The organism is Pseudomonas sp. S10E 269 (assembly GCF_002798465.1).
GTDB lineage: Bacteria > Pseudomonadota > Gammaproteobacteria > Pseudomonadales > Pseudomonadaceae > Aquipseudomonas > Aquipseudomonas pergaminensis.
Genome location: NZ_PHIJ01000001.1, coordinates 4,349,086 through 4,405,473, shown reverse-complemented (window position 1 = coordinate 4,405,473; position 56,388 = coordinate 4,349,086). Strand labels below are relative to the sequence as shown.

Annotated in this window: 53 protein-coding genes, 4 tRNA genes and 1 riboswitch (2 of these 58 cut by a window edge); of the genes, 23 read left to right on the top strand and 34 right to left on the bottom strand. The window is 61.0% G+C overall.

All coding sequences use genetic code 11. From position 1 onward, the window contains the following. Both leuD and leuC read right to left on the bottom strand, forming a co-directional pair. Nucleotides 1-636, bottom strand: the 5' portion of a protein-coding gene (gene leuD / locus CWC48_RS20535) for a 3-isopropylmalate dehydratase small subunit (protein WP_033901804.1). The gene continues 9 nt to the left of window position 1, outside the view; 636 of the gene's 645 nt are visible here — the first part of the coding sequence; the start codon lies at nt 634-636; the stop codon falls past the left edge of the window. A gap of 10 nt (nt 637-646) precedes the next feature. Beyond that, a complete protein-coding gene (leuC, locus tag CWC48_RS20530; RefSeq protein ID WP_078049426.1) occupies nt 647-2,065 on the bottom strand; it encodes a 3-isopropylmalate dehydratase large subunit in 1,419 nt (472 codons plus the stop codon). A gap of 140 nt (nt 2,066-2,205) precedes the next feature. On the opposite strand from leuC, the gene CWC48_RS20525 reads away from it, so the two are divergent. Beyond that, nucleotides 2,206-3,096: a LysR family transcriptional regulator gene (locus CWC48_RS20525; protein WP_099494213.1), complete on the top strand. Its 891-nt coding sequence runs from the start codon at nt 2,206-2,208 to the stop codon at nt 3,094-3,096. Between the two features lie 66 nt (nt 3,097-3,162). Further along, nucleotides 3,163-6,459 carry an EAL domain-containing protein gene (locus CWC48_RS20520; protein WP_100490182.1) on the top strand — a complete coding sequence of 1,099 codons (3,297 nt, stop codon included), beginning with the start codon at nt 3,163-3,165 and terminating at the stop codon, nt 6,457-6,459. Here CWC48_RS20520 and CWC48_RS20515 read toward each other — a convergent pair. The 12 genes from CWC48_RS20515 to uvrB all read right to left on the bottom strand — a co-directional run bounded on the left by CWC48_RS20515 (nt 6,456) and on the right by uvrB (nt 18,231). Continuing rightward, nucleotides 6,456-8,396, bottom strand: coding sequence for a hypothetical protein (locus tag CWC48_RS20515; RefSeq protein WP_100490181.1), 1,941 nt, complete (start codon nt 8,394-8,396; stop codon nt 6,456-6,458). The genes CWC48_RS20520 and CWC48_RS20515 overlap by 4 nt on opposite strands. A gap of 163 nt (nt 8,397-8,559) precedes the next feature. Beyond that, complete coding sequence (locus CWC48_RS20510) at nt 8,560-10,275, bottom strand: hypothetical protein (protein ID WP_100490179.1); 1,716 nt, start codon at nt 10,273-10,275, stop codon at nt 8,560-8,562. Between the two features lie 543 nt (nt 10,276-10,818). After that, nucleotides 10,819-11,778 carry a tRNA-dihydrouridine synthase gene (locus CWC48_RS20505; RefSeq protein ID WP_078049431.1) on the bottom strand — a complete coding sequence of 320 codons (960 nt, stop codon included), beginning with the start codon at nt 11,776-11,778 and terminating at the stop codon, nt 10,819-10,821. Nucleotides 11,779-11,833: 55 nt separating this feature from the next. Then, complete coding sequence (locus CWC48_RS20500) at nt 11,834-12,268, bottom strand: thioesterase family protein (protein WP_100490178.1); 435 nt, start codon at nt 12,266-12,268, stop codon at nt 11,834-11,836. A 40-nt stretch (nt 12,269-12,308) separates the two neighbouring features. Next, nucleotides 12,309-13,142 carry an alpha/beta hydrolase gene (locus CWC48_RS20495; protein WP_100492432.1) on the bottom strand — a complete coding sequence of 278 codons (834 nt, stop codon included), beginning with the start codon at nt 13,140-13,142 and terminating at the stop codon, nt 12,309-12,311. Nucleotides 13,143-13,156: 14 nt separating this feature from the next. Next, the gene (locus CWC48_RS20490; protein ID WP_078050968.1) at nt 13,157-13,696 is read right to left on the bottom strand and encodes a TetR/AcrR family transcriptional regulator; all 540 of its coding nucleotides are present in this window, start codon (nt 13,694-13,696) and stop codon (nt 13,157-13,159) included. A gap of 180 nt (nt 13,697-13,876) precedes the next feature. Next, a tRNA-Glu gene (locus tag CWC48_RS20485) sits at nt 13,877-13,952 on the bottom strand. Nucleotides 13,953-14,030: 78 nt separating this feature from the next. Further along, nucleotides 14,031-14,106 (bottom strand) — tRNA-Ala (locus CWC48_RS20480). 50 nt (nt 14,107-14,156) lie between these two features. Further along, a tRNA-Glu gene (locus CWC48_RS20475) sits at nt 14,157-14,232 on the bottom strand. 78 nt (nt 14,233-14,310) lie between these two features. Beyond that, nucleotides 14,311-14,386, bottom strand: a tRNA-Ala gene (locus CWC48_RS20470). Between the two features lie 147 nt (nt 14,387-14,533). After that, nucleotides 14,534-16,015, bottom strand: coding sequence for a glutamate--tRNA ligase (gene gltX, locus CWC48_RS20465; protein WP_025856465.1), 1,482 nt, complete (start codon nt 16,013-16,015; stop codon nt 14,534-14,536). Between the two features lie 200 nt (nt 16,016-16,215). Continuing rightward, nucleotides 16,216-18,231 carry an excinuclease ABC subunit UvrB gene (gene uvrB / locus CWC48_RS20460; RefSeq protein ID WP_078049432.1) on the bottom strand — a complete coding sequence of 672 codons (2,016 nt, stop codon included), beginning with the start codon at nt 18,229-18,231 and terminating at the stop codon, nt 16,216-16,218. 344 nt (nt 18,232-18,575) lie between these two features. Between uvrB and CWC48_RS20455 the strand changes: the two genes are divergently transcribed. Both CWC48_RS20455 and CWC48_RS20450 read left to right on the top strand, forming a co-directional pair. Next, a complete protein-coding gene (locus tag CWC48_RS20455; protein ID WP_078049433.1) occupies nt 18,576-19,772 on the top strand; it encodes an amino acid aminotransferase in 1,197 nt (398 codons plus the stop codon). A 158-nt stretch (nt 19,773-19,930) separates the two neighbouring features. Continuing rightward, nucleotides 19,931-20,140 carry a hypothetical protein gene (locus CWC48_RS20450; RefSeq protein WP_017847720.1) on the top strand — a complete coding sequence of 70 codons (210 nt, stop codon included), beginning with the start codon at nt 19,931-19,933 and terminating at the stop codon, nt 20,138-20,140. A gap of 26 nt (nt 20,141-20,166) precedes the next feature. Here CWC48_RS20450 and CWC48_RS20445 read toward each other — a convergent pair whose 3' ends face one another. Next, entirely contained in the window at nt 20,167-21,036 is an 870-nt protein-coding gene (locus CWC48_RS20445; RefSeq protein WP_100490176.1) for a LysR family transcriptional regulator, read from the bottom strand. A gap of 103 nt (nt 21,037-21,139) precedes the next feature. On the opposite strand from CWC48_RS20445, the gene CWC48_RS20440 reads away from it, so the two are divergent. Continuing rightward, a complete protein-coding gene (locus CWC48_RS20440; protein ID WP_100490174.1) occupies nt 21,140-22,522 on the top strand; it encodes an aldehyde dehydrogenase family protein in 1,383 nt (460 codons plus the stop codon). Nucleotides 22,523-22,556: 34 nt separating this feature from the next. Here the strand turns inward: CWC48_RS20440 and CWC48_RS20435 are convergent, their stop codons facing one another. Further along, entirely contained in the window at nt 22,557-23,462 is a 906-nt protein-coding gene (locus tag CWC48_RS20435; RefSeq protein ID WP_099493372.1) for a LysR family transcriptional regulator, read from the bottom strand. A 111-nt stretch (nt 23,463-23,573) separates the two neighbouring features. Between CWC48_RS20435 and CWC48_RS20430 the strand changes: the two genes are divergently transcribed. Next, nucleotides 23,574-24,773: an MFS transporter gene (locus CWC48_RS20430; protein WP_100490173.1), complete on the top strand. Its 1,200-nt coding sequence runs from the start codon at nt 23,574-23,576 to the stop codon at nt 24,771-24,773. Between the two features lie 3 nt (nt 24,774-24,776). Here the strand turns inward: CWC48_RS20430 and CWC48_RS20425 are convergent, their stop codons facing one another. Next, the gene (locus tag CWC48_RS20425; protein ID WP_100490172.1) at nt 24,777-25,082 is read right to left on the bottom strand and encodes a protealysin inhibitor emfourin; all 306 of its coding nucleotides are present in this window, start codon (nt 25,080-25,082) and stop codon (nt 24,777-24,779) included. Nucleotides 25,083-25,096: 14 nt separating this feature from the next. Continuing rightward, nucleotides 25,097-26,161, bottom strand: a complete 1,065-nt coding sequence (locus CWC48_RS20420) for a M4 family metallopeptidase (protein ID WP_078049439.1) — start codon at nt 26,159-26,161, stop codon at nt 25,097-25,099. A gap of 128 nt (nt 26,162-26,289) precedes the next feature. Here CWC48_RS20420 and CWC48_RS20415 point away from each other — a divergent pair, with 128 nt between their 5' ends. Beyond that, complete coding sequence (locus CWC48_RS20415) at nt 26,290-27,216, top strand: DNA/RNA non-specific endonuclease (protein ID WP_100490171.1); 927 nt, start codon at nt 26,290-26,292, stop codon at nt 27,214-27,216. Nucleotides 27,217-28,036: 820 nt separating this feature from the next. Here CWC48_RS20415 and CWC48_RS20405 read toward each other — a convergent pair. Then, nucleotides 28,037-28,480: a hypothetical protein gene (locus CWC48_RS20405; protein ID WP_100490169.1), complete on the bottom strand. Its 444-nt coding sequence runs from the start codon at nt 28,478-28,480 to the stop codon at nt 28,037-28,039. 103 nt (nt 28,481-28,583) lie between these two features. After that, nucleotides 28,584-28,779, top strand: a riboswitch (cobalamin riboswitch). A 115-nt stretch (nt 28,780-28,894) separates the two neighbouring features. Between CWC48_RS20405 and CWC48_RS20400 the strand changes: the two genes are divergently transcribed. From CWC48_RS20400 to CWC48_RS20390, 3 genes are read left to right on the top strand one after another with little or no spacing between them, the layout of a single operon-like run. Beyond that, a complete protein-coding gene (locus CWC48_RS20400; RefSeq protein ID WP_100490168.1) occupies nt 28,895-29,905 on the top strand; it encodes an ABC transporter substrate-binding protein in 1,011 nt (336 codons plus the stop codon). Further along, nucleotides 29,902-30,906 carry an iron ABC transporter permease gene (locus CWC48_RS20395; protein ID WP_100490166.1) on the top strand — a complete coding sequence of 335 codons (1,005 nt, stop codon included), beginning with the start codon at nt 29,902-29,904 and terminating at the stop codon, nt 30,904-30,906. Before CWC48_RS20400 ends, CWC48_RS20395 begins: the two co-directional genes overlap by 4 nt. Continuing rightward, on the top strand, nt 30,903-31,667 hold the full coding sequence (locus tag CWC48_RS20390) for an ABC transporter ATP-binding protein (RefSeq protein WP_100490164.1): 765 nt from the start codon (nt 30,903-30,905) through the stop codon (nt 31,665-31,667). Before CWC48_RS20395 ends, CWC48_RS20390 begins: the two co-directional genes overlap by 4 nt. 28 nt (nt 31,668-31,695) lie before the next feature. Here CWC48_RS20390 and CWC48_RS20385 read toward each other — a convergent pair whose 3' ends face one another. From CWC48_RS20385 to CWC48_RS20355, 7 genes are all read right to left on the bottom strand, one after another. Next, nucleotides 31,696-32,193, bottom strand: coding sequence for a GNAT family N-acetyltransferase (locus CWC48_RS20385; RefSeq protein WP_099493022.1), 498 nt, complete (start codon nt 32,191-32,193; stop codon nt 31,696-31,698). Then, a complete protein-coding gene (locus CWC48_RS20380; protein ID WP_078049445.1) occupies nt 32,190-32,414 on the bottom strand; it encodes a hypothetical protein in 225 nt (74 codons plus the stop codon). The genes CWC48_RS20385 and CWC48_RS20380 overlap by 4 nt, the downstream gene beginning before the upstream one ends. A 57-nt stretch (nt 32,415-32,471) precedes the next feature. Beyond that, nucleotides 32,472-32,867: a GNAT family N-acetyltransferase gene (locus CWC48_RS20375; RefSeq protein WP_256581729.1), complete on the bottom strand. Its 396-nt coding sequence runs from the start codon at nt 32,865-32,867 to the stop codon at nt 32,472-32,474. A 104-nt stretch (nt 32,868-32,971) separates the two neighbouring features. Then, entirely contained in the window at nt 32,972-33,916 is a 945-nt protein-coding gene (locus CWC48_RS20370; protein ID WP_100490161.1) for an alpha/beta hydrolase, read from the bottom strand. Continuing rightward, nucleotides 33,916-34,356 carry a TspO/MBR family protein gene (locus tag CWC48_RS20365; protein ID WP_078049447.1) on the bottom strand — a complete coding sequence of 147 codons (441 nt, stop codon included), beginning with the start codon at nt 34,354-34,356 and terminating at the stop codon, nt 33,916-33,918. The genes CWC48_RS20370 and CWC48_RS20365 overlap by 1 nt, the downstream gene beginning before the upstream one ends. A 1,011-nt stretch (nt 34,357-35,367) precedes the next feature. After that, nucleotides 35,368-35,937 carry a nucleotidyltransferase family protein gene (locus tag CWC48_RS20360; protein ID WP_099493018.1) on the bottom strand — a complete coding sequence of 190 codons (570 nt, stop codon included), beginning with the start codon at nt 35,935-35,937 and terminating at the stop codon, nt 35,368-35,370. Between the two features lie 62 nt (nt 35,938-35,999). Further along, entirely contained in the window at nt 36,000-37,439 is a 1,440-nt protein-coding gene (locus CWC48_RS20355) for an HD domain-containing phosphohydrolase (RefSeq protein ID WP_078049449.1), read from the bottom strand. A 104-nt stretch (nt 37,440-37,543) separates the two neighbouring features. On the opposite strand from CWC48_RS20355, the gene CWC48_RS20350 reads away from it, so the two are divergent. Together CWC48_RS20350 and CWC48_RS20345 are read left to right on the top strand one after the other, a co-directional pair. After that, a complete protein-coding gene (locus CWC48_RS20350; protein WP_078049450.1) occupies nt 37,544-38,299 on the top strand; it encodes an alpha/beta hydrolase in 756 nt (251 codons plus the stop codon). Between the two features lie 95 nt (nt 38,300-38,394). Further along, complete coding sequence (locus CWC48_RS20345) at nt 38,395-39,927, top strand: GMC family oxidoreductase (RefSeq protein ID WP_099493017.1); 1,533 nt, start codon at nt 38,395-38,397, stop codon at nt 39,925-39,927. A 50-nt stretch (nt 39,928-39,977) separates the two neighbouring features. On the opposite strand, the gene CWC48_RS20340 is transcribed toward CWC48_RS20345, so the two are convergent. Then, complete coding sequence (locus CWC48_RS20340) at nt 39,978-40,211, bottom strand: hypothetical protein (protein ID WP_100490160.1); 234 nt, start codon at nt 40,209-40,211, stop codon at nt 39,978-39,980. A 279-nt stretch (nt 40,212-40,490) separates the two neighbouring features. Here CWC48_RS20340 and CWC48_RS20335 point away from each other — a divergent pair, with 279 nt between their 5' ends. The 5 genes from CWC48_RS20335 to CWC48_RS20315 all read left to right on the top strand — a co-directional run bounded on the left by CWC48_RS20335 (nt 40,491) and on the right by CWC48_RS20315 (nt 43,951). Then, the gene (locus tag CWC48_RS20335) at nt 40,491-41,474 is read left to right on the top strand and encodes a DUF1852 domain-containing protein (RefSeq protein ID WP_100490159.1); all 984 of its coding nucleotides are present in this window, start codon (nt 40,491-40,493) and stop codon (nt 41,472-41,474) included. 27 nt (nt 41,475-41,501) lie between these two features. Continuing rightward, complete coding sequence (locus CWC48_RS20330; protein ID WP_100490158.1) at nt 41,502-42,530, top strand: methionine synthase; 1,029 nt, start codon at nt 41,502-41,504, stop codon at nt 42,528-42,530. An 8-nt stretch (nt 42,531-42,538) separates the two neighbouring features. After that, on the top strand, nt 42,539-43,054 hold the full coding sequence (locus tag CWC48_RS20325; RefSeq protein WP_100490157.1) for a flavin reductase family protein: 516 nt from the start codon (nt 42,539-42,541) through the stop codon (nt 43,052-43,054). 93 nt (nt 43,055-43,147) lie between these two features. After that, complete coding sequence (locus CWC48_RS30575) at nt 43,148-43,339, top strand: hypothetical protein (protein WP_256581728.1); 192 nt, start codon at nt 43,148-43,150, stop codon at nt 43,337-43,339. Between the two features lie 135 nt (nt 43,340-43,474). Further along, complete coding sequence (locus CWC48_RS20315) at nt 43,475-43,951, top strand: DUF3757 domain-containing protein (protein ID WP_100490155.1); 477 nt, start codon at nt 43,475-43,477, stop codon at nt 43,949-43,951. A gap of 115 nt (nt 43,952-44,066) precedes the next feature. On the opposite strand, the gene CWC48_RS20310 is transcribed toward CWC48_RS20315, so the two are convergent. Further along, nucleotides 44,067-44,675, bottom strand: a complete 609-nt coding sequence (locus CWC48_RS20310) for a LysE family translocator (protein ID WP_100490154.1) — start codon at nt 44,673-44,675, stop codon at nt 44,067-44,069. Between the two features lie 112 nt (nt 44,676-44,787). Between CWC48_RS20310 and CWC48_RS20305 the strand changes: the two genes are divergently transcribed. The 3 genes from CWC48_RS20305 (at nt 44,788) to CWC48_RS20295 (ending at nt 48,422) form a co-directional block, all read left to right on the top strand. Further along, the gene (locus tag CWC48_RS20305) at nt 44,788-45,651 is read left to right on the top strand and encodes a LysR family transcriptional regulator (RefSeq protein WP_078049457.1); all 864 of its coding nucleotides are present in this window, start codon (nt 44,788-44,790) and stop codon (nt 45,649-45,651) included. Nucleotides 45,652-45,692: 41 nt separating this feature from the next. Then, a complete protein-coding gene (locus tag CWC48_RS20300) occupies nt 45,693-46,388 on the top strand; it encodes a DUF1963 domain-containing protein (RefSeq protein ID WP_100490152.1) in 696 nt (231 codons plus the stop codon). Between the two features lie 1,653 nt (nt 46,389-48,041). After that, the gene (locus CWC48_RS20295; RefSeq protein ID WP_100490151.1) at nt 48,042-48,422 is read left to right on the top strand and encodes a hypothetical protein; all 381 of its coding nucleotides are present in this window, start codon (nt 48,042-48,044) and stop codon (nt 48,420-48,422) included. On the opposite strand, the gene CWC48_RS20290 is transcribed toward CWC48_RS20295, so the two are convergent. Then, nucleotides 48,406-49,125, bottom strand: coding sequence for a hypothetical protein (locus CWC48_RS20290; RefSeq protein ID WP_100490149.1), 720 nt, complete (start codon nt 49,123-49,125; stop codon nt 48,406-48,408). The two genes, CWC48_RS20295 and CWC48_RS20290, sit on opposite strands and share 17 nt — an antisense overlap. A 146-nt stretch (nt 49,126-49,271) precedes the next feature. On the opposite strand from CWC48_RS20290, the gene CWC48_RS20285 reads away from it, so the two are divergent. Then, the gene (locus CWC48_RS20285) at nt 49,272-50,528 is read left to right on the top strand and encodes a hypothetical protein (protein ID WP_100490147.1); all 1,257 of its coding nucleotides are present in this window, start codon (nt 49,272-49,274) and stop codon (nt 50,526-50,528) included. Nucleotides 50,529-50,709: 181 nt separating this feature from the next. On the opposite strand, the gene CWC48_RS20280 is transcribed toward CWC48_RS20285, so the two are convergent. After that, complete coding sequence (locus CWC48_RS20280; RefSeq protein WP_078049462.1) at nt 50,710-51,444, bottom strand: BPL-N domain-containing protein; 735 nt, start codon at nt 51,442-51,444, stop codon at nt 50,710-50,712. A gap of 304 nt (nt 51,445-51,748) precedes the next feature. On the opposite strand from CWC48_RS20280, the gene CWC48_RS30570 reads away from it, so the two are divergent. Further along, nucleotides 51,749-52,015 (top strand): LysE family translocator, encoded by a 267-nt coding sequence (locus CWC48_RS30570; RefSeq protein ID WP_256581727.1) that lies wholly within the window; start codon nt 51,749-51,751, stop codon nt 52,013-52,015. Between the two features lie 20 nt (nt 52,016-52,035). Here the strand turns inward: CWC48_RS30570 and CWC48_RS20270 are convergent, their stop codons facing one another. After that, nucleotides 52,036-52,662 carry a glutathione S-transferase family protein gene (locus CWC48_RS20270; RefSeq protein WP_100490146.1) on the bottom strand — a complete coding sequence of 209 codons (627 nt, stop codon included), beginning with the start codon at nt 52,660-52,662 and terminating at the stop codon, nt 52,036-52,038. Between the two features lie 68 nt (nt 52,663-52,730). Beyond that, on the bottom strand, nt 52,731-53,354 hold the full coding sequence (locus CWC48_RS20265; protein WP_099492339.1) for a TetR/AcrR family transcriptional regulator: 624 nt from the start codon (nt 53,352-53,354) through the stop codon (nt 52,731-52,733). Nucleotides 53,355-53,489: 135 nt separating this feature from the next. Here CWC48_RS20265 and CWC48_RS20260 point away from each other — a divergent pair, with 135 nt between their 5' ends. Continuing rightward, nucleotides 53,490-53,930 carry a hotdog fold domain-containing protein gene (locus tag CWC48_RS20260; RefSeq protein WP_078049465.1) on the top strand — a complete coding sequence of 147 codons (441 nt, stop codon included), beginning with the start codon at nt 53,490-53,492 and terminating at the stop codon, nt 53,928-53,930. A gap of 37 nt (nt 53,931-53,967) precedes the next feature. On the opposite strand, the gene CWC48_RS20255 is transcribed toward CWC48_RS20260, so the two are convergent. Together CWC48_RS20255 and CWC48_RS30915 are read right to left on the bottom strand one after the other, a co-directional pair. Continuing rightward, the gene (locus CWC48_RS20255; protein ID WP_100490145.1) at nt 53,968-55,710 is read right to left on the bottom strand and encodes an OPT family oligopeptide transporter; all 1,743 of its coding nucleotides are present in this window, start codon (nt 55,708-55,710) and stop codon (nt 53,968-53,970) included. Nucleotides 55,711-55,973: 263 nt separating this feature from the next. Next, nucleotides 55,974-56,388: the end of a methyl-accepting chemotaxis protein gene (locus tag CWC48_RS30915; protein ID WP_371857075.1), read on the bottom strand. The gene runs 740 nt beyond the window's last position; the window shows 415 of its 1,155 coding nt (coding positions 741-1,155); the start codon falls outside the window, past its right edge — the gene reads right to left on this strand; its stop codon occupies nt 55,974-55,976.

The window sequence follows — 56,388 nt, the reverse complement described above, 5'->3', positions numbered from 1 at the left end:
GCGAAACAACCAGGGCTGGCTCGCCCGGTGCTTGGCTTCAAACGCCGCTATCGCATCGCCGTCCTGCAAGGTCAGGCCGATATCGTCCAGGCCGTTGATCAGGCAGTGCTTACGGAACGCATCCACTTCAAAGTGATACACCTTGCCATCCGGACGGGTCACGGTTTGCGCGGCCAGGTCGACGGTCAGTTGGTAGCCTTCTTCAGCTTCCACCTGCTTGAACAGCTCGTCGACTTCTGCGTCGGTCAAGATGATCGGCAGCAGGCCATTCTTGAAGCTGTTATTGAAGAAGATGTCGGCGTAGCTCGGCGCGATGATGCTGCGAAAGCCATATTCTTCCAGGGCCCACGGCGCGTGTTCACGGCTGGAGCCGCAACCGAAGTTTTCCCGGGCCAGCAGTACGCTGGCGCCTTGGTAACGCTCGGCGTTGAGCACGAAGTCCTTGTTCAGCGGGCGCTTGGAGTTGTCCTGGTAGGCGTAGCCCACGTCCAGGTAGCGCCACTCGTCGAACAGGTTCGGGCCAAAACCGGTGCGCTTGATCGACTTCAAGAACTGCTTGGGGATGATCTGGTCGGTGTCGACGTTGGCGCGATCCAAAGGGGCGACAAGGCCGGTGTGTTGAGTAAAAGCACGCATCGGGTATTCCTCAGATCAATTCGCGAACGTCGATGAAACGACCGTTGACGGCCGCCGCAGCGGCCATGGCCGGGCTGACCAGGTGGGTACGCCCGCCGGCACCCTGACGCCCTTCGAAGTTACGGTTGGAGGTGGACGCGCAATGCTCGCCCGATTCCAAACGGTCCGGGTTCATCGCCAGGCACATCGAGCAGCCTGGCTCACGCCATTCAAAACCGGCTTCAAGGAAGATCTTGTCGAGGCCTTCGGCTTCGGCTTGCGCTTTGACCAGGCCCGAACCCGGCACCACGATGGCTTGCTTGATGGTCGACGCCACTTTGCGGCCCTTGGCGATCACCGCCGCTGCGCGCAGGTCTTCAATCCGCGAGTTGGTGCAGGAACCGATGAACACGCGATCCAACTGGATATCGGTGATCGCCTGGTTGGCCTGCAAACCCATGTACTTCAAGGCGCGCTCGATGGAACCACGCTTGACCAGGTCGGCCTCTTTGGCCGGGTCCGGCACGTTCTGGTCGACGGCCAGGACCATTTCCGGCGAAGTACCCCAGCTGACTTGTGGCTTGATCTGGGCAGCGTCGAGTTCGACCACGGTGTCGAACACCGCGTCGGCGTCGGAGACCAGGTCTTTCCAGGCTTCGACGGCGGCGTCCCAATCCGCGCCTTGCGGGGCGAATGGGCGGCCTTTTACGTATTCGACGGTCTTTTCGTCCGCCGCCACCATGCCCACGCGGGCACCGGCTTCGATGGACATGTTGCAAATGGTCATGCGGCCTTCGATGGACAGGTCGCGAATCGCGCTGCCGGCGAACTCGATGGCATGGCCGTTACCGCCGGCGGTGCCGATCTTGCCGATCACGGCGAGTACGATGTCTTTGGCGGTCACGCCAAATGGCAACTGGCCTTCGACCTTCACCAACATATTCTTCATTTTCTTGGCGACCAGGCACTGGGTGGCGAACACATGTTCCACCTCGGAGGTGCCGATGCCGTGGGCCAGGGCGCCAAAGGCACCGTGAGTCGACGTATGGGAGTCACCGCAGACCACGGTCATGCCCGGCAAGGTGGCGCCCTGCTCCGGGCCGATCACGTGAACGATGCCTTGACGCACGTCATTCATCTTGAATTCGGTAATGCCATATTCGTCGCAGTAGTCGTCGAGGGTCTGCACCTGCAAACGCGACACCTGGTCGGCAATGGCTTCGATGCCGCCTTTGCGCTCTGGCGTGGTGGGCACGTTGTGGTCTGGCGTGGCGATGATGGAGTCGACGCGCCAAGGCTTGCGCCCGGCCAGTCGCAGGCCTTCGAACGCTTGGGGCGAGGTCACTTCATGGATGATGTGACGGTCGATATAGATCAGCGACGAGCCATCGTCGCGCCGTTTCACTTCATGGGAATCCCAAAGCTTGTCGTAAAGCGTTTTGCCGGCCATCAGTCGGTCCTCATCAGCGGTGTTTCTTTATGCCGGGCTTTTCAATAACCCTTTGGCTTGTGAGGCTGATGGTATGGCGCTACATTAAATAACTCAAATTCATATTTTTTATGCTTTGGATTACCAACTGGAATACCACCATGGACCTGGCCAACCTCAATGCCTTTATAGCCATCGCCGAGACCGGCAGCTTCTCCGGCGCCGGCGAGCGTCTGCACCTGACCCAACCGGCCATCAGCAAACGCATCGCCGGCCTGGAGCAACAATTAAAGGTGCGTTTGTTCGACCGCCTGGGCCGTGAAGTCGGCTTGACCGAAGCCGGCCGGGCCTTGCTGCCGCGCGCTTATCAGATCCTCAACGTGCTGGACGATACGCGCCGCGCCCTTACCAACCTGACCGGCGAGGTCAGCGGGCGCCTCACTTTAGCCACCAGTCACCATATCGGCCTGCACCGCCTGCCGCCGATCCTGCGTACCTTTACACGGGAATACCCGAATGTGGCGCTGGATATTCAGTTCCTCGATTCAGAAGTGGCCTACGAAGAAATCCTCCATGGCCGCGCCGAAGTGGCGGTGATCACCCTGGCGCCCGATCCCCACCACCTGGTGCGGGCCACCCCGGTGTGGGACGACCCGCTGGATTTCGTGGTGGCGCCGGAGCATAGCCTGACCAGCAACGGCAAGGTCAGCTTGGCGGACATTGCCGGCCACCCGGCGGTTTTCCCCGGCGGCAACACCTTTACCCACCATATTGTCAGCCGGCTGTTCGAGGCCCAGGGCCTTACGCCAAACATCGCGATGAGCACTAACTATTTGGAAACTATCAAGATGATGGTGTCTATCGGCCTGGCCTGGAGCGTGTTGCCGCGCACGATGCTGGATGAACAGGTGGCAAGTATCGCTTTGCCGGGCATACAGCTCAGTCGCCAGCTAGGCTATATCGTGCACACCGAAAGGACGCTGTCGAATGCTGCGCGGGCTTTCATGAGCCTATTGGATGCACAAGTCGATCTGCCAGGGATTCCGGCATGAACCTGTGCGGCCTCAAGGTCTGAACTGAACCGCGCCTTACGCCCATCGAGCCAAGGCCCTGTGATAATGCGCAACCCCGTCGACTCCTTGCCACCCCTGCCCCGTATTTACGCCCTTGACCCTCAAGAGGCGGAACAAAGCTGGGACAGCGCCCCGCAATTGCTGGCAGCGCTCAATGCTGCCCGGCTGGGCGCGTGGTGCTGGGAAATCGACACCGGCAGAATCAGTTGGTCACGCGGCACCCAGGCGCTGTTTGGCTTTGATCCGCGCCAGCCACTGCCCAAGGACCTGGACTACCTCGACCTGCTCGCGCCACAGGATCGCGCCCGCGTGGTGCGGGCCTTTCACGCGGTTCTGGCCGGCGAGCCGTTCGAGCAGGCCATGCATCACCATATCCAGTGGCCGGACGGCACCCACCACTGGCTGGAAATCAATGGCAGCCTGGCACCTGACAAAGCCGGACGACGGCGCATGATCGGGGTGATCCGCGAGACCACCCGCCAACGCGAGCGGGAGCGCGCCCTCAGCCACTCGGAAAAACGCTTCGCCACGCTGTTTCACCTGTGCCCCAATATGGTCTTGCTGACCCGCCAGTCCGATGGACTGATAAGTGAAGCCAACCAGTATTTCGAGATGCTCTTCGGCTGGCCGGTGGCCGACGCCATCGGCCGCACCACCCTGGACCTGGGCCTGTGGCGCCACCCCGAGCAACGCGCGCAGCTGGTCAAGGCCACCCAGCGCAAGGGCGAGCCCATCACCATGGAGGTGCAATTTTGCGCCAGTAACGGCCAGATCCACGACGGCACGCTCAGCGCACAAAAAGTCGAGCTGGAGGGTGAGGCCTACCTGATCAGTACGTTTCTCGACACCACCGAACGCAAAAACGCCGAGCAAGCCCTCAAGGACAGCCAGGAGCGCCTCGACCTGGCCCTGGACTCGGCGCAACTGGGCACCTGGGACTGGCACATTCCCACCGGCATGCTCTACGGCTCGGCGCGCGCCGCCCAACTGCACGGCCTGCCACCGGAGCCATTCCATGAGTCCTTCGACGCCTTCTTCGAGGGCATGCCCGATGAAGAGCGCGATAGCATGCGCAACGCCTACCGCACCCTGCGCGAAGGCCCGGCCGGCAACTATCAACTGACCTACCGCGTGCCGATGGAAGACGGCAGCTCGCGCTACCTCGAAAGCCGCGCGCGCCTGTACCGCGATGAACACGGTGCGCCGCTGCGCATGGCCGGCACGTTGCTGGATATCACCGACCAGGTGGAGCGTGAACAACGCCTGACGGCCTCCGAAGAAAAATTCGCGAGCCTGTTCCAGGCCAGCCCGGACCCGATCTGCGTCACTTGCCTGGACAGCGGCGCGTTTATCGAAATCAATCCAGCCTTCACCCAGACCTTTGGCTGGACGGCGGCCGAGGTCATCGACAAAAGCGCCGAAGAGATCGGGCTGTGGGACGAGTCGAGCAAGCGCCTGCAGCGTATCGAGCGGGTGATCCGCGAGCAGGCGCTGAGCAATGTGGCCATCGTGGTGCATCACAAGGCTGGCCAGAGCCTGACCTGCATGATTTCCAGCCGCTTGATCAAGGTCGGCGACCAGCCCTGCATCGTCACCACGCTGCGCGATATCACCCAGCAGCAACGCTCGGAGGCAGCACTGAAGGCCAGCGAAGAGAAATTCGCCAAGGCTTTCCATTCCAGCCCCGACGCGATTTCCATCACCGAGCGCGATACCGGCCGCTACGTGGAGGTCAACGACGGCTTTTGCCGCCTGACCGGCTACCGTGCCGATGAAGCCATCGGCCTGACCCTCTACCAGATCGGCATTTGGGCCGATGAAAACCAGCGCGCGGCGCTGCTGGCGGAATTGCAGATCAAAGGCCGTATCCACCATCTGGAGATGCTCTGGCACAACAAACGCGGCGAAGTGCTGGCAGTGGAAGTTTCGGTGGAGCCCATCACACTGAATGAAACGCCCTGCCTGCTGCTGACCGCCCGGGACGTGAGCCTGCTGAAAAACGCCCAGGCGCAGATCCGCCACCTGGCCTACCACGACCCGCTGACCAACCTGCCCAACCGCGCCCTGCTGATGGACCGCCTGAGCCAGCAGATCGCCTTGCTCAAGCGGCATAGCCTGCGCGGCGCATTGCTGTTCCTCGACCTTGACCATTTCAAGCACATCAACGATTCACTCGGCCACCCGGTGGGCGACACGGTGCTGAAGATCGTCACCGCCCGCCTGGAAGCCAGCGTGCGCATGGAGGACACCGTGGCGCGCCTGGGTGGCGATGAGTTCGTGGTACTGCTCAGCGGCCTTGACGGCACGCGCACGGAAGTCAGCGGCCAGGTGCAGGAGCTGGCCGATACCCTGCGCGAATTGCTCTCGGAGCCGATGTTCCTGGACGGGCATCGCTTGCAGGTCACGCCGAGCATTGGCGTGGCGCTGATTCCCGATCACGGTTCAACGCCTGCGGACTTGCTCAAACGGGCCGACATTGCCCTGTACCGCGCCAAGGACTCAGGGCGCAACACCACGCAGATGTTCCACAACAGCATGCAGAAAACCGCCAGCGAACGCCTGCGCATGGAGACCGACCTGCGCCTGGCCCTGTCGCGCAGCGAGTTCAGCGTGCATTACCAGCCCCAGGTCGATGCGCGTGGCAATCGGATCGTCGGTGCCGAGGCCCTGGTGCGCTGGCAGCATCCACAGCTTGGGGCGCAGTCACCGTCTGAATTTATCAAAGTGCTCGAAGACAGTGGCCTGATCCTGGAAGTCGGCACCTGGATCCTGGACGAAGCCTGCGCGGCCTTTCAACAGTTGATCGCGGAAGGCTTGGTGGACCCGCTGAATTTCAGCCTGTGCGTGAACATCAGCCCCCGGCAGTTTCGCCAGAACGACTTCGTTGAGCGGGTGGAACGCAGCCTCAAACAGCACCAACTGCCGTTCAGCCTGCTGAAACTGGAAATCACCGAAGGCATCGTGATCCAGAACCTGGACGACACCATCAGCAAAATGCGCCGCCTGAAAAAGCTCGGCGTGAGCTTTGCGATGGATGACTTCGGCACCGGTTACTCGTCGCTCACCTACCTCAAGCGCTTGCCCGTGGATGCGTTGAAAATCGACCAGTCCTTCGTGCGTGACGCCACCCATGACCCCAACGACGCCGAAATCATACGCGCCATCGTGGCCATGGCCCGCAGCTTGAACCTGGAAGTGATTGCCGAAGGCGTGGAAACCCAGGAGCAACTGGCCTTCCTGCAGGGCCTGGGTTGCCATCTGTACCAAGGGTATCTGCACAGCCGGCCACTGCCCATGATCGGTTTCAGGGAACGCTTGATCGCGGGGGATGGCCGGGGTTAAACCAATTTCAGTGCGACGCCGTCGGCTTGATTCCAGTGCGAGCTATTCAAGTCGCGCTTGGCGCCATACTCATCGAATTTACCCTCTATCACGACAACCGAATGCCCAAAGTTCGCCAGGGTGCCAGGTACGCCTGATGCCAATTCATCCACGCTACTGGTGCGCGTAAAGGCGTACAAGCCGAGGCGGCGTAATGCATCGCCAGGAACCTCGCCGTCGTTCAGCGTTTGCAGGGCGACGTCAAAACTGACGCCGGCGCGAAACTCGTGATTCTCCAACTGTGCCCGCTTGGCGCTCGCTGCATAAAGGAACACGGCATTGTCAATAAGGCCAGCATTCGGACCACGAAAGTGGGCGGCTGCCCGGGCCCTTTCCAGCTCGGCGAAGGTGAGCCGCACCGTGCAGTTATCGCGCATGGTGATGGAGTAGCCTCCCGGCGTTTCGGTGACACGCTTGAAAATACCCAAAGGGTTTTGCCCGTACTTCATCATCGCCGCTTTGATGGCGGACACCGTGACACAGTTACCCTCCATGCCCTGATAGAAACCACTCCAGATATCGTCGGGCTCGACGCCAATGGGCGCAGCCGGGAATCGCGCAGGTTGACCATCTTGCTCGTGGGGTAGGTCTGCGGCGAGCTGGTAGCCGTAGTCTTTACCGACCGCATCTTTCTTGCCGTGGCTATGTTTAACACCCTCCACCACCAACGCCCCCGAAAAACTGGAGGTCTCGGTGACGCCAATACTGTGGGGTTCTTGAAGCTTGGCGGGAGGCACAATCCGCAAAAAGCCGATCAAGCCCATCCCCGTCAAGACCCTGTAGATGCTCTCACCCCGCAGCGTAGCGGACAGCGCTGCATCAAACTGCACGTTGCGGATGAGCTGCTTGCGCTTTGCGTAGGCGGCCAGGATCAGGTTGGCGGCGTTGCGCATTTGCGTGTCAGGGCCTGTAAACCGCGTCGCCTCGGCGGTGCGCTGCAGCTCCTGCGTCGACAACGTCAGCTCAAAACCATCTTTCAGGGTGATGCTGTACCCATTGCCCGTGGCGTTGATCCTTTCGAAGACATCGGACGGCGACCGGCCAAACCTGAGCATCATCATCTTGATGACGGCTGCGTGGCTGCTGAGGTCGAACACCTCACCGAAATGACCCGAGGGGGCAATGAACCCTTGCAACACCTCTGCGACCTGGGGACGGATACCCTTGGCCTGGTCAACCTGGGGCGTGATCCTCACCACAGGCATGGGTACGACAGGGACAGGGGCGGTAGGAGGCTTCGGCGCGCTATGGCTCTGCAGCGTATACATGTAGCTTTGATCGGGTGAACGCCCCCTGCCCGCGCGGTGCGCCTTGCCGGCGTATATCAACGATGAACCCAGGTTATGACTGTGGGCCACCCCCCACCGCCCTTCGCCGACAACCGTGGCAGTAGGCTCGTACTTGAGATGGCCGGATAAGCCCATGCCTTTGAACATGTTTAAGGTTGTCTCACCCTGCAAAGAAGCGGTCAGGACTGACGTAAAACTTGGCAAATCAGCGGCATTGCCACTTCCCAGCTGTTTGCGCTTGATGAATACCGCCAGTGCGAAATGGGCGCTGCCCAGTACTTCGTTGTCGCTGCCGGTAAAACGTGATGCCGCCCCTGCTTGTTGCAGCTCCTGCCGGGAAAGGTGCAGCCTGTAGCCATCTTTCATCGTGACGTCATACCCCCCGCGATTACTGCGCACACTGCTGAACATAGCCTCAGGCTGCTTGCCAAAGGTGTGCATCATCAGTTTGATGACTGCGCTGTGTGAGCTGGCATCGTAATGCTCGCCGAAAGCGCGTTCAGGGGACTCAAAAGCGTGGAAGAGAGACGTTTCTTTCTCCGAGATAGTGGAAAACTGCGACGCCGTGGAAGTCGAGCGCGCAGAGGATCCAGTCGCAAACGTATTCATAGCAATCACTCTTAAAAGCAGTAGTCAGGCGCGCCGTCGATTGAACATACTTAAACCCGTGCAAACAGGCGCCTCTACGTTGCAAAAAAGGCTCCCCCACTGCGCTAGCAATCAGAGAGCCTTAGTTATCACTCAGCGAGTGAAGATAACGGACCGTCGGCCGTTATAGCGCGCGCTGGGAGGCGCCGGGACCATGAGGGGCAGGACCTTCAGCACCGGATGCCAGAGGTGTCAGAGGTGTCATACCGTTGGAAAGCTTGGACTTGTCAGCGGCTTTGGTCTCAATCTTCGGCTCAACAACAGCCACAACGCTTTCATCCGTCTTGTCACCAGCCTTCACCTCAACGAGGGGTGCAGCAGCAGTCTTCACTTCTGCACTTGCCTCATTGCTGGGTGTCGCGTCAGCGCTTAGTTTGGTATCGGTTTTGTTTGCGATAGTGGCCGCCGTATTGGGTCGAACCTCCACTTTTGCTACATCAGTATTCAACTGCGGATTGCGCAACGGACGAGGGCCAGACAAGTCCTCCGAACTCACCCTGACTTGGATACCGGCAGCCAGATTGATATTGAACTGCCTGCCGTTATCAGGCGTCAGGCTCACCTGCGTGCTGCCATCTGGCAGGACCGTGACCTTGGCATCACCCTCGGACCCGATGCTGACTTGGGAAGCGGTTCCGGCACTCGGCTGCGCCGAAACAGTGACGTTGTCTTTCCCGCCAGCCTGCACGCTGACGTTGGCGTCGAGGCTAGTCTGGGTATCTTTCCCAGTACTTGGCTGCGCCGAATCAGTGGCTGTGCCTTTCCCAGCAGCTTGCGCGCTAGCACTGGCACCGAGGTTAGTCTGCGTATCTTTCCCAGTCTTTGGCTGCGCCGAATCAGTGACGTTGTCTTTACCGCCAGCCTGCACGTTAGCACTGGCACCGAGGTTAGTCTGAGTATCTTTCTCAGTATTTGGCTGCGCCGAATCAGTGACTTTGTCTTTCCCGCCAGCCTGCACGCTGACGTTGGCGTCGAGGCTAGTCTGCGTATTTTTCTCAGTCTTTGGCTGCGCCGAATCAGTGATTTTGTCTTTCCCGCCAGCCTGCACGCTGACGTTGGCGTCGAGGCTAGTCTGCGTATCTTTCTCAGTCTTTGGCTGCGCCGAATCAGTGATTTTGTCTTTCCCGCCAGCCTGCACGCTGACATCGGCGTCGATATTAGTCTGCGTATCTTTCCCAGCGCTTGTTTGCGCCGAATCAGCGCGCTTGTCTGTCCTGAAACCCTGCACTCTCAGGCCTGCGCCGAGGTCAGCCTGCGTACCTTTGCCTGCCGTCGGTAGCGTCGCCTCAGTGCCTTTGCCATTCACACTTACCTGAATGCTACCGTCGGTGCCAAGTTTCACCTGCGTACCTTTATCAGCACTCGGCGCCGACTCAGTGCCTTTGCCATTCACACCCAGCTGAATGCTACCGTCAGTGCCAAGTTTTACATGTGTACCATTATCAGCATTCGGCGCCGACTCTGTGCCTTTTGCTTTCGCGGCTATATGCACGCTACCGCCAGTGCTAGCCCTCACCTGCGTATCGCCAGCTGGGAGCACCGTGGTCGTATCGGCTGGTAACTTTGCGTTAAACCCCCTGCCTGATAACAAACTGCGCATTGCCTTGAAGACGAGCTCAAACATCTCAAATAACTTTTCCAACGCATCGGAGTTGACCGTTACTTCCTTCCCAATCACTTGGGTGGTGTCGTTGCGCGGTAACGTGCTGTTTTTCGAACCCAGCTCTGCGCGAGAGGTATTGTTTTTTTCTATATCCTTCAACGTTTCAGTCGCGGATTGGTCTGCCGCGTGAAGTTCTGGCTTAAAACCTTGGAAATTGTTCGCCGATATATTGGACATGTACTTTTCTCACTCTTTGTGTGGTGCCACCCGTCAACAACCCATTAAACCTGGCAGCGATAAATTAGAACTGGAAATAATCATCATCACTTCGCAGTCCCACGATTGGTGGGGCGCGGCGCTATCGAGTTCCAAAAATCCTTATTCATATAAGGAAACCAAAATGAAAAATCAGACTTTACCCCATGACTACTTACGAAACTCTACAGCCCGCACCCATTAACCAACCCCACCACAGAGACATAAGGTAATAAGGCGCCCCACCGTATAAATAATGCAATCATTAAATCAAACCAGTCACGCCAACTTATGTTAGTCCGCCCCCACGCACACACAGATAACAAAACAACCTGCAAAACAAACAAACCCAATGTGGCAATAAAATAAAAACATACACCTCACACTGTTACCCGCCCTAAAAACAACAATAAACACCCACCTTCTAGCACCCCACGCTCAAGAAGATCACGCTTAAACGCGCCCAAAAAAAAGGGCGCCAATGGCGCCCCTTTCAAGCTGCTTGTAACGTTTATAAATGCGAACTTAATCTTTCAGAACAGGCGCCATCCCGAGCAGCAACGCCACCTTGTCCAGTTCGGTCTCGCGGCGCATCGCATTGAACAACTCCACCGCCTCCGGGTAGTTACGCGTCAACATAGCCAGCCATTGCTTCAAACGCCCCGGCGCTTGACGCTCGGTCAACTGCGCCACCGACTGGGTCCAGAAGTCCTGGAGCATGGGCTGCATCTGCGCCCAGGTCATCTCGACCACTTCTTCACCGGCCCGCGCCGCTGCGATCTGCCGAGCCAGGTCCGGGCGGGCAACCAGGCCACGGCCGAGCATGATGTCTTCGGCACCACTGACTTCGCGGCAACGCTTCCAGTCTTCAACACTCCAGATATCACCGTTGGCGAACACCGGCACCTTGACCACGTCTTGTACCCGCGGGATCCACTCCCAATGGGCTGGCGGCTTGTAACCATCGGTTTTGGTACGCGCATGCACCACGATATGGGCTGCGCCGCCTTCAGCCAGCGCCGTGGCGCAGACCAGTGCGCCGTCCGGGCTGTCGAAACCCAGGCGCATCTTGGCAGTGACCGGGATGTGGGCCGGTACGGCGCGGCGAACGTGTTCAACAATTTGATTGAGCAGCTCCGGCTCCTTGAGCAACACCGCGCCGCCACGGGACTTGTTGACGGTCTTGGCCGGGCAGCCGAAGTTGAGGTCGATGACTTGCGAACCCAGCTCACACGCCAGGGCGGCGTTTTCCGCCAGGCACACTGGGTCGGAGCCGAGCAATTGCACGCGCAGCGGCACGCCGGCAGCAGTGTGGGCACCGTGCAGCAGTTCCGGGGCGAGCTTGTGGAAATACGCCGGGGTGAGCAGGCGGTCGTTGACGCGGATGAACTCGGTCACGCACCAGTCAATACCGCCAACACGGGTCAGCACGTCCCGCAGGATGTTGTCGACCAACCCCTCCATGGGCGCCAAAGCAATTTGCATGGAAAACACTCAACAAAAATCGTGGCGCAGTTTACTGGGTTTCCCACAGCAACCGTTAACCCCCTGTCAGGGCGGGGCCATAACCGTCGAGGAATTCGGCAGGCATGCGCTTGGGCTTGCCGGTGGACAGTTCGATGCAGACAAACGTGGTTTGTGCACGCAGCAAGGTGACACCGTCGCGGGGCCGGACCAGTTGAAAGCGCCGGGTCATCTTCAGGCGTTGGTCCCAGTCGACGATCCAGGTGGCCAGTTGCAGCTCGTCGCCCTCATAGCCTGCGGCCAGGTAGTCGATCTCATGGCGCACCACGGCCATGGCGCGGTCCAGGCGGCGATATTCGGTCAGGTCCAGCCCGAGGCGCTGGGAGTGGCGCCAGGCGCAGCGCTCCAGCCAGGACACGTATACCGCGTTGTTGGCGTGCCCCAGGCCGTCGATGTCTTCAGGGGCGACCTGCAGATCGATGATAAACGGCGTTGCCAAATCCCAGCCCATGCCTTGCTCCCAGTCGATTAATGTCGGCGGGGAGAGTGTATCAGGCGGTTTGCCGCGCCTGTAAACGAGCGCCAGCCAGCAACGCCAGCACACCGTCGATCAGGCGCGGATCGGCCAGTACTTTCTGGTGCCCGCCCTGCTCCAGGCGTAACAGGCGGCTGTCGAACCAGGCTTCGTGAATGGCTTGAGACGCCTTGACCGGGACGAAGGTATCGTCTTCGGCGTGCACGATCAGGCCGGGGATATTCATCTGGTAGTGGGCCACGTCCAAGTGCTTGAGCGGCATGCCGAAGGTCAGCTCGACCTCCTGGATAAACGCCGAACGCGCCCGCGCTGGCAAACCCACCATCCGGGTGAAGCCGCGCAGCACATCCAGGAATCGCGACGGAGCGGCGATACTCACCAACGCCTCGGTACGCAGCCCCAACTGCACCGCCAGCATCGCACTGGCGCCACCCATGGAGTGACCGATTACGGCATGCAGCGGCGGCAACTCGGCGGCGGCTTCAAGCATGGCGCGGGCAAACAGCAGCACATGGGCCTCACGCCCCGGCGAGCGGCCGTGGGCAGGACCGTCCAGGGCAATCACCGAGTAACCGTTGTCGACTAACGCCGTGATCAGGCTGGCAAACTGTGTGGGCCGACCTTCCCAACCGTGCATCAACAACACCGCCGGCCCCTGGCCCCAACGCAGCGCAGACAAACCGAAGCGCAAGGTGATGCGCTCCGATTGCGCCAGCAGCGGCAGCTCCCAATCACGTGGCGGCAGGTCGCGTGGCGTCATGAAGGCGCGACGCATGCGGTTGGCGACCGTTTGCGGTGCCAGGTGCCCCAGCGTGCCGTTGAAGCGACGAATCCAGGTTAGCGTGCCCATCATGCAGCCCTCTTCTAGCGTACAGCCGACTTGGCGGCGCGCAGCACACGGTCAGACAACTCACCTGGTCCCAAGGCGCGGGCCAGGGCCAGGCCACCGATCATCAGCGCCATGTCAGCCAAGGCTTTATCGGTGTCCTCGGGGCTGGCAGCCAACTGGGCGGCCATCAGCTCACAGTGCTCGTTCAACGCCTGGCGGAACTCATCTGGCAGGCGGCTCATTTCGCCTACGGTCGCCGGGATCGGGCAGGCCTGGGCGGTGGAGTCACGGTGCTTGCGCGACAAGTAGAACGCCGCCACCAGGGCCCTGCGCTCTTCTCCGGTCAAGGTTGAGTCCATGTCGTCAATCGACGCACGACGCTTGGCCAGCAGCTGAGTGAAGGCCTCCAGCATCAGCGCGTCCTTGCTTTCAAAGTGCGCGTAGAAACCACCGACGGTCAGCCCCGCCGCGCCCATGACTTCACCCACACTCGGTTCGGCCGGGCCACGCTGGATCAACGCGGCGCTGGCAGCCTGCAAAATGCGTTCGCGGGTTTGCGCTTTTTTATCGCTCATCATTGCCTCCGATGTTCATGGGTTGAATATTATTACCATAATAATATTTGGCAAGCGACAGGCATGACCGCTGGTCAGAAGAAAAACGAGGGAGGGAAAAGAATTGGCCAAACGCCAGACAAACAAAAGGGCCATTCAATAATTGAATGACCCTTAAAAATCCCGCAGAGCGGGTAATCGTGGCGTCCCCTAGGGGACTCGAACCCCTGTTACCGCCGTGAAAGGGCGGTGTCCTAGGCCACTAGACGAAGGGGACACAAACCTTCTATACACTGATCAGCGCTGAGGACTGATCGATTCAAGGACGGTGTGGCCAGACCTTGAACCTGTAAATTGGTGGAGCTAAACGGGATCGAACCGTTGACCTCTTGCATGCCATGCAAGCGCTCTCCCAGCTGAGCTATAGCCCCGGATTTTTCGTCTCGCGACGCAGCAGACCTTTCGAGCTGCTTGTTGAAACTGGCGTCCCCTAGGGGACTCGAACCCCTGTTACCGCCGTGAAAGGGCGGTGTCCTAGGCCACTAGACGAAGGGGACAAAACCTTCTGTACAACTGATCAGGGCTGAGACCTGATCGATTCAAGGACGGTGTGGCCAGACCTTGAACCTGTAAATTGGTGGAGCTAAACGGGATCGAACCGTTGACCTCTTGCATGCCATGCAAGCGCTCTCCCAGCTGAGCTATAGCCCCTCATCGGTGAGGACGGGGCGAATCTTAATGGCGGTTTGGAAGTGTGTCAAATTTATTTTCAACAATTTCCAAAATTTTTTGCCGGGATAACAATCACTTACCGGCGAAACCCCGGAAAACCGGGGTTTCGCCGTTTCAACCACGTGCTTAGGCGATGGCGCCCAGCAGCTTTTCCCACTCTTTGTTTTCTTTCTTCGACACACCACCAAGCAAATCAAGGGCTTGGCGCAGACGGAAACGCGTCAGGTCCGGGCCGAGAATTTCCATCGCATCGAGCACCGACACCGAACTGGCCTGCCCGGTGATCGCGGCAAACATCAGTGGCATGGCATCGCGCAGTTTCAATTCCAGAGACTCCACCACTGCCTGGATCGTCGCGGTGATCGCATCCTTCTCCCACTGGCGCAGGCTTTCCAGCTTCCACAGGATCAACTGCATCAGCTGGCGAACCTGGTCACCCGAGAGCTTCTTGGATTCGAACAGCTTGGGATCCGGGTTAACGCCCCCGGCAAAGAAGAAACTGGCCAGCGGCGCGACCTGGCTGAACGTCTCCACCCTGCCCTGCACCAGCGGCGCGATCTTCATCATGTACTCAGGGTTCAGCGCCCACTGCTGCACGCGGCTGGCAAACTCTTCTACCGGCAGGTCACGCAGCCACTGGCCGTTGAGCCACGACAGCTTCTCGATGTCGAAGATCGGCCCGCCCAGGGACACGCGGGACAGGTCGAAGTTGTCGACCATTTCCTGCAGCGAGAACTTCTCGCGCTCGTCCGGCATCGACCAGCCCATGCGGCCCAGGTAATTGAGCATCGCCTCAGGCATGAAGCCCATGCGCTCGTAGAACGTCACCGAAGTCGGGTTCTTGCGCTTGGACAGCTTGCTCTTGTCCGGGTTACGCAGCAGCGGCATGTAGCACAGCTGCGGTTGTTCCCAGCCGAAGTACTCGTAGAGCAGGATCAACTTCGGCGCCGACGGCAGCCATTCTTCGCCGCGCAGCACGTGGGTGATGCCCATCAGGTGGTCGTCGACCACGTTGGCCAGGAAGTACGTCGGCAGGCCGTCGGTCTTCATCAGCACCTGCATGTCCATGCGGTCCCACGGGATCTCGACGTCACCGCGCAGCATGTCCGGCACCACGCACACGCCTTCGCTTGGCACTTTCATGCGGATTACATGCGGCTCGCCAGCGGCCAGGCGACGGGCGACTTCCTCTTTCGACAGCAGCAACGCGCGGCCATCGTAGCGCGGGGTTTCGCCACGGGCCTGTTGCTCGGCGCGCATCTGGTCCAGCTCTTCTGCGGTGCAGAAACAAGGGAACGCGTGGCCCATGTCGACCAGCTGCTGGGTGTACTGCTTGTAGATGTCGCTGCGCTCGCTCTGGCGATACGGGCCGTGCGGGCCGCCGACGTCCGGGCCTTCCGCCCAGGTAATGCCCAACCAGCGCAGGGCATCGAAAATCTGCTGTTCCGACTCACGGGTGGAGCGCAGTTGGTCGGTGTCTTCGATCCGCAGGATGAATTCACCGCCGTGCTGCTTGGCAAAGCAGTAGTTGAACAAGGCGATGTAAGCAGTGCCGACGTGGGGATCCCCAGTAGGCGATGGCGCGATGCGCGTGCGGACGGTGGTCATGGCAGGTCTCGAATGGGCGATATAACTGAAAATTGAAACAAGGGGCGAATGGTAACACCAGCTTGGGTGATTCTGGCAGACCGAGGTGCCTGCATTCGCGAGCAAGCCTGCTCCCATCCTTGACCGATTTCCGACATGAGAATGCGGTCAACAGTGGGAGCGGGCTTGCTCGCGAAGAGGCCATCACCACCCCTGCAAGATCAAACAGCCAGCAACCGCTCGCGCAACTTGCCAATCTCATCCCGCGTCTGCGCCGCAGCCTCAAACTCCAGGTCTCGCGCCAACTGGTACATCTTCTCTTCCAACTGGCGGATACGCTTGGTGATCTCACTCGGCGAGCGCAGTTCGTTTTCGTACTTGGCGCTTTCCTCGGCGGCCTTGGCCATGCCCTTACGCTTCTTGCTGCGCGAGCCCGGCACGGTGGCGCCTTCCATGATGTCGGCAACATCCTTGAACACGCCTTTCGGGGTGATGCCATTTTCCAGGTTGAACGCGATCTGCTTGTCGCGACGGCGCTGGGTTTCGCCAATCGCACGCTCCATGGAGCCGGTGATGCGGTCTGCGTAAAGAATCGCCCGGCCATTGAGGTTCCGCGCAGCACGGCCAATGGTCTGGATCAGCGAACGCTCGGAGCGCAGGAAGCCCTCCTTGTCCGCATCGAGGATCGCCACCAGCGACACTTCCGGCATGTCCAGGCCTTCGCGCAGCAGGTTGATCCCCACCAGCACATCAAAGGTGCCCAGGCGCAGGTCGCGGATGATCTCCACACGCTCCACAGTGTCGATGTCCGAGTGCAGGTAGCGCACGCGCACGCCGTGGTCGGCCAGGTAGTCGGTCAAGTCTTCGGACATGCGCTTGGTCAGCGTGGTCACCAGCACACGCTCTTCCAGGGCCACGCGCTTGGTGATCTCCGAAAGCAGGTCGTCGACCTGGGTCAGCGCCGGGCGGATTTCGATTTCCGGGTCGACCAGGCCAGTCGGGCGCACCAGCTGCTCGATCACGCGACCGGCATGCTCGGCCTCATAGTTGCCCGGCGTGGCAGAGACAAAAATGGTCTGCGGGCTGATGGCTTCCCACTCATCAAAGCGCATCGGCCGGTTATCCAGCGCCGACGGCAGGCGGAAGCCGTATTCCACCAGGGTTTCCTTACGCGAACGGTCACCCTTATACATCGCGCCCACTTGCGGCACGCTGACGTGGGATTCGTCGATCACCAGCAACGCGTCCGGCGGCAGGTAATCGTAGAGGGTCGGCGGCGGCGCGCCGGACTCACGGCCCGACAGGTAGCGCGAGTAGTTTTCGATACCGTTGCAGTACCCCAGCTCCAGGATCATCTCCAAGTCAAAGCGGGTGCGCTGCTCCAGACGCTGGGCTTCCACCAGCTTGTTATTGGAACGCAGGTACTCCAGGCGCTCGGCCAACTCGGTCTTGATGCCCTCGATGGCGCCCATCAGGGTTTCACGCGGGGTCACGTAGTGGCTTTTCGGATAGAAGGTGAAGCGCGGCAGTTTGCGGATCACCTCGCCGGTCAGCGGGTCGAAGGCCGACAGGCTCTCGACTTCATCGTCGAACAGCTCGATGCGGATCGCTTCCAGGTCCGATTCCGCCGGGTAAATGTCGATGACATCGCCGCGCACGCGGAAGGTGGCGCGGGCAAAGTCCATGTCGTTGCGGGTGTACTGCAGGCTGGTCAGCCGGCGCAGCAGCTCGCGCTGGTCGAGTTTGTCGCCGCGGTCGACGTGCAGCACCATCTTCAGATAGGTTTCCGGGCTGCCCAGGCCGTAGATGCACGACACCGTGGTGACGATGATCGCGTCCTTGCGCTCCAGCAGCGCCTTGGTCGCCGACAGCCGCATCTGCTCGATATGGTCGTTGATCGACGCATCCTTCTCGATAAAGGTATCGGAGGACGGCACGTAGGCTTCGGGCTGGTAGTAGTCGTAGTAGGAAACGAAGTACTCCACCGCATTGTTCGGGAAGAACGCCTTGAACTCGCCATAGAGCTGCGCGGCCAGGGTCTTGTTCGGCGCCAGCACCAGGGTAGGACGATTGATCTGCGCGATCACGTTGGCGATGCTGAAGGTCTTGCCTGAACCGGTCACCCCAAGCAGCGTCTGGTGGGCCAGGCCGGCTTCGATGCCCTCGACCATCTGGCGAATCGCTTCTGGCTGATCGCCAGCGGGTTCAAAGCGGGTGACGAGTTGGAAATCCGACATAACGTACCTCGTGTAATCACCCCCAGACTGTAAACCCGTCGAGGACGAAATAGACCACCACCCGCGAAGATTCAAAGCGGGCCGTAGGAAAAAACCATGATAGCCATAGAAGTGGTGGCGAATGTGACGGGTTTCAAGGCAATCGTCCTACCTGCCGTCGCGGACCAATGTTGCAATAAGACTAACGGTCGGCAAATAAACCGAAAAACTTGGCCGAAAAGCCATTTCGGCTGTCGCCCTTGACGGTGATGGCCTCTATACTAGCTCCCCGTTTGTGCACCGCTCTAGTGCATTCGGCTGGAGCGCGACACGTCCCTCCATTCCCCCATAGAGCTGCCGCAAAAATGAGCCTGTTCTCCGCTGTCGAAATGGCACCACGCGATCCTATCCTGGGCCTCAACGAAGCATTCAACGCCGACACACGAACCACCAAGGTCAACCTTGGCGTGGGCGTTTACTGCAACGAGGAGGGGAAGATTCCACTCTTGCGTGCCGTTGCCGAAGCGGAAGCCATTCGCGTGGCGCAACACGCCGCCCGTGGCTACTTGCCGATCGACGGCATCGCAGCCTACGACAAGGCTGTGCAGACGCTGCTGTTCGGTGAGACCTCGCCCCTGCTGGCAGCCGGCCGTGTCGTCACCGTGCAAGCGGTGGGCGGCACCGGCGCCCTGAAGCTGGGCGCAGACTTCCTCAAGCAACTGCTGCCAAATGCCGTCGTTGCCATCAGCGACCCGAGCTGGGAAAACCACCGCGCCCTGTTCGAAACCGCCGGCTTCCCGGTGCAGAACTACCGCTACTACGACGCCGCCACCCACGACGTGAACCGTGCCGGCCTGCTCGAAGACCTCAACGCCCTGCCGCCACAGTCCATCGTGGTGCTGCACGCCTGCTGCCACAACCCGACCGGTGTCGACCTGAGCCCGGCCGACTGGCAGAACGTGCTGGACGTGGTCAAGGCCAAGAACCTGGTGCCGTTCCTCGACATGGCCTACCAGGGCTTTGGCGACGGCATCCACGAAGACGCCGCCGCAGTGCGCCTGTTCGCTGAGTCGGGCCTGACCTTCTTTGTGTCCAGCTCGTTCTCCAAGTCGTTCTCCCTGTACGGCGAGCGTGTGGGCGCACTGTCCATCGTCGGCGAGTCCAAGGAAGAAAGCGCGCGCATCCTGTCCCAGGTCAAGCGCGTGATCCGCACCAACTATTCCAACCCGCCGACCCACGGCGCGGCCATCGTTGCTGCCGTGCTGAACAACCCTGAGCTGCGTGCCCAGTGGGAAGCCGAACTGGCTGAAATGCGCCTGCGCATCCGTGGCATGCGCGAGCAGATGGTGGCCGAACTGGCCAAGGCTGCTCCGGGCCACGACTTCAGCTTCGTCGGTCGCCAGCGCGGGATGTTCTCCTACTCCGGCCTGACCGTTGAGCAAGTCACCCGCTTGCGCAGCGAGTTTGGCATCTACGCGCTGGATACCGGGCGTATCTGCGTGGCGGCGTTGAACCAGTCGAACATTGGTGCGGTGACCAAGGCGATTGTTCAGGTGCTGTAAGCCTTGAGCAGGTGACGAGGGGGGGAAGCCATTCATGGGCTTCCCCTTTTTTGTTAGGGACCACTGAACCTGTGGTGAGCGAGCTTGCAAAAAATTCACTGGGCGTAACGCGCAACCCCTAGACTGAACCCTGACTGCCCCTTTGCTGTGAGAGCCTTATGAGAAACGACGACCTGGACCTGCGTGCCGACCGCGACGAGCTGGACCACTTCACCCCACGCGCACCGCAAGCCAAGCGCCAGAAGAGCCTGGTGCTGCAAGTCGCCCTGGGCGTGTTTCTGGGCGGCCTGGCCTTGTGGCTGGTGCAACTGGGCGCGACGGCAATCATGGCAAAATTGGCCATGGGTACCCTGCAATTCGGCGGCTGACACCCCCGCTTACTGGCTGACACTCCCTACAGTGGGGGGACGCGCTCCTCCAGCAATGTCACAAAGCTGTTCAAGCTCTGCGACACCGTCCCCCGCCGCCAGATCAGCCAGGTGTTCAATATCCGGAAGTTGTCCGCCAGCGGCCACACACTCACCGCCGCGAATCCAGGCATGTTCTCCAGCATGCTGCGCGGCATCAGCGCCAGCCCCGCCCCGGCGCTGACACAGGCGAGCATGCCGTGGTAGGACTCTATCTCGAAGATCTTGCCCGGTGCCGCGCCGTCCTGTGAGAACCAGCGCTCAAAGTGATGCCGGTACGAACAGTTGGAGCGAAAGGTGTAGATATTTTCGCCATTCACGTCCTGGCCGCGTTTGATCGGCGCGTGGTGCAGCGGCGCAATCACCACCATCTCCTCTTCAAACACCGCCACGCCTTCCAGGGTGGAATGCAGCACCGGCCCGTCGACAAACGCCGCCGTCAGCCGCCCCGACAGCACACCTTCGATCATGGTGCCCGAGGGGCCGGTGCTCAGGTCCAGCTCAACCTTGGTGTGCTTCTGGTTGTACGCCGCCAGCAGCGCCGGGATGCGCACCGCTGCGGTACTTTCCAGCGAGCCAAGGGCAAACGCGCCTTGGGGCTCCTCCCCCGCCACGGTCGCGCGGGCTTCCTGCACCAGGTCGAGGATGCGCCGCGCATAACCGAGGAAATTCCACCCCGCCGGTGACAGGCGCAAGCGGCTTTTCTCGCGGATGAACAATTCCACGCCCAGGTCCTGCTCCAGTTGCTTGATACGCGTGGTCAGGTTCGACGACACGCGATGAATCAACTGCGCGGCGGCGCTGATGCTGCCTTGCTCGGCAACGGCCTTGAAGATTTCCAGCTGCACCAGGTCCAAGTCATTCTCCAATCGTGAATGTATTGCTTAATATTATTCAGTTTCCAGAAAAGAGCCAGCCCCGTACGCTGAACCCAACTTAATCATTCAGCAGGACGGTGCCATGAACGCGACCACCCACGCTCTCTCGATCAACCCCGCCAACGGCGAAACGGTCGGCAGCTATCCCTACGACACCGAGCAGCAACTGGACGCCGCCCTCGACCGTGCCACTCGCGCCTTCCGCGCCTGGCGCCGCCAGCCGGTGAGCCAGCGCGCCGAGTTGCTGCTGAGCCTGGCCAGTGCCCTGCGTGAGCAAGCCGAAGACATGGCGCAGATGATCACCCTGGAAATGGGCAAACCCATCGCCCAGGCCCGTGCCGAAATCGAAAAATGCGCACAGCTCAGCGAATGGTACGCCGCCCACGGCCCGGCCATGCTCGCCCCGGAACCGACGCTGGTGGACAACGGCAGCGCCCAGATCGAGTACCGCCCGCTGGGCCCGATCTTCGCGGTGATGCCGTGGAATTTCCCGGTGTGGCAAGTACTGCGCGGCGCCGTGCCGACCATGCTGGCCGGCAACACCTATGTGCTCAAACACGCACCGAACGTCATGGGCAGCGCGTACCTGATCCAGCAGGCCTTCCACAAAGCCGGGTTCGCCGAGGGCCTGTTTGAAGTGGTCAACGTCACCAACGACGGCGTATCCAAAGCCATCGCCGACCCACGCATCGCCGCCGTCACCCTCACCGGCAGCGTACGTGCCGGTATCGCCATCGGCTCCCAGGCCGGCGCCGCGCTGAAAAAATGCGTGCTGGAACTGGGCGGCTCCGATCCCTTCATCGTGCTCAACGACGCCGACCTCGACGCCGCCGTGCAAGCCGCGCTGATCGGCCGCTTCCAGAACAGCGGCCAGGTCTGCGCCGCCGCCAAACGCCTGATCATCGAAGCGGGTGTGGTCGAAGCCTTCACCGCTAAATTCCTGGAGGCCAGCCGTGCGATGGTGATGGGCGACCCGACGTCAGCCGCCACCTACATCGGCCCGATGGCCCGCTTCGACCTGCGCGACGAGCTGCACGGCCAGGTCCAGGCCACCCTGGAAGAAGGTGCCACCCTGCTGCTCGGCGGCAACAAAGTACCCGGCGCCGGCAACTACTATGCGCCGACCGTGCTGGCCAACGTCACCGACCAGATGACCTCGTTCAAACAGGAACTGTTCGGGCCCGTCGCCTCGATCATCACCGCCCGCGACGCCGACCACGCCGTGGCCCTGGCGAATGACAGCGAGTTCGGCCTCACCGCCAGCATTTTCACCACCGACCCGGCAAAGGCGCGCGATATCGCCAACCAGCTGGAAACCGGCGGCATCTTCGTCAATGCCTTCAGCGTCTCCGACCCTCGGGTGGCGTTTGGCGGGATCAAGAAGAGCGGTTTCGGGCGTGAGTTGTCGCACTTCGGCGTGCGGGAGTTCTGCAACGCACAGACGGTGTGGCTGGATCGCAAGTAAGACGCTTCGGCGGCGCGGGCACGGGTCGTGGCTATCAACCACTCAGCCCCGCCGCCAAGGCTTCCAGTACCACACTGACCTTGGGCAACGCCTGGCGATTCTTGACCCAGGCCAGCCTGATCGCAGCCCCTTCAGTGGCCAACTGCGGCAACACCTCAACCAGCTTGCCCTCCTCCAGCGATGGCCGGACCACCCACGACGGCAGTTGCACGATCCCACAACCGGCCAACGCAGCCTGCATCAAGCCATCGCCATTGCCGATCACCAGGTGCGGCGACATCTGCCAACGCCGCGGAGTGCCCGGTTCACAGGCAAAGTCCCAGGGGCTGATGCGTCCGTCCACCCAGCCGTAGGCGATGCACTGATGCTGCTCAAGTGCCTGTTCGGATGTCGGCACGCCATGGTTCGCCAAATAGGCCGGCGAGGCGCACAGGGTGTGCCATTCACGCGCAAGCACACGCTGCTCCACCGTTTCCGGCCAGACATCCGCACCACCGATGCGCACCACCACATCCACGCCCTCTTTGAATGGATCCACTAACCCGTCACTGAAGGAAATGTGCGGCACCAAGGACGGAAATGCCTGCAGCAAAGGCAGCAGCATCGGCAACACGCGGACGCGCCCGAACACACTGGGCAGGTCAATGCGCACACGTCCGCGCGGTTCACTTTGCTCGGCGCGCAGCGACAGCTCGGCGTCCTCCAGGTCAGCCAGCACGCCCGTGCAGGTACGGTAAAACGCCACGCCGGCCTCGGTGAGGGACAAGCGCCGTGTCGTGCGCAGGAACAGCCGAGCGCCCAGGCGTTTTTCCAGCCGCGCGATGCTTTTACTGATGGCCGACGCCGTCAGGTTCATCTTCTCGGCAGCGGCGGTAAAGCTGCCGTAGTCTGCGACACACACAAACACATCGATACCTTTCAAGCGTTCGGAAGAAAACATGGACGTCCTGTATTCGTGAATTCAGTTCAGGCAACTTGGTAAAAAGCATCCTAAATCAGAATTCAACTCAACAGTAAGCTATGCCCGACAAACGCTGACACTGAGGCCCGGATGCTGACCACGCTGAAAAACTACCCCCTGACCGTCAACCTGCTGCTAGGTGCGTCACTGGTGTTGACGCTCGCCAGGGCGATCACCTTGCCCTACCTGGTGATCTACCTGTCGGGCGAGTTCGGCTTGGGCGTGGCCGACATCGGCCTGGTGATCGGCAGCTCGCTGATCATCGGCTCCGTGATGAGCCTGTATGGCGGTTACCTGGTGGACAGCCTGCCCGGTTATCGTTTGCTCCTGGGCTGTTGCGCAGTTTTCACCGTGGGCTTTCTGGGCGCGTTTATCGCGGGAGAACTGTGGGTGTTCTTCACCTGCCTGGTCGCGATCAACCTGGCGTATGCCGTGATCGACATTGCGGTCAAATCCGGATTTGGCCGGCTACTGCCCGTTGATGCGCGCAGCGAAGCGTTTTCGATCAAATACACCCTGACCAATATCGGCTATGCCGTCGGCCCCTTTCTCGGTGCAGGGCTGGCCACGCTCGCTATCAGCCTGCCCTTCCTGGCGTCGGCGGTACTTGGGGCCGGGTTCTTTACGGTGTATTGCGTGTGGGGCGACAGGCACTGGGTGCCGCCCCCTGCCAGCCAGCATGGCGCGGCGTTCCTGGCGGTCGGCAAACGACTGCTGCGGGACTACCGCTTGGTGTGCTTTACCTTGGGCGGGATGCTCAGCGCAGTGGTGTTTGGCCAGTTCACCGCTTACCTCTCGCAATACCTGGTCGTCACCACCACGGCCGAGGCGGCGTACCGGATTATCAGCAGCGTGGTGGCCACCAACGCGCTGATGGTGATCAGCCTGCAATACATGATCGGCAAGCGCATCACCCATCAACACCTGCACCTGTGGCTTGCTGGTGGGCTGGGCATGTTTATCGCCGGGCTGGCGGGGTTCGGCTTGTCCACCTCACTGATGTGCTGGGTGCTGTCCATGGCGATCTTCACCTTGGGAGAGATCATCGTGTTCCCTGCCGAGTACATGTTCATCGACATCATCGCGCCCGAGCCTCTGCGGGGCATGTACTACGGCGCGCAAAACCTCGGCAACGTCGGCGCAGCCCTAGGGCCGGTGCTGTGCGGGATGGTGCTGGCGACACAGCCCGCCCACGCCATGTTCTACATGCTGGCGCTGTTTGTGGTCGCGGGCGGGTTGCTCTACAGCCTGGGCGCGTGCCTGGCAGGCAGGGTTAAAGCTGCCACCTGAACATCAGCAGCGCACATGCCGACGCACACACTGCACCAGCCCGTCCAGCGCCTGCGACTTCACCGGCGCCAGCACGCAGACCGTGTGCTCGCGCTGAGCCTCCTTCACCGTCAGGGTGTAATGCACCTGGCCCGGATTACCGGTGGCAGGTGCATTGCTTTGCGGCAATTGAAAGAAGTCGCAGGCCTCGACAAGCCGCCGCAACTCCTGCTGGTCCTGCTCCGGCAGCGCGTCCAGTTCCACCGTCTGTGGCTTGGCCAGGCCCGGAAAGAACCCAGGCCCGCCATTTTCCTTGATTGAAATTTGCATGGTTGTTCCTCGCGTCAGACAGCAATGCCGACCGCCTTCCAACCGTCCTTGACCGCTTTCTGTTCATCCTTGTTTGCGCCGTAGAGTCGGCCCGCAACATCGTAAGTGATACGCGCAAAGCGCAGGAAGCCGGAGTTGGGCCGCAGCCGCGCATCGCGCAGCGCGTCATACCAGATGCGCCCGGCGCGCTCCCAGGCAAACCCGCCCAGCGCTGTCGCCACCTGGTAGAACGCATGGTTGGGAATGCCGGAATTGATATGCACCCCGCCGTTATCCTCGTAGGTTTGCACAAAATCATCCATGTGCCCGGGCTGCGGGTCCTTGCCCAGCAGTTTGTCGTCAAACGCGGTGCCGGGGGCTTTCATTGAACGTAGGGCGGTGCCTTTGATCTTCTTGGTGAACAGCCCTTTGCCGATCAGCCAATCGGCGTCTTCCGCGCTTTGCTTCAACGCGTATTGCTTGATCAGCGAACCGAACACGTCCGACAGCGACTCGTTCAACGCCCCGGACTGGTTGAAATACATCAGCTTGGCCTCGTCTTCGGTGACGCCATGGGCCAACTCATGGCCAATCACGTCGAGGGCCACCGTGAAGCGGTTGAACAACTGCGCGTCTCCATCCCCGAACACCATCTGGGTCGAGTTCCAGAACGCGTTGTTGTAGTTCTGGCCAAAATGCACGGTGGCGTCCAATGCCATGCCGGCATCGTCGATGGAGTTGCGGTCAAAGACCTCGTCGAAAAAATCGAAGGTGGCGCCCAAGCCATCATAGGCCTCGTCCACCGCCGCATCACCGCTGGCAGGCTGCCCTTCGCCACGGATCAGCGTGCCGGGCAGGCTATCGGTACCTGCGGCGCTGTAGATCGAGCGACGCTTGCCGGCGCCCATGGCCAGGGCCATGCGCGCCGGGCCTTGGGCCGGTACGGCGACCATACGCAAAGAGCGGAACGTGCTGTCCTTGGCGCGGGTGCGCAGCGCGACCTCCCGTTGCGCCTTGTCGCCGTTGCGCGCGATCTGGTCGAGCATATAGGGCGGGATGAGGCAGAAAATCGGATTGCGATGCTGCTGACGAACACACATTGGCTGGCTCCATTTGGCATGTGACAACGTCCGAGTAATCGATTCAGGATAGACCCAGGGGGCTAACGCGCATCATCAATTGTCATTAACGTATGTTGCAGTCGTGTTTATCCAAGGAGGACTTACCGATGCCCGCACGTAAAACCAAAATCGATCTTTCGTACCGTCCCCGGCTCGCCGACCTGCGCCCATTGATCGCACCGAGCCCCACGTTACTGGCGGCGCGAGCGGCGACACCCCGTGTCACACCGGCCAAAGACTTGAAGGACCGGCGCGGTTACGCTGACGACTTTCTCGGCAGCTTCGCGGTGCCCTGGCCCACGGTCGAGGAGGCCTTGGCGGCTGATACGCAGAAGCGCCTGGACTACACGCACTTCTCAATCACGATGTCACGCGCGAAGCGCCTCGCACTGTACGTGGGCGTCAACATCGACGGCGGCCAGCACGTAGACATCATCCGCAGCAACGACACCTGGGCCTATGACGGCCGCTTGCCCACGGACGCACAGGTGGGCGAAGCGCTCTATGCCAGCAATGGCCTGGACCGCGGCCACCTGGTCCGCCGTCAAGACCCCAACTGGGGCGACACGGCGCAAACCGCCAACCTCGACACCTTCCATTTCACCAACTGTTCGCCGCAGATGAGCGGGTTCAACCAGAAGACCTGGCTGGAGCTCGAAGACTACATCCTCGACAACACCCAACGCTGGAAAGCCCGGGCCACCGTGTTCAGCGGCCCGGTGTTCGCCGACGACGACCGTGTGTACCGAGGCGTGCAGATCCCCAAGGCATTCTGGAAAGTCGTCGCCTACCTCAGCGATGACGGCAAGCCTTCGGCCAGTGCCTACATGATCGATCAGAGCCGCGAACTGGGCCAACTCGACCTGATGTTCGGCCAACTCAGGACCTACCAGCGCAGCGTGATCCAGATAGAACGCCTGACCGGCATCCGCTTCGCCAACCTGGCCGACTACGACGGCTTCAGCAACGAAGAGCGCGCCACCGGCACGCGCATTGAAGCGCTGATACAAGGTCCAGAGGACATTCGTCTCTGACCGAGGCTTCACATGTTGAACGGCGTCACACCCAACACCAACCACGATGCGAAGCGAGCCGCTCTTGCTCTTGCTCTTGCTCTTGCTCTTGCTCTTGCTCTTGCTCTTGCTCTTGCTCTTGCTCTTGCTCTTGCTCTTGCTCTTGCTCTTGCTCTTGCTCTTGCTCTTGCTCTTGCTCTTGCTCTTGCTCTTGCTCTTGCTCTTGCTCTTGCTCTTGCTCTTGCTCTTGCTCTTGCTCTTGCTCTTGCTCTTGCTCTTGCTCTTGCTCTTGCTCTTGCTCTTGCTCTTGCTCTTGCTCTTGCTCTTGATCCTGCTTTTGATCTCAGGCGCCCCGTCAAACACGCTGGCCGGAATTCGACAGGGATTTGGGGGGTAAACCGGCAGGGATGCCGGTTTAGCCGCCCCGCGCCATGGATGGCGCGTGGCGGCGGCCCCCCAAATACCTGTCGGATTACGGGCACACCGAGCCTAGGCGAGGTGCCGAGTGTTGGGGCAAGAGCGTTTTGCTTACTTTTGCGCTTTTCAAAAGTGAGCCGCCGTAAGGGCGGAACCAATACCAGCCTTCACCCAAATAACGGATATGTACCCGATCAGATCCAACACCCAGGTCGGCTGTCAGGCCGTCTTCGCAGGCAAGCCAGCTCCCACATTTGGATCGTGGGGTGGCAGTTAGAGTGTGGTCGGCAGTTAGGCCGCCTTCGCGAGCAAGTCAGCTCCCACACTCTGGATCGCGGCGGTTAACAGTAAGGTTGCGCCCGGCCGTCAAGCCGCCAGCGCCGTACCCAGCGTGGTGTAGATACCTGCGCCCGTTGGCCGACCCTCATTGCGCATTGATGTAATGAAACTGCGCCTGGGTCTTCTCAACCGCCGTACGCACTTTATCCTTCTGCGCATCGGTGCCCGAGTAATAAATCTGCATGCCCTTCAAATCCTGCCCTTCAACCGCCTTGCCAATCACGGCAACATCAACCGGCGTACTGGCACCGATGATCAAAAAGAACCCATCGCCCAAGCGCTTGGCATTGAGCAGCTCTTCCCGCAGTTGCGCAGCGTTCTGCTCACCGGCCATGGAAATCGCCAAGGTATCGCCGAACATACCGCTCTTGGGGATGCTCGTCGTGTGCAAACGGAGCTGTTCCGACCCGGCCGGCATCGATTTGACATAAGCGGTGGTGGCCTCGTCAAAAATCTGCTTTTCAGATTTACCCTGGGTGGCACAACCGGCGAGCGTGGCGACGAGGACGAGCGCGATGAAAGATTTCACTGTGTATTCCTTGTGATAAAGCGATCCATTGGCTGCGCATCATAGGAGCCCCACCGTCAAAGAGCTACCACTGGCTTTTCGGCCTCCCGTTCAACCTCGCGATCGACTACCATACCGCGCCGGTTCCCAAACGGGACTAATAGGGAATTCGAAGCGCGGTACCTGCGCGCCAATCGGAACTGCCCCCGCAACTGTAGGTGCTGAGCCTGCTCCTCGATGCCACTGGACCTTGTCCGGGAAGGCCGGAGCGTGGCGACGACGCATCAGTCAGGAGACCTGCCGGCTCATGCTCAATCACTAACCGGCGGGGTGTCCGGGAAGGACATTCTTGCCTGTCTCTACCACAGCGCTCGAGGGTGTGTTTCCGAACCGTACCTCCCCAGTTCCACGTACGGTTCATTCGGAGATAGCCCCATGCTGCCACGCGTTACCGCCCTGCTCACCGGCATTGGCTGCTGTGCCCTGGCCCACGCCGCGCCCACCCACTACCCGCTGACCGTGGAAAACTGCGGCAGCAGCCTCAGCTTCCAACAAGCCCCCGCCCGTAGTGTGACCATCGGCCAAGCCGCCACCGAGATGCTGTATGCCTTGGGCGTGGGCGACAAAGTGGTCGGCACCTCGCTGTGGTTCAACAGTGTGTTGCCGCAATACAAAACGCAGAACGACCGCATCGAGCGCCTGGCCAACAACGAGCCGAGCTTCGAAGCCGTGATCGCCAAGCGCCCGCAACTGGTGGCCGCAGAGCTGGAATGGGTGGTCGGGCCGCAAGGCGTGGTCGGCACCCGCGAGCAATTCCATGAACTGAAGATCCCCACCTACCTGCTGCCCTCCGACTGTGAAGGCAAGGACAACCTGGTGGGCGCCGACGGCACGCGGCTGGAGCCGTTCCGTATCGAGACTATCTATAAGAGCATCAGCCAACTGGCGCAGATTTTCGACGTTCAGGATCGCGGCCAGCAGTTGAACGATGAGCTCAAGGCACGCCTGGCCAGGTCCGTCGCCACCGTGCAAGGCAAAGGCCTCAAGCAGGCCAGCGCGCTGGTGTGGTTCTCCAGTTCGGAGATGGCCAGCGACCCGTACGTGGCCGGCCATAAAGGCATTCCCGAATTCATGCTGCAAACCCTCGGCCTGTCCAACGTGGTGCAGTCCGATGAAGAGTGGCCCGCCGTCGGCTGGGAAACCATTGCCAAGGCCAACCCGACCTTCCTGGTGATCGCGCGCATGGACCGCCGCCGCTACCCCGCCGACGACCATGAAAAGAAACTGGCGTTTTTGCGCAGCGACCCGGTGACGCGCAACATGGATGCGGTGAAAAACAACCGTATCATCATCCTCGACGCCCTGGCATTGCAGGCCAGCATCCGCATGTTCGACGGTCTTGAACAACTGGCCACGGCCATCGACGGCTACGACCTGCCGAAATGATGCGCACCCTACTCGCCCTGGCCCTGCTCCTGGCCGCCGTACTGGCCGGCGTGGCCATCGGTGAAACCGCCATCTCGCCGCACGTGGTGCTCCAGGTACTCGCCAACAAACTGTGGGCGGCCGGCTACGTGCTCGACCCCATCGACGAAGGCGTGGTGTGGAATTACCGCCTCACCCGTGCCCTGGTCGCAGCCGCGTGCGGTGCGGGGCTGGCCACCTGCGGGGTGATCCTGCAATCGCTGTTGCGCAACCCGCTGGCCGATCCGTACTTGCTGGGCATCAGCGCTGGCGCTTCGACTGGCGCGGTGTTGGTGGCGTTGATGGGCGTGGGCGGTGGCTTGATTTCGTTATCGGCCGGCGCATTCGTCGGCGCGATGGCGGCATTTGCGCTGGTGATCCTATTGGCGCGTGCCAGTGGTTCGGCCAGTGGCACCGGCCAGATCATCCTCGCCGGCATTGCCGGCTCGCAGCTGTTCAATGCACTCACCGCGTTTCTGATCACCAAGTCGGCCAGTTCCGAACAGGCGCGCGGCATCATGTTCTGGCTGCTGGGCAACCTCAGCGGCGTGCGCTGGCCCTCGGTGTGGCTGGCGGTGCCGGTAGCGGTCGCTGGGTTGGCCGTGTGCCTGTGGCACCGGCGGGCGCTGGATGCGTTCACCTTCGGCAGCGACTCGGCGGCGTCCCTTGGTATCCCGGTGCGTCGCGTGCAATTTGTGCTGGTGGGCTGCGCGGCCCTGGTGACGGCGGTGATGGTGTCGATTGTCGGCTCCATCGGCTTTGTCGGGCTGGTGATTCCCCACGCCGTGCGCTTGCTGCTCGGCACCGGGCATTCACGCCTGCTGCCGGCGAGTGCGTTGGGCGGTGCGCTGTTTTTGATTGCGGCGGACGTGCTTTCACGCACCTTGATCAAGGGCCAGGTGATTCCGGTCGGCGTGGTCACTGCGCTGGTCGGCGCGCCGGTGTTCGCGCTGATCCTGATCGGCCGGAGGAATGCGCGATGACGGTACTGAGCTGCACGGGGTTAGGCTTCAAAGTACGCGAGGTCGAGTTGCTGCGCGATATTCACTTGGACGTTCATCTGGGTGAAACCCTGGGAATTGTCGGGCCGAATGGCTCCGGCAAGTCCACTTTGCTCAAGCTGCTCGCCGGCCTGCGCACGCCGGCGTCTGGCGACGTGTTGCTGGGCGGCCAGCGCCTGGGCACGCTATCGCGCCGCGCCATCGCACAACAACTGGCCGTGGTGGAGCAGCAGGCCGACACCGACGACGCCATCCGCGTGTTCGACGCCGTGGCGCTGGGCCGTACGCCGTGGCTGTCGGCGCTGAGCCCGTGGTCCAGCGACGACGACGCCATCGTGAACCAGGCCTTGCATGACGTCGACGCCATCCACCTGAGCCAACGCGCCTGGCGCAGCCTCTCGGGCGGTGAACGCCAACGGGTGCACATCGCCCGTGCGTTGGCGCAACGGCCGCAGATTCTGTTGTTGGATGAGCCGACCAATCATTTGGATATCCAGCATCAGTTGGGGATCTTGAAGGGTGCGCAAGGCTTGCCCGTCACCACCCTGATTGCCCTGCATGACCTCAATCAGGCGTTGACCTGTGATCGACTGGCGATGTTGGATCACGGGCGGTTGGTGGCACTGGGCAAACCACTGGAGGTCCTCACACCGCAGCGGTTACAGGAAACCTTTGGGGTGCAGGCGCATTACCTCACCGACCCGTTCGACGGGGCGCAGATATTGCGGTTGCGCCCGATCTAATTGTGGCGAGCGGGCTTGCCACGAAGATCTACAGGAAACGCTGCATATGCGTGGTCTGCCACACCGGGTCAGCCTCCACATCCACCACCGCAAACCCCTGCCGAATCCAGAAATCAATCGCCCCCGGTAAAAACGGATGGGTATGCAGGTACATCACCTCCACCCCCTCCGTCCGCGCCATCGCCTCCAGCGCACGGTACAACTCGCGCGCCAAACCACAGCGGCGAAACGCCGGCAGCACAAACAGACGCACCACCTCGACGGTCTTGTGGCCTTGGTAATCCAACTGCGGAAAACGTCGGTCATAGGGTAGGTAGCCAATCGCAGCGACTATCTGGCCCTCATCGCGGGCAAGCAGAAATTGCCCATCGCCCTGCAAATAGATCGCCTCGAACCGCGCCAAGTCTGCCGGCATCCCCGTCGCACTGAGCGTGGGGAAAAGCTCGGCACGGGCTTGCAGCACGAATCTCAATGCCTCAGGGATATCCGCCGCCGTGACCGCCTGAATGATCGGGCTTGAACTCATGCAACGGCGATCTGCGTAATCCCCACCACCTGCGCCTGCTCCAGTATTTCATCCGGGCTCGCATCCGCGGGGGGCAGGATCAAGCCATTCTCGGCATCGCCAAAATGCAGCTGCAGCAAATGCAACGCTGCTTCATGCACGGGTAGCTGGGGTTGCTTGAGTTCGAACACATGGGTGCGGGGTTCGTCGTTGAACAGGTAGTTGAGGGTGTATTCGTGCATGGAGGAAGTCCTTGTTTGGAGAGGAGCAACTGATTTACCTGACCGGATGATCAAGTTTTAAGTTCCCTTTCCATTTGCGCGCTCATAGCGAAGGTAGCCATGGGAGCCTGTCCCCACGCTGATAAACCCTGCACGTTCATACATCAGTCGGGCTGGGTTGTCGGGGCGCACGCTCAAACTCAGGTGGGTGCAGTCACTCCCCTGCGCCGCAACAACGTAAGCGTCCAGCAACGCCTGCCCAACCCCTTTGCGCCGATGAGCTTCGCAGACATTGATCGTGTAAAGCTCAGCGAAACTATCCTCGGGTTTCCATAACGAGTAACCCACGAACTGACCGTCCAGCATCGCGACCGTCAACCGCTCAAAGTTGTCGACCCACAGCGCGAGGTTGTGCTCCACATGCGAGCGCCAACCGGCTTCGTGAGTAGGCTCCCACTGTTGGATGTAGGCCAACTCCCCTCGGTAGATTGACGGTAGGTCAGTGACAATCGCTGGGCGTAGGCTCAGTGCATTCACAGGCACGTATTTTCCTTGGCGCTTTATTGGAAGGCGCAAGATTACTTGGACGATGTAAGGTTGAGTACTTCCCCGCTCACTCGCTGGCTTATCCACTCACGGCAACAGGCAAGCACTTCCTTCCCCATCACCACCGGAAAATGAATAAACCCATGCGCCGCCTCCGGCAACAGGTACGCTTCAGCCCCTGGCCAGCGCTTAGCAATCAACAGTGTGTCATCCTTCAAAGGGTCCAGCTCTCCCACAAACATCAACGCCGGTGGCAGACCCTCGAAGTCGCCATACAAGGGTGAAAGCGGCGGCTGCCGTCGCTCGTCATCACTCAACCCCGGCGTGAGCATGCGCAGCGCCTCGACCATGCCCGGCCCGTCCAGCAACAGCGTGTCCGGCCCCGCCGCGCGCACGCTGGGTGTGCCGGTCAAGTCGTAGACGCCGTAATACAACACCGCCCCGCTCACCCGCTGGAGCAGCGCTGGCCATTGCTTCAGCGCGAGCAAGGTGGCCGCTGCCAGGTGCCCACCGGCCGATTCACCGACGACGAACACCGGCAGGCCAGCGAATTCCTCGGCGGTGAGCAACCAACGCGCGGCCGCCAGGCAGTCGTCCATCAGCCCTTCGACCGGCGTGTCGACCGCCAGCCGATAATCCACCGACACCACCGTCACGTCGCAGGCATTGACCATCCCCAGGTTCAGGTCGTCATCCATCTGCGCATTGCCGATCACCCAGCCGCCGCCGTGGATATCCAGCACCACACCTTTAGGCTTGCCGCTGGGGCGCAGGATGCGCACGGGGACTGAATCGACGTAATGGGTTTCAGCCACAGGGGCTTGCTTGATCTTCTGACTGACCCGCAACAGCGCCTGGATCAAACGCGGCGTGACGCGATTGCGGATCTTGAAGCGCGGCAACCAGGCGAGTTTCTGGTTGAATCGGCGCATCTCGGCCAGTTCGGGCTCACTGGCGGGCCAGGGTTTAACGGCCATCAGCGGTTATTGCGCAGGATCGAAAAGTTCAGCGCCGCCGCCACGCACAGCCACGCCAGGTAAGGGAACAGAATCAAGCCAGTGATCAGATCCAGACGCACCGCCAACACCACCATCGCCGCCACCGTGACCCACAGCACCGTGATAATCACCATCGCGGCGAGGATGCGATGGGCACCGAAGAACACCGGCGTCCACAGGGTGTTCAACGCAATCTGCGCCGCCCACAAGGCCAGCACCATTTGGCTGCCGGGGATAAGGCTGAGACGATAACCGGCCCAAGCCAGCAGCAAGTAGATAATCGTCCACGCCACCGGGAACAACCAATTGGGCGGGGTGAAGCTGGGTTTAACCAGGGATTCGTACCAGGCACCCGGCTTGAAAATAATGCCGGTGCTGGCGGCAGCGGCGCAGGCGAGCAGGAAGATGAAGAAGGTCATAGTCGGTCCTTGGCTGGGCATTTCAAGCTTGGACGTGCAGGACGCGGGTAAAAGTTCACTGCGGTTTCAATGTAAAGCTGACTGCGAGGCGGTGGCACTGCCAGTATTTTTGTTGACTGGTACACCGCTTTCGCTGCCTCGCTAAAGCTCGACAGCTCCCACAGGGAGCCGCGTACCTGGTGGAGTTTCAGCCGTCTGTGTAAATGTCAGCCACACCCCAGATCAAATGTGGGAGCTGTCGAGCCCCGGCGAGGCTGCGAAGGCGGTGGCACTGCCAGTACTTTTGTTGACTGATACACCGCTTTCGCAGCCTCGCTAAAGCTCGACAGCTCCCACAGGGGTCCGCGTACCTGGTGGAGTTTCAGCCATCTGTGTAAATGTCAGCCACACCCCAGATCAAATGTGGGAGCTGTCGAGCCCCGGCGAGGCTGCGAAGGCGGTGGCACTGCCAGTACTTTTGTTGACTGATACACCGCTTTCGCAGCCTCGCTAAAGCTCGACAGCTCCCACAGGGGTCCGCGTACCTGGCGGAGTTTCAGCCATCTGTGCAAATGTCAGCCACACCCCAGATCTAATGTGGGAGCTGTCGAGCCCCAGCGAGGCTGCGATGGCGGCGGCACTGCCAGAATTTTCGTTGACTGATACACCGCTTTCGCAGCCTCGCTAAAGCTCGACAGCTCCCACAGGGGTCCGCGTACCTGGCGGAGTTTCAGCCATCTGTGCAAATGTCAGCCACGCCCCAGATCTAATGTGGGAGCTGTCGAGCCCCGGCGAGGCTGCGAAGGCGGCGGCACTGCCAACATTTTCGTTGACTGATACACCGCTTTCGCAGCCTCGCTAAAGCTCGACAGCTCCCATAGGGAGCCGCGTACCTGGTGGAGTTTCAGCCGTCTGTGCAAATATCAGCCACACCCCAGATCAAATGTGGGAGCTGTCGAGCCCCGGCGAGGCTGCGAAGGCGGTGGCACTGCCAACATTTTCGTTGACTGATACACCGCGTTCGCAGCCTCGCTAAAGCTCGACAGCTCCCACAATTCTCAACCAAGGCCAGCGCGCTTGATAACTGCGGGCCTTTTGCGCGAACAACTCAGGTTCTCGATGCACCGGGTTGATGCGCAGCACGCCCTGCGCCACATCCTTCAGCCCATACGGCGCGTACAGTTCACCCGTGGCAATCTCCAACCCAATGCACGTACCCGCCACCAAGTAACGATCAATCCCTTGTTTGGCCGAGTGCAACGGCGGATAAGGCCGACCAAACCGCTCGGCGTACCAGAGATGAACCCGCGCTTGGTTCTTCACTTCCACATTCACGCCCAGGTCCTGAAACAACCCCTCGGCCCTGCGGATCACCCTGTCCTCGGCCTCGTAGGACAGGTCGGTATCAAAGTAGAAGACGTCGTAGTCCTTAACGCCCTGGGCTGCAGGCAGATTCGACTGATGATTCCACACCGCCTGGAACAGGCAGCCCGCCGTGAGAAAACACTGGTCCACCTCCAAGTCAGGCAGGCGCGCGGTGATTTCGGCGTTGATGGGGTTGGCCATGGCCAGGTTGATCAGGGTTTCGACGGTCAATGTCATGGGCACTCCTTGAGGTGTCACCAGCCTACACGACCGAGAAGAGGATTTCGTGACCGACACGCCTAAATCAAACCCAGCGTCAGTGCCTTCAGCGTGGCGGCCGCACGCGTTGTGCACTCCAATTTGCGAAACACGCTTTCCACGTGGGTGCGCACGGTGCTCGGGCTAATGCCTAGTTGGCGCGCCACTTCCTTGTTGCTGCCACCTTTACTGATGCGCTGCAAAATCTCGGTTTCGCGCTCGGTCAGCGGGCCATTGCTGGCCTTGCAGCCTTTGACCGACAGCTCGCCCCGCGCCGCAGCGATCACCGCCTGGCACGCGCGGGGGTCAAAGCGCCCCTGCTGCGCCTCATCCAACAGCACGCGTTCAGCCCCTTCCTCGCTGAACGCCGGCCGCCACGGACGCTCGCTGCGCAAGGCCTCCCAGGCCAGTGTGGCGGTGAGCAAGCGGTGCTCGTCCGTCAGTGCATCGCCGCTGAGGCTGCGGAAGTACCCACTGCCGTCCAGCCGCTCATAGGCGTGGGCTGCCAATTGCCCCGGCACCGCGAGCGCGGGAATCTGGCCGCACACGCGGGACGTCCAGTAGGGCACCAAACGGGCCTGCTCGAGGTCGTCGTCCAGCAGCGCACTGGGGCTGTTCCAGATGCGATTGGGCACCGCCGCCCGGCCGATACCGTGAATCAATGCCGCCTGGCTCAGGTGATTGGTAGTGGTGTGCGACAGGCCACACAGGCCCGCCGCCACGCGCACCAATTCGGCCGAACGCCGCGAATACCCGGCGAGCCAGGGCAACTTGAGGTCGATCACGTCGCCCACCAGGGTCAACGGCACCTCACGTAGCTCGGTGCGCGCGCAAGCCAACCCCTCCGGTACTGAACGCAGTTGCTCCAGCCAGTCCTCGGCGTGCCGCGACAGCTCGGCGATCAGTGCACCCGGATAGCGTTGATCACGCTGGCCTGCGATCCATTGCAACGCCATCTCAAGGCCGTGCACCCGCGACAGAATCTCCAGGTCGCCCGCCAGCACCACCCAATAGACCACTTCCGGCACCTGTGGATGGCGCAGGCCAAAGGGTCTGCCGCCGCCGTCGAACTGCTCGAACACATTGCGCAGGCCGCGCTCAACGCCGGCATTAAGCCCCAAGGTGCGCGCGATGTCGCCGGACACCTCGCAATGCACCTGCGCCAACCCCGTCGCCTGGCCCACAGCGCGCACGCCCGCCGCGTCGAGGGTCTGGCTGAGCATCGCGTTGCGGCCCTGCACGTCGTCGCCGAGCAACGCGGTAAAACCGTCCGCATTGGCCGTGCACCCCGACCAGCGCAGCAGCGCCACCTGGCGGCCGATGTCGATGTGCTCGCCGTCGCCGTGGCAGGCCTGGCCCAGCAGCTGCACCAGGCGTGCCGTGCGGCGCGACTGGCCGAACGGCTGGCCCATGCTCAAGTCGCCGACCATGGACAACGCCAGGATCGCGCCGTCCATCTCAATGCAGTCAGTGTCGTCCATACGCCTCTCCGCTCAGATTATTTGGCCGGCCTCGGATAAACGACCGATACCCGCGCGCCCCCGCAATGCCGACACTGGCGTCACCCCCAACCGGAGACACCGCCATGTTCAAGCCCAAAGCAATCGCCCTCGCACTCGCCATGACCACTTCGCTTTTCGCCAGCGCCAGCTTCGCCGCCCAACCCTCGGTGGTGATCGTGCACGGTGCCTTTGCCGACGGTTCCGACTGGGCCAAGGTGGTGCCGCTGCTGCAAACCCAAGGTATCAAGGTGACCGTGGTGCAAAACCCGCTGACCTCCCTGGCCGACGACGTCGCCGCTACCCAACGCGTGCTCAACAACCAGGACGGCAACGTCGTACTGGTCGGGCATTCCTGGGGCGGCACCGTGATCAGCGAGGCCGGCACTGACAAGAAAGTGCGCAGCCTGGTCTACGTCGCCGCCTTCGCACCGGATGCAGGCCAAGCCAGCAAAGACCTGGGCAAAGACTACCCCGCCCCGACCGGCGTCAAAGACATTACAGCTGATAAAAACGGCTTTCTCTACATGACCGCGCAAGGCATGGCCACCGGCTTCGCCCAGGACCTGTCACCTGAGCAGACCGCCGTGATGGCCGCGACCCAAGGCCCGATCCGCGCCTCGGCCTTTGACGACAAAACCAGCGTCGCCGCCTGGAAAGGCAAGCCGTCGTGGTACGTGGTGGCCCGTGACGACCGCATGATCCAGCCCGACCTGCAGCGCGCCTTCGCCAAGAAAATCGGCGCACAGGTCACTGAGATCCCGGCCAGCCATGTGCCTCAACAATCGCGCCCGGCCGACGTGGCCAAGGTGATCATCCAGGCCGTGCAGCAAAGCCAGTAACGACCGGCATTCTCACAACGGGCCAGGCACTTATCAAGAACGCACGAAAAAGTAAGTGCCTGACTTAATTGCATCAAGTGGATGGAAACGGATTCATGTCCAGCGATAATTTTGACTTCATTGTATGTGGCGCCGGCGCATCCGGCTCTGTGGTCGCCGGCCGACTGGCGGAAAACCCCGACGTTCGTGTGCTGCTGATCGAAGCCGGTGGCACTGACGACCACCCCGACATCGAACAGCCCGGCCACTGGCCGCTGAACCTGGGCACTGACCGCGACTGGAACTTCACCGCGGCCGCCAACCCGCACATCAACCACCGACAGCTCCCGCTGAGCATGGGCCGGGGCCTGGGTGGCGGATCGAGCATCAATGTGATGCTGTGGGCGCGAGGGCACAAAAACGACTGGGAAGACTTCGCCACAGAAAGCGGCGACCCGGCCTGGAATTACGCCTCCGTGCTCAAGCTGTACCAGCGCATCGAACACTACCAAGGCACCAGCGACCCAACCCGACGCGGCACTGACGGCCCGGTTCACATTCAACCGGCGTCGGGGGCCCAGCCCATCGCCCACGCCCTGCTCGACGCCGCCCGCGCGATGGACATCCCGACCTTTGAAAGCCCCAACGGCCTCATGATGGAAGGTCGTGGCGGCGCGGCCATCAACGACTTGATCATCAAGGACGGCAAACGCCACTCCATTTATCGCGCCTATGTGCGACCACGGCCCAACCTCACCGTGCTGACCGACACGCTGGTGAGCCGGCTGCTGTTCGACGGCCAGCGGGTGGTGGGCGTTGAAGCGTTGCGCGACGGGCAGACCCAGCGCTACCAGGCCGGCCACGAAGTGATCCTGTCCCTTGGCGCAATCAACACGCCCAAAGTGCTGATGCAGTCTGGCATCGGGCCTGAGCAGGAATTGCGGCGCCACGGCATCGCGCTTCGCCAGCACCTGCCCGGTGTCGGGGCGAACCATCAGGACCACGTGTCCTTCGCCGCCATCTTCGAATACGCCACGCCCCAACCCGTGGGCTACGGCGGCTCCGAAGCCACGCTGTACTGGAGCAGCGACAGCGCCCTGCGCCTGCCGGACATGTTCCACTGCCAGCTTGAATTCCCGGTGCCCAGTGCCGAAAACGCCCACCTCGGCGTCCCCGCCCACGGCTGGACCATGTTTGCCGGCCTGGCCCACCCGCAGAGCCGTGGCCTCGTGACGTTGTCCGGCCCACGCGTGGACGACGCGCCGATCATCCAACCCAACACCCTCGCGCACCCAGACGACCTGCGTTGCGCCCTGGACAACCTGCGCTTCGTCCAGGAATTGGGTGCACAGCCCGCGTTCAAGGGCCTGGTCAAAGGTGAATGCCTGCCGGGCAAGCTCGACTCGCAGGCATTGGCACACTACGCCCGCAATGCCGCCGTGACTTATTGGCACCAATGCGGTACCGCCAAAATGGGCCGGGATTCGATGTCAGTGGTTAACAGCCGCCTGCAAGTCTACGGCGTGCAGGGCCTGCGAATTGCCGACGCCTCGATCATGCCGCACGTGACCAGCGGCAACACCATGGCGCCGTGCGTGGTGATCGGCGAGCGCGCGGTGGAGGAGATTCGGGCGCTGTATCAGCTGTGAGCCGCTGAGCCATGAGCCTGCGGCCGGATCATCCTCCCCAAAAAGACTGCCTAGCCCTTCAGCTCGCCCGCCCGATGACTCGCTGCGTCGTCGTAGGCCACATACAGCGACTCGGCGATCTGGCTCTTGATGGCTTTGCTGGCTTCCAGCCCGAGGACAAAACCCTCTGCCTTCCCGCCCGCACGGTTGAGTTCTTCGTGGGTGGACGCGCCGGTGATGGCGTCGAGAAGCTTGGTGGCGTGAGGGCCGACGCCTTTCGGCAGGCTGATTTGGTCGATGGACATGGGCGATACCTTGCGAGAGAGAAATCGGTAGCGCGTGGAACCACTGCCGGGGAGGCATGGTAGACCGGATTGCACACAAAGGGGCTGGTTTTGGCGCTCGCCGCGCAACGGGCCTACACCCCATCATGAGGAGCGCTAACGCTGCGGTGAAATCAATTCAGTTTTGCTCATGTTGTTGCCTGCCTAGAATGCACCCTACTTCAAGACAAGTTATAGACCGCTGAACACGCACCTGAATACGTTCAGGTGCTATCGCGGCAATCAGGGTGTGGCATCACAATGAACAAAGAATTTGCATTTACGGTCAAGAGCGTTCGTTTCGACGAGCACTACCACCCCGCCGAAAATACGCGCATCACGACCAACTTTGCCAACTTGGCGAGGGGCGCGAGCCGTCAAGAAAACTTGCGCAACACGTTAAGGATGATTGACAACCGCTTCAATGCCTTGGCCCCTTGGGATAACCCCAAAGGCGATCGCTACACGGTCGAGCTTGAAATCATTTCCGTGGAAATGGACATGGATACACAAAGCAGCGGCCATGCCATTCCTTTGATTGAAATATTGAAAACCAACATTGTCGATCGAAAAACCAACGAACGCGTGGCAGGCATTGTCGGCAATAACTTTTCCTCTTACGTACGCGACTACGACTTCAGCGTGCGCTTGCTGGAGCACAACAAGGACCAACCCCACTTCAGCACACCCGCTGACTTCGGCGAGTTGCACGGGAAGTTGTTCAAGAGCTTCGTTAATTCAAGCACTTACAAAGAGCACTTCACCAAGCCGCCTGTCATCTGCCTGAGTGTGTCGAGTGCCAAGACCTACCATCGCACCGAAAACCTGCACCCTGTACTGGGCGTTGAATATCAGCAAGATGAATATTCCCTGACGGATGAATACTTCAACAAGATGGGGCTGAAGGTCCGCTATTTCATGCCTGCCAATAGCGTTGCGCCCCTGGCTTTTTATTTTTCCGGCGATTTGCTCAGCGACTACACCCCGCTTGAGCTGATCAGCACCATCAGCACCATGGACACCTTCCAGAAGATTTACCGCCCGGAGATCTACAACGCCAACTCTGCAGCCGGCAAATCCTTTCAACCCAGCCTGCAACACCAGGACTATTCACTGACGCGGATTGTTTATGACCGCGAAGAGCGCAGCCGACTGGCCATTGAACAGGGCAAGTTTGTTGAAGAAAACTTCATCAAGCCCTACCAGTCGGTGCTGGAGCAATGGTCTGCCAACCACGCGCGTTGATTCATTTAAAAGACAAGGTCACCCGTAATGAAAAAGTTATTGCCTACTTCAACCGCCGGCAGCTTGCCTAAACCGTCCTGGCTGGCGCAACCCGAGACGCTCTGGTCACCCTGGAAACTGCAAGAACTCGAATTGGTCGAGGGCAAACAAGACGCCCTGCGTTTGTCACTGCAAGAACAGCAAAACGCCGGCATCGATATCGTCAGCGATGGTGAACAAACGCGCCAACACTTCGTCACCACCTTTATCGAGCACCTCGGCGGCGTTGATTTCGAGAAGCGCGAAACCGTCAGAATCCGTGACCGTTATGACGCGAGCGTGCCAACGGTGGTGGGTGCGGTCACGCGTCAAAAGCCAGTGTTTGTCGAAGACGCCAAGTTCCTGCGCCAGCAAACCACGCAACCCATCAAATGGGCGCTGCCAGGCCCCATGACCATGATCGATACGCTGTACGACAACCACTACAAAAGTCGCGAAAAACTGGCCTGGGAATTCGCCAAGATCCTCAATGAAGAGGCCAGGGAACTGGAAGCGGCGGGCGTCGATATCATCCAGTTCGACGAGCCAGCCTTTAACGTGTTCTTTGATGAGGTGAATGACTGGGGCGTTGCCACCCTGGAACGCGCAATTGAAGGCCTTAAATGTGAAACCGCGGTACATATCTGCTACGGCTATGGCATCAAGGCCAACACCGATTGGAAAAAGACACTCGGATCAGAGTGGCGCCAATACGAAGAGGCGTTTCCCAAGCTGCAAAAATCCAGCATCGATATCGTCTCGCTGGAGTGCCACAACTCCCATGTGCCCATGGAGCTCATCGAACTCATTCGCGGTAAAAAAGTGATGGTCGGTGCCATCGACGTGGCCAACCATGCCATCGAGACACCCGAGGAAGTCGCCAATACCCTGCGCAAAGCCCTGCAGTTCGTGGATGCCGACAAGCTATACCCGTGCACAAACTGCGGCATGGCGCCCCTGCCCCGTCAGGTTGCGAGAGGCAAGCTGAAGGCGTTGAGTGCCGGCGCAGACATCATCCGCCGAGAACTGTCGAACTAGTGCCCACCATGCCACGTCCCAGCCTGGCCATCGAGCCATTGAGCTTTCGCGAAGCGCTCGGGCACTACGCCTCCGGCATCACGGTGATTACGTCGCACATCGAGGGTGAGCCGATTGGTTTCACATGCCAGTCGTTCTACAGCGTGTCGATGAACCCACCGCTGGTGTCCTTTAGCGTCATGTCCAACTCCGCCAGTTATCCCAAAATCCGCCAGGCCGGTCGATTCGCCGTCAATATCCTCTCGGGTGAGCAGGTCAGGATCTCCAACCAGTTCGCGCGGCGTGGCACTGACAAGTGGCATGACGTCGACTGGCAGGCATCACCGCTGGGCAACCCGATCATCGACGGCAGCCTGCATTGGCTGGATTGCGACATTCACGCCGAACACGTCGCCGGTGATCACCTGATCGTGATTGGCGAAGTGAAAGCACTGAACCTGCAAGAGGCAGCGGCGACGCAGCCATTGCTGTATTTCAAAGGGCAATATTGCAAGATCGCCGCGCCTGACGCGCCCCCCTTTTAGCGTCATGATGTGCGCTTCAACACTCGCACTGTGGCTGTCCGCCTGCGCCACCCCGCCCCACCCCACCCGCATGCCCAGGAACCGATTGGAGACGTGCAGGCCATCTACGACGGCAAACTCAGCCCCGAACTGGCGGTGACCACCTTCCGCAATAACGACCGCCTCTACATCCACCCGACCAAAAATGTGGTGATTGTGGTGTGGCAGGCGCAGACCCAGCCGACTGGGGGTGAGGTGATTGATGACATGGTTGCGTTTGATGCAATTGTTAAGGTGCTTCCTTAAATGACACAAGGGATGGGCCTGTTTGAGGCAGGCCCGTCCCTTATTCCGAACCCGTCTATAAAACTGTCATAAATCACAGTACCCGCCACGCTCCTCGCCCTCCAGAGTGAAGACTACTCAATGGAGATCCGAACCATGCGCACCCTTGCCCACTCACTGCCCCTTGGCACCGGCCTGAAGGCCACATGGGTCCCTTTATTACTGGCCAGCCTTATCGCCTGCACAACCGGAACCCACTTACCTAATGCTATCGGCATGTGCCCAGGCGTGAGGAGCATCGAGCAAGTCAAACAGCAAGAAGGCTATAGCTATTACGCTATTTCACCCGGCGGGGGGTGGAGTGGCGAGAACCCTCAAGCCCAAGAACATTACCTCAAGGGTCTGGTATTTGAATCGGCCGCTATCCTTACCGTCGCGCAAAGCCCGACTCGCCCTGAATATCATTTCGTGGCCTGTGACTATGTGGGGCCAGAGCCGCTTGCGTTTTTGAGACTGGCCAAGCATTTCCCCGATCGCCCCCGCGCAGTGGGGCCGAACTGGACTGCGCAAGACTACTGTGAAGCTGACTCCGTCGAGGAATGCCAATTCACCGTCCTGAACCCGTTGCCATGATCTTCGAAGACACATTAAAGGGGACAGAGTTGATCGCCAGGATAAAAGCCCGCATGCCGTTGGGTGAAAGCACGCTATTCAATTCATGCACTTACGCCTGACTCACACCGTCCCCTCAGCTATGCATCGGCAACACCACCCCAAACATCACAAAAAACCCACCGCAAACTTTATTGAACCGGCGCCCGGTTCGTGCCAACCAGGGCCGTACGCGGTGCGCGGCGCTGGCCACCATGTATTCGACAACGAATTCCACCACGGCGTAGGTCAGCGCGATGATGGCCGTCTGCGTGATGATGCTTCTGTGGGGGTCCAGGAACGGTGGGATAAACGCGGTGAACAGCAGCAGCGCCTTGGGGTTTGAGAGGGCCGAGACCAGCCCTTGGCGAAACAGTGACCAGCGTCGCAAGTGGGTGGTAGCCGTCGTCTCCAGGGTGACGGGGGCGGACCGCCACAGTCCGAAGCCGAGCCAGATCAGGTAAAGCCCACCGGCAATCTTCAAGGCCGTGAACCAACTGGCCGAGGCCTGAATCAGGGCCCCAAGGCCCAGCGCACACAGCGCAAGCACCAGGGCGAAGCCGAGCACGCCGCCGCTGATGGTGAACAGCGTTTTGCGACTGCCGTGAAGCGCGCCGTGGGTCAGCACCAATAATGCATTCGGCCCTGGCACCACGGATATTCCGCAGCAGGTGAACAGGTAGAGCAACCAGGTTTCGAAGGGCATGATCAGGTCCGAAGTGGGTAGTTTCTGGACGCTATCTTGCGAATGAACAACGATAGTGAAAAGCGCATAATTCACGCCACAGCCATTCGATTAACGAATAAAGGTAACCACCATGTCTTCCAGCGATTTGCAGATCGATTGGCTCAAGTGCTTTGTGGCAGTGGTGGACGCCGGTTCGCTGTCGGGCGCGGCCCATGAGGTGAACCGCTCGCAGTCTGCCGTCAGCATGCAGATGAAAAAACTGGAAGCCGCGCTGGGACGGCCCTTGCTGAACCGTGGCCCCCGCCACCTTCAGCTGACCGATGACGGCCAGACGTTGCTGGGCTATGCCCGCCGCATGCTCGCCCTGCACGCCGAAACCCAGGCGGCGTTTCATGGTGAAGCGTTGACCGGGCGCATCCGCCTGGGCGTTGCCGAGGACTACGCGGCCAAGTACCTCACGCCGGTGCTGAAACGGTTTGCGCCGCGATATGCGGGTGTGGACATTGAGCTGACCTGTGAACAGTCGACCGCCCTGATCCCGCGTGTGCGCAGTGGCGACCTTGATCTTGCGCTGGTGTCCAGGGACTCGCCGCACACGGGGACTTTTTTGTTCAAGGAGCCGATGGTCTGGGTAGGCTCCCCGCAGTTCGAACTGTGGCGCCGAGACCCGGTGCCTATCGCCGTCTACGAAAGCGAAAGCCTGGCGCGCCGGTACGCGGTGAATTCACTGGCGCAACAGGGCCGCCAATTCAAGGTGGTGTACAACAGTTCCAGCCTGGCCGGCCAGGTCGCCGCCGTGGAGGGTGGGCTCGCGATTGCTGCGATCACCCAATGCACCGTGCAGCCCTCACTGCAGGTCTTGAGCGGCGAACAGGGTTTGGGGATTATCGAACCTATGGAGGTGTCGATTCTACGTAGCCGGGCCTCTCGCGGGTCCAAGGCGGTCAATAGCCTGCACGGGTTTATCATCAGTGCGCTGCGGGTTCAGGCATAGCTCCCTTGCGTACCGCTATCAAAAGGAAGGTGCACACACCCATGGATATTCAGGAAATCAAACAACGCCTGGCCCGCCCGGCGCTCAAACTCATCGCTGGCGGCTTTCGCCCTGCGGGCTCCGATGAAGAAAGCTGGCTGGGTCACGTCTTTCTGTTCCGCGCCGATGAAGGCATCCCCACCAACAAGGCCGGTGAACAGTTGCTGCCCTACGCGCAGTTCTACTTGCCCGCCCTGCCCTTCAACAGCCCGGCGCTGGAGGGGGTTCGGGTATTGACGTTGTTTGTGTCGAACCCGTTTCCCGAGCATTTTGAACCCATGGGGGATAACTGGCTGATACGCGAATACGGGCCGGACGAGGTGCTGGTGCGTAAAACACTGCCGGTGGCAGGCGCCTTTCTCAAGCCATTCCCCTTGAAGACGGAAAACGTGCCGGAGGATTACCCGTTGTGGGATGGCGGTGGCGTTCCTTCCGAGCTTGAGGACGAAATACTCAAGCTGGAACGCGCGGGCGAGATACAGAGTTACTATGACCTGGTGACACACACCTATGAGCACAAGATCGGCGGTTACCCGTCGTTCTGCCAGTCGGGTGTCGATCCGGGCGAAGGCTTTGAGTTTGTGTTCCAGATTTCGTCGGACGCGAAAATCCAGCTGAATGTGGTGCACAGCGGAAGCCTGATGTTCTGGAAGCACAGCGTCACGGGGGAGTGGGCGCTTTATTATGATTTTTACTGAGGCGTCAGGCTGGAGGCGATACAGGCGCTGCGTGTTTACACGGACACCGAGGTGATCCCTTCGCAGCCTCGCTGGGGCTCGATAGCTCCCACACTTGATCTTCGTCGCCGCCAAGATTGCGCCAACACAACCAATCCCCTGTGGGAGCTGTCGAGCTTTAGCGAGGCTGCGAAAGCGGTGGGTCAGTCGATGAAATGCCCGCAGTGCCGCCGCCTTCGCAGCCTCGCTAGGGCTCGACAGCTCCCACATTAGATCTTCGTCGTGGCACAAATCCCACCCACACAACCGCTCCCCTGTGGGAGCTGTCGAGCTTTAGCGAGGCTGCGAAGGCGGTGGGTCAGTCGATAAAAATGCCAGCAGTGCCGCCGCCTTCGCAGCCTCGCCGGGGCTCGACAGCTCCCACACTAGTGCTTCGTCGTGGCACAAATCCCACCCACACAACCGATCCCCTGTGGGAGCTGTCGAGCTTTAGCGAGGCTGCGAAGGCGGTGGGTCAGTCGATAAAAATGCCCGCAGTGCCGCCGCCTTCGCTGCCTCGCCGGGGCTCGACAGCTCCCACATTAGATCTCCGTCGCCGCCAAGATTGCGCCAACACAACCAATCCCCTGTGGGAGCTGTCGAGCTTTAGCGAGGCTGCGAAAGCGGTGGATCAGTCAATAAAAATGCCAGCAGTGCCGCCGCCTTCGCAGCCTCGCCAGGGCTCGACAGCTCCCACATTAGATCTTCGTCGCCGCCGAGATTGCGCCAACACAACCGCTCCCCTGTGGGAGCTGTCGAGCTTTAGCGAGGCTGCGAAAGCGGTGGATCAGTCAATAAAAATGCCCGCAGTGCCGCCGCCTTCGCAGCCTCGCCAGGGCTCGACAGCTCCCACACTTGATCTTCGTCGCCGCCAAGATTGCGCCAACACAACCAATCCCCTGTGGGAGCTGTCGAGCTTTAGCGAGGCTGCGAAAGCGGTGGGTCAGTCGATGAAATGCCCGCAGTGCCGCCGCCTTCGCAGCCTCGCTAGGGCTCGACAGCTCCCACATTAGATCTCCGTCGCCGCCAAGATTGCGCCAACACAGCCGATCCCTTGTGGGAGCTGTCGAGCTTTAGCGAGGCTGCGAAAGCGGTGGGCCAGTCGATGAAAATGCCAGCAGTGCCGCCGCCTTCGCAGCCTCGCCAGGGCTCGACAGCTCCCACACTAGATCTCCGTCGTGGCACAAATCCCACCCACACAACCGATCCCCTGTGGTAGCTGTCGAGCTTTAGCGAGGCTGCGAAAGCGGTGGGCCAGTCGATAAAAATGCCAGCAGTGCCGCCGCCTTCGCAGCCTCGCCAGGGCTCGACAGCTCCCACACTAGATCTCCGTCGTGGCACAAATCCCACCCACACAACCGATCCCCTGTGGGAGCTGTCGAGCTTTAGCGAGGCTGCGAAAGCGGTGGGTCAGGCGATAAAAATGCCAGCAGTGCCGCCGCCTTCGCAGCCTCGCAGGGGCTCGACAGCTCCCACACTTTATTGTTGTCGTTGCTTAAATTGCATGTGCAGGCACGACTGCAATCCACTGAGCGAAACAGTTCCCACCCTGAGAATCCAGCATTTTCATCACCCCTCCCACAGGTGCCTGCACCCTGTTAATCTGCGGCGCTTGTCTGCATTCGGAGCGTTAGCATGGCCCTATCCAAACGCGAAACCGCCGATATTGAACGCCGACTGGTCGCCACACTGACGCAGGCGTGCGAAACGGCCAAGGCTGAACTACCGGGGTTTGAATGGCTGACGCATACCGTCGATTACGCCGCGTTCCCCCAAAGCCTGCGTGTCACCTGGGTATTCGACACGCGCGCCAGCAAGGACCACGCCCTGGCCAGCGGCGTCGACCAGCGCATGCGCGAGTTGACCGGGGCTGCGTTGCAAGCGGCAGGCGTCCCCGCCATGCCGTTGGACCGCTGCGTGCACTTTGATTCTGAAGAGGCCTGCCACTCGCAGCACGGCGGCGACTGGCGTGCGCGCCTGGCTCGCGCCACAAGTGCTGTCAGGCCTGTGCGCTAAACCGCTGCGCAGCACGCCGCGCGAGCATCGCCTCTTCGGTTTCGCGCGTGGCCACTTGTCCTTTGTAGGCCAACTGGTTGATGAATAACCCTGCGGAATACTCTTTGGGCGGCAAGGAGCCGGGGCGGTTGAACAAGGCCGCCAAGTCAAAGGTAGCGGCAAAGTTCTCCTGGGTCAGGCTGTAGTAGCCCATCAAGTTTCCCGACCAAGGCGAGTCGGCGTCCAGCAGGTCGATGGTGGCGTCGCGGAATTTGATCGCGGCGGGCTTCAGGTCAGAGGCCTGGTTGAGCAGGTTGGTCAGCCGCTGAATATCCGCACGGCTGAGCTGGCCGGCCGTGTCGATGACCTTCCAGCGGTCATCGGCCTCGACGGTGAAGCCGAACTTTTTGCCGGCCAAGTCCGCTGGCAGTGCTGCCTTGAAGCGCTCAACTGCGGCCTTCAGCACGCTTTGTGCCCCCTCAAACAGTTTTTCGAATCGAGGCAGTTCCGGCGATGCCGACCGGCCGACCCAGGTGTCGATAGCCTCCAGGGGTTGCGCCAGGGGCTGGGCAGCTTCACTTGGGTGATAGACAGCCGCTGGGGCGGCGTTTGCCAAGGCTGCCTCGGCGGTATCCGTTAGCGGCGCAGGTGCGATTGCCTGGCCGGAAGCCGTAAGGACGGGGTTGGCCGGTGGGACGTAGGCTGAGCTGACGGTGAGTGCCATTTAATCGGTCCATGATTGGCGGGTTCATCCGGGTTATCGGCGACGATGGATCAGGCTTTAAGTCAGTAGTCCCGATAAGCGCTAGAGCCTACTCGTCAATCCCTGGATAATGCCCCCCTCCCGCCTCGATACGGAAATCCCGCTCAATGAAGTTGCCCGCGTCCGCCGTCGTCCTCGCCTCAGCCTTGCTGCTTCCTTCCCTCGCCCACGCCGACGACGTCGCATTGGTCGACACGCTCAAGGCCTTCACCCGCTGTGACGCCAGTTTCTTCAGCAGCCTGAACAGCCACCGCGACGCCTGGCAGGCCTATGCGCCGCTCAAGCAGGAAAAGGACTTCACCTGGATCGCGGTGAGGGATCGCACCGACCGCAAGGCCAACGCAGTGCCGGTGAGCGCGCCGGCCATCGCCGGGTTGAAGCTGCTGTCTTACAACGATGAAGTCGCCGACCTCGGCCCGCTGGGTCTTTACTATTACTGGGGCTTTATTGTCGATGGCGGTGTCGATGAGGTGGCCAAGCACTTCGCAGCACTGCTCGACCAGCCTGGGGCCCTGCAAAAAGGCGATGGCGAATACACGCGCAGTGAACTCAAGGTTGGCAACACTTGGCAGGGGATCAAGCCCATGCCGGGCAAGGCGCCGGGCCTGCGTAACGTGGAGCGGGTGCTGATCGTGGAGCCGGAAGGCAAGCTCGGCACGCAATCGCGCGTGAGTTGCTCGGTGCAGGGTGGCGTCAACGCCGGGCTGCTGGCGCTGTTGCGGCCCGACATTGCGCCGGTTGACTACCCGCGCACGGTGGTCGAAACCACTCTCGGTGACGTTGCCGTACCGCCCAACGTGCTCCAGCGCCTTGATGCGCCGCTGTTGCAGCCCAGGTTCAAGACATTGACCTACACGTACCTGTCCAGGAATGGCGATGGCAAGGACGCGCCGGTAACGGTCACGTTGAAGGCAGAGGGCGGTTTGCTGGTGAAGAACGAAGCCTATGGCCGCGCCTTCAATGTGGACCGCCTGATGTTGGCGGACCTGATCCAGTTGAAATCCAAAATGAACGGTGTGGGCGCAGGCCAGGTCCTGCAGACCCGCGACGCCGAACTGAAGGTCCCCACCCACTGGACGCCCGGCCAGACCCTGAGTGCCCACCTGCAAATGGCCTATGTGCCCACCAAGCCCACTGACCCACCCACCGAAACGACGCTCACCTGCACAGTGGGCGAGCGCTTCCCGGCACGCCAGGTGTTTGCTTCGTTGACGGGGGATGCCATTCGGCTGGCTTGCGAACAGGACGACTATAAGTCCAATCGCGCCTTTATCGAGGACCTGGGCGTCGCGTTGACGCTGGAGTCGACATCGAGCCAGACGCACTATGTGAATGAGTTCACGGCCCTGGATGTGGTGCGCTGACGTGTGGTTTCCCAACTCAGCCTCTCAGGCGAGTATCAACCTTGGAACGATATGAATCGCTGGTCATCGGCCTGGGCGCCATGGGTGCCGCCACGGTGTACCCGCTGGCGAAAACCGGCGTAAAGGTCGCCGGTCGAAGGGGTTAGCGGTTGAAAGCGCATTTTTTGTGGTGAGCGAGCCTTTAGAAGTTGCGGATTAACGCTCCGAACAGATCACCCTGCGGCATTTTGCTCAATGGGATGTCGGCATTCTCGAACCACTCGCGCCCGGCCTCGGGGTGTGGGCCGCTCAGTACCACCACGCCCTTCTGATAGGTATACCGCGCCGCCGCGACGTCGCCGTTGCGGTAGGTCGCGATGGTCTTGTAGGGCGCGGCCGGGTCGGCTTTGGGGAAGTACGGGCCGTCCTGGAAGAAGACGTGGTCAGGCTTGCCCTCCCACGTGACCTGCACGGCAGCGTCGGCAATGCCAGGCACTTCAAAGCCGGGGCGGCCGGCTTCGGCGTCGAGGTCCTGGGGGATCAGGCCGAGGTTGCTGTCATCCGCCAGGTAGGCGCCCATGCACAGGCCCAGGTAGCGCCCGCCGTTGGCGACGTAGCCACGGATGGCCTCGATACGTGCATCCCCCAGGCTATCGAGGGCGCCGGGAATGTCCTGGCCGCCGCCGGGTTGCACGTAGAGGTCATAGCGCGCCAGGGTTTTGGGCGTGATGTCGATGGCCTCATCCGCGCCCACGTAATCGATCTGATAGCTGGGGTTGAGACGGTGCAAAGCCTTCGCCACGTTCTCGGAACAGTCATCGCAGCCTGCCGGGCCCCGGTAGATAGCGACGTGGGTAATGGGCGTTGCAGCCTCGGACTGCGAGGGCAACAACAGCGCGAATGCAAACAACGTGGCGGCGACAGCGCGTAGGTTCATGGCCGGGGGCTCCTGTACGGACAACGCACAGCCTATAGCGATTGCGCCAATCAATCCGTTAACAGTTGTAAACACCATTCACATCAGGATAACTGGCGGTCGGGCCCTACTTAGAGAGCGTCCGCCATGTTTGAACTCGCCTCCCTCCTCACCTATGTCGCCGTTGTGATCGGTCTGTTCTTGATCCCCGGCCCGTCCGTGTTACTGGTGATCACCCGCACCGTGCAGGGCGGCCGCAGAGTCGGGGCTGACGCTACCTACCGTCACCCCACGCCAGGCGTTTTTCCAGGCGGTCGGTGCCGAGGTGCTCAACCCGAAAACCGCGATTTTCTTCCTGGCCTTCCTGCCGCAATTCGTGCACCCGGAATCCGCGTCGTCGCTGGTGCAATTCGCGGTGCTGGGCCTGATCTTTTCCGGGCTCAGTGCGGTGTACACCAGCTTGCTGGCGTTCGCCATCCGCCCCTTGAGTCGTGGGATCAAAGGGCTTTCCCGGCTGCGCCGCTGGGAAGGCAAAATCATTGGCACGCTGTTTATGGGCCTGGGGCTGAAAGTAGCCCTGCAACAACGCTAAAGCATGACGTTGCCAAGCCTTCACTTGGCAAACGCATACTCCCCACCCTGCTCCACCGCCTTGCGATACGCAGGCCGCGCCTGGAAGTTTGCCACCCAGGCCGCCAGGTTCGGGTAGGCCTGCAGCTTGCCCTGGGCCTTGGCGATTTCGCCGATAAAGCTCATCTGGATATCCGCGCCACTCAGCTCATCGCCCACCAGGTACGGCGCCTGCCCCAGCACGTCGTTCAGGTAACCGAGGTAGTTGGCCACTTCCGATTCGATGCGCGGGTGCAACGGCGCACCGGCATCACCGAGGCGGCCGACGTAGAGGTTGAGCATCAACGGCAACATGGCCGAGCCTTCGGCGAAGTGCAGCCATTGCACGTACTTGTCATAGGTGGCGCTGGCAGGGTCCGGTTGCAGGCGCCCGTGGCCGTGGCGGCGGATCAGGTAGTCGATGATGGCGGCGGATTCGATCAGCACTTGGCCGTCGTCTTCGATTACCGGGGATTTGCCCAGTGGGTGAATGGCCTTGAGCTCGGGCGGTGCGAGATTGGTCTTGGGGTCGCGCTGGTAGCGCTTGATTTCGTAGGGCAGGCCGAGTTCTTCGAGCAGCCACAGGATGCGTTGCGAGCGTGAGTTGTTGAGGTGGTGGACGATGATCATGCTGTACTCCGAAGGGCCTGGGGGGTGTCTTGGAAAGAGACTACGCCAGTGCCGGGGAGTGCCAACAATTAAATGTCTGGCGCGTTGATCGACGCCCACGCCGCCTGTGCCAGCAACTGCGCATAGTCCTTCGGGCTTTTCTTGACCCGCCCGGACAGCCACGCCCGGGCGTAGCTTTCGGCCGAACCGATGATGAGCGACAGTAAAAGCTCGGCAGGAATATGACTGAACGCCTCGCGACGGCCTTCGTCGCTCATCCACTCGGTCAATTGCCGGTTGCGCTGTTTGTTACGGGTGAGCAGTTCATCCTTGTGCGGGCCGTTGGCCACGGCGAAGCGGCTTTGGAACATGAAGCGCGCCCATTCAGGTTGCGCGTCAACCCATTCCACGTAACTGCGCACCAGCGCCTCCACGCCTGCCTGCGCCGTTTGCGCCTGCTGCAGGTAGCGATCTCGCAAGGCCGCCTGGTCCTCCAGCGCGGCAAAAAACAGCGCGGCGACAATGCCTTCCTTATTGCCGAAATGATGGTAGATGGCGCCCACGCTGGTCTCGCACCGCGCGCGGATGGTTTCGATATTGGTGGCTTCGATACCGACCTCGTTAAAGCTGGCCAGGGCCTCGCGCAGGATGCTGCGTTTGAGGTCGCTGCGCTTGCCCGCAAAGGTGCGCTCGATCAGATCAGGTGCGTGCATGGAGTGGCTCGCCAAATGTGCGGAGTTTAAAGGTACAGCAGTCGCTAGAGAAGGCGTGGCTTGACACCCTTGGAATTAACAGAATATTGTTCTGTTACAGAATATTATTCTGCAAGTCCATCAGGAGGATAATCCATGAGTCAGTTTCTCAGCATGTTCAACAGCGTAGGCCCTGCAGCGTTCAGCCAAATGGCCTGCCAGGTGGCGCCCTACTTCAGTACCATCAACCCAGAAATTGCCGAACTGCGCCCAGGGCATGCCGTGGTGAACGTGCCGTTTCGCAAGGAAATCACCAACCACCTCGCCTCCGTGCACGCCATCGCCTTGTGCAACGCGGCCGAGCTGGCAGGTGGGACGATGACCGACGTGTCGATCCCGCCCGGTGCCAGATGGATTCCCAAAGGCATGACCGTGGAGTACCTGGCGAAGGCCAAGTCGAATATCCGCGCGGTGGCGGACGGCAGTGGCATTGATTGGTCAACCGCGGGGGACAAGATCGTACCGGTGGATATCTTCGATGAAGGCGAAGTGAAGGTGTTCACGGCGAAGATCACCATGAACGTAAAAATCGCCTAGCCGTCATCGACAGGCTCGGCCATTGCCGAGCCACGCTTCACCCACTCCCCACCATCGACCACAACGACGCCCCCACGCCCGTGATGCTTTCTCCTGCGATCAACCCGGCGGCGGCAGTTATCGCGAAGCGTTCGGTCAGGCTCGGCCAGCGGCAGCTCACCAGCCAGGTGAGGATCGCGCCCAGGGCCATCATCAGCGACACCGAGGCCGGCAGTACAAAGGCCAGGCCCAAGGCCGCGGCACTCGGCAAGTAACGAGCGCGATGGGCGGGCAAGGTGCTGTCGAGGATGCCCAGCAGCACGCCGATCAGGCCGCCAATGGCGATTGCCCAGCGAATGCTGGTCGATAGCGAATCGAGCCCATGGGTCAGGGTTTGCGCCACGGCTTTCCAGGTGGCGACTGCCGGTGCCGGCCACTCTTCGGTGAGCAGCATGGATTGCGGGTCGGGGATCAGTGCCAGGTAGGCAAATACGCCAACGATGCTGCCGATGAAAATCCCCAGGATCTGCGCGATCACTTGCTTGTGGGGCGTGGCGCCAATGGCCTTGCCCACTTTGAAGTCATTCATCAGGTCGGTGCATTGCCCAGCCGAGCCGCCGGCGGTGTTGGCGCTCATCAGGTTGATCGGCACCTGCCCTGGCGCGACGATGCCAAAGCTCAATTGGGACAGCTGCCCGATGGCGCCGATGGGCGGAATGCCGGTGGCGCCCACCACGCGCGCGGCGACGGCGGCGAGGCAGATCGCCAATGGGATCGTGAGCAACGCCATGCCGAGATTAATGCCGAACAGCAGCGCCTGCAGACTCACCACCAGCACAATCGCCAGCACAAAACCGGCGGCCGGCCCCGGCTTGGGCACCGTCCAGGTCGATTCGCCGTCGGAGTGCGTTGATCGGTACAACGCCCACAAACGAATCGCCAGCGAGGCAAAGGTGGAACACACCATCAAGCTCACGCCCGGCCACAGCAACCACTCCACCAACGCGGCGAACTGCGGGCCGCTGCTGCCCGCAGGCAAGGTCACCAGGTGTTGCGCCAACAACCAGGGGCCCAGGCCACCCCACGCGAGCAAGGCGCCGAGCAGCAGGGTCAGGCCCACGCGAATGCCGATGATACCGCCGAAGCCCACCAGCAACAGCGAAGGGTCGGCGGTGAAGGTCAGGCGCTCCAACTGAGCGCTGGGCGACCAGCGCGGGAAGGCCCACATAAAAGTATCGACCCACTTGACCAGCCCGGAGAGCAACGCGGCGCTGAGCAGCACCTTCAAGCGCGTCGCGGCTTCGCGCCCATGGTTGTAGATGTGCAGCAAGGTTTCCAGGGTGGCCATGCCCTCGGGGAATTTCAGCGCCTTGTCATTCAGCAACGAGGGCCGTAGATACCAGGCGATCCAGATGCCCAGGAAACTCACCGAGAACACCCAGGCAATCATGGGGATAGCGTCCAACTGGTTGCCCGTCAGCAAGGTATAGGCCGGGATCGGCGCTACCAGTCCGCCGGAAATGATTGAAGCGGCGGCCGAGGCGACGGTCTGGTTGATGTTGCTTTCATGCAAGGTCCACGGCAGGTGGTCGGTGGAACGCTTGGCCACTCCTTGAAAGATGGCGTAGCCGATCAACAGCGCGATGATCGACATGTTGAACGACCAACCGATTTTCAACCCGGCGTAGACATTGGACGGCGTGAGCAGGATGCCGAGGACACTGCCAGTGATGACGGCGCGCAGGCTGAGTTCGCGGGTGACGGGGCCGTGCGGGAGGATCGTTGGCGGGGCTGAAGTCATGCGGAGTCCTTTCGGCGACGAAACAGGGCGACCTAGTAAGTGAGCCCTGTAGAAGCCGAAGGTTCCTGTGGTGAGCGGGCTTGCCCCGCGCTGGGCTGCGAAGCGGCCCTAAATTCTGGCGACTCGGTTTAACTGACGATGCGCGGTGTTTTTAATGGGGCTGCTGCGCAGCCCAGCGCGGGGCAAGCCCGCTCACCACACCAAGCCCGCTCACCACACCGAGCCCGCTCACCACAGGAAGCCTGGTCACCACAAAAACTTGCTCAGCCCAGGCGAAACCGCGCGGTGTTGTCGCTCAATGCCTGGCTGCCTTTGCTCAAGGTGTCGGCCGCCCGGTTCACTGCCCGCGCGCCGTCGAGCAAACGCCCGGCCGCCTGGTCCACTTGCTGGATATTGCCGCTCACTTCATCTGCCGTCGCCGCTTGTTCCTCTACGGCGGTGGCGATTTGCGCCAGGGTGTCGGTGACGTGTTGCACCGCACCGGCAATCTCGCCCAAACGTGTGCCTAGCCCGGTGACGGATTCAGCATCCGTCAGTGCCTGTTCACACGCGGCGCCCATCAACGTGACCGCCTGGCTGACCGTGGCGCGCAGGCTGTCGACCGTGCCGGCGATCTGCGCCGTAGACGCCTGGGTGCGTTGCGACAAGCTGCGCACTTCATCGGCCACCACGGCAAAC

Coding starts and splice junctions, on each gene's coding strand:
- leuC (WP_078049426.1), bottom strand. CDS start 2,065: ATGGCCGGCAAAACGCTTTACGACAAGCTTTGGGATTCCCATGAAGTG.
- CWC48_RS20525 (WP_099494213.1), top strand. CDS start 2,206: ATGGACCTGGCCAACCTCAATGCCTTTATAGCCATCGCCGAGACCGGC.
- CWC48_RS20520 (WP_100490182.1), top strand. CDS start 3,163: ATGCGCAACCCCGTCGACTCCTTGCCACCCCTGCCCCGTATTTACGCC.
- CWC48_RS20515 (WP_100490181.1), bottom strand. CDS start 8,396: ATGAATACGTTTGCGACTGGATCCTCTGCGCGCTCGACTTCCACGGCG.
- CWC48_RS20510 (WP_100490179.1), bottom strand. CDS start 10,275: ATGTCCAATATATCGGCGAACAATTTCCAAGGTTTTAAGCCAGAACTT.
- CWC48_RS20505 (WP_078049431.1), bottom strand. CDS start 11,778: ATGCAAATTGCTTTGGCGCCCATGGAGGGGTTGGTCGACAACATCCTG.
- CWC48_RS20500 (WP_100490178.1), bottom strand. CDS start 12,268: ATGGGCTGGGATTTGGCAACGCCGTTTATCATCGATCTGCAGGTCGCC.
- CWC48_RS20495 (WP_100492432.1), bottom strand. CDS start 13,142: ATGGGCACGCTAACCTGGATTCGTCGCTTCAACGGCACGCTGGGGCAC.
- CWC48_RS20490 (WP_078050968.1), bottom strand. CDS start 13,696: ATGAGCGATAAAAAAGCGCAAACCCGCGAACGCATTTTGCAGGCTGCC.
- gltX (WP_025856465.1), bottom strand. CDS start 16,015: ATGACCACCGTCCGCACGCGCATCGCGCCATCGCCTACTGGGGATCCC.
- uvrB (WP_078049432.1), bottom strand. CDS start 18,231: ATGTCGGATTTCCAACTCGTCACCCGCTTTGAACCCGCTGGCGATCAG.
- CWC48_RS20455 (WP_078049433.1), top strand. CDS start 18,576: ATGAGCCTGTTCTCCGCTGTCGAAATGGCACCACGCGATCCTATCCTG.
- CWC48_RS20450 (WP_017847720.1), top strand. CDS start 19,931: ATGAGAAACGACGACCTGGACCTGCGTGCCGACCGCGACGAGCTGGAC.
- CWC48_RS20440 (WP_100490174.1), top strand. CDS start 21,140: ATGAACGCGACCACCCACGCTCTCTCGATCAACCCCGCCAACGGCGAA.
- CWC48_RS20435 (WP_099493372.1), bottom strand. CDS start 23,462: ATGTTTTCTTCCGAACGCTTGAAAGGTATCGATGTGTTTGTGTGTGTC.
- CWC48_RS20430 (WP_100490173.1), top strand. CDS start 23,574: ATGCTGACCACGCTGAAAAACTACCCCCTGACCGTCAACCTGCTGCTA.
- CWC48_RS20425 (WP_100490172.1), bottom strand. CDS start 25,082: ATGCAAATTTCAATCAAGGAAAATGGCGGGCCTGGGTTCTTTCCGGGC.
- CWC48_RS20420 (WP_078049439.1), bottom strand. CDS start 26,161: ATGTGTGTTCGTCAGCAGCATCGCAATCCGATTTTCTGCCTCATCCCG.
- CWC48_RS20415 (WP_100490171.1), top strand. CDS start 26,290: ATGCCCGCACGTAAAACCAAAATCGATCTTTCGTACCGTCCCCGGCTC.
- CWC48_RS20400 (WP_100490168.1), top strand. CDS start 28,895: ATGCTGCCACGCGTTACCGCCCTGCTCACCGGCATTGGCTGCTGTGCC.
- CWC48_RS20395 (WP_100490166.1), top strand. CDS start 29,902: ATGATGCGCACCCTACTCGCCCTGGCCCTGCTCCTGGCCGCCGTACTG.
- CWC48_RS20390 (WP_100490164.1), top strand. CDS start 30,903: ATGACGGTACTGAGCTGCACGGGGTTAGGCTTCAAAGTACGCGAGGTC.
- CWC48_RS20385 (WP_099493022.1), bottom strand. CDS start 32,193: ATGAGTTCAAGCCCGATCATTCAGGCGGTCACGGCGGCGGATATCCCT.
- CWC48_RS20380 (WP_078049445.1), bottom strand. CDS start 32,414: ATGCACGAATACACCCTCAACTACCTGTTCAACGACGAACCCCGCACC.
- CWC48_RS20370 (WP_100490161.1), bottom strand. CDS start 33,916: ATGGCCGTTAAACCCTGGCCCGCCAGTGAGCCCGAACTGGCCGAGATG.
- CWC48_RS20365 (WP_078049447.1), bottom strand. CDS start 34,356: ATGACCTTCTTCATCTTCCTGCTCGCCTGCGCCGCTGCCGCCAGCACC.
- CWC48_RS20360 (WP_099493018.1), bottom strand. CDS start 35,937: ATGACATTGACCGTCGAAACCCTGATCAACCTGGCCATGGCCAACCCC.
- CWC48_RS20355 (WP_078049449.1), bottom strand. CDS start 37,439: ATGGACGACACTGACTGCATTGAGATGGACGGCGCGATCCTGGCGTTG.
- CWC48_RS20350 (WP_078049450.1), top strand. CDS start 37,544: ATGTTCAAGCCCAAAGCAATCGCCCTCGCACTCGCCATGACCACTTCG.
- CWC48_RS20345 (WP_099493017.1), top strand. CDS start 38,395: ATGTCCAGCGATAATTTTGACTTCATTGTATGTGGCGCCGGCGCATCC.
- CWC48_RS20340 (WP_100490160.1), bottom strand. CDS start 40,211: ATGTCCATCGACCAAATCAGCCTGCCGAAAGGCGTCGGCCCTCACGCC.
- CWC48_RS20335 (WP_100490159.1), top strand. CDS start 40,491: ATGAACAAAGAATTTGCATTTACGGTCAAGAGCGTTCGTTTCGACGAG.
- CWC48_RS20330 (WP_100490158.1), top strand. CDS start 41,502: ATGAAAAAGTTATTGCCTACTTCAACCGCCGGCAGCTTGCCTAAACCG.
- CWC48_RS20325 (WP_100490157.1), top strand. CDS start 42,539: ATGCCACGTCCCAGCCTGGCCATCGAGCCATTGAGCTTTCGCGAAGCG.
- CWC48_RS20315 (WP_100490155.1), top strand. CDS start 43,475: ATGCGCACCCTTGCCCACTCACTGCCCCTTGGCACCGGCCTGAAGGCC.
- CWC48_RS20310 (WP_100490154.1), bottom strand. CDS start 44,675: ATGCCCTTCGAAACCTGGTTGCTCTACCTGTTCACCTGCTGCGGAATA.
- CWC48_RS20305 (WP_078049457.1), top strand. CDS start 44,788: ATGTCTTCCAGCGATTTGCAGATCGATTGGCTCAAGTGCTTTGTGGCA.
- CWC48_RS20300 (WP_100490152.1), top strand. CDS start 45,693: ATGGATATTCAGGAAATCAAACAACGCCTGGCCCGCCCGGCGCTCAAA.
- CWC48_RS20295 (WP_100490151.1), top strand. CDS start 48,042: ATGGCCCTATCCAAACGCGAAACCGCCGATATTGAACGCCGACTGGTC.
- CWC48_RS20290 (WP_100490149.1), bottom strand. CDS start 49,125: ATGGCACTCACCGTCAGCTCAGCCTACGTCCCACCGGCCAACCCCGTC.
- CWC48_RS20285 (WP_100490147.1), top strand. CDS start 49,272: ATGAAGTTGCCCGCGTCCGCCGTCGTCCTCGCCTCAGCCTTGCTGCTT.
- CWC48_RS20280 (WP_078049462.1), bottom strand. CDS start 51,444: ATGAACCTACGCGCTGTCGCCGCCACGTTGTTTGCATTCGCGCTGTTG.
- CWC48_RS20270 (WP_100490146.1), bottom strand. CDS start 52,662: ATGATCATCGTCCACCACCTCAACAACTCACGCTCGCAACGCATCCTG.
- CWC48_RS20265 (WP_099492339.1), bottom strand. CDS start 53,354: ATGCACGCACCTGATCTGATCGAGCGCACCTTTGCGGGCAAGCGCAGC.
- CWC48_RS20260 (WP_078049465.1), top strand. CDS start 53,490: ATGAGTCAGTTTCTCAGCATGTTCAACAGCGTAGGCCCTGCAGCGTTC.
- CWC48_RS20255 (WP_100490145.1), bottom strand. CDS start 55,710: ATGACTTCAGCCCCGCCAACGATCCTCCCGCACGGCCCCGTCACCCGC.